General features: G+C 62.0%; 55 protein-coding genes (1 of these 55 cut by a window edge). 36 read left to right on the top strand and 19 right to left on the bottom strand.

Features of this window, described 5'->3' with window-relative positions:
• From mukF to AB7E19_RS06310, 7 genes are all read left to right on the top strand, one after another.
• Positions 1-929 carry the 3' portion of a chromosome partition protein MukF gene (gene mukF / locus AB7E19_RS06340; protein WP_039040724.1) on the top strand. It extends 391 nt beyond the left edge of the window, so only the last 929 of its 1,320 coding nucleotides appear in the window; its start codon lies off the left edge, out of view; it ends in the stop codon at positions 927-929.
• Entirely contained in the window at positions 910-1,647 is a 738-nt protein-coding gene (mukE, locus tag AB7E19_RS06335) for a chromosome partition protein MukE (RefSeq protein ID WP_029314572.1), read from the top strand. The genes mukF and mukE overlap by 20 nt, the downstream gene beginning before the upstream one ends.
• Positions 1,648-1,692: 45 nt before the next feature.
• Positions 1,693-6,120 (top strand): chromosome partition protein MukB, encoded by a 4,428-nt coding sequence (gene mukB, locus AB7E19_RS06330; RefSeq protein WP_427934743.1) that lies wholly within the window; start codon positions 1,693-1,695, stop codon positions 6,118-6,120.
• 149 nt (positions 6,121-6,269) lie between these two features.
• Positions 6,270-6,656, top strand: coding sequence for a septal ring lytic transglycosylase RlpA family protein (locus tag AB7E19_RS06325; RefSeq protein WP_221365490.1), 387 nt, complete (start codon positions 6,270-6,272; stop codon positions 6,654-6,656).
• 287 nt (positions 6,657-6,943) lie between these two features.
• Positions 6,944-7,417, top strand: a complete 474-nt coding sequence (locus AB7E19_RS06320) for a cupin domain-containing protein (RefSeq protein ID WP_041215097.1) — start codon at positions 6,944-6,946, stop codon at positions 7,415-7,417.
• A gap of 17 nt (positions 7,418-7,434) precedes the next feature.
• Positions 7,435-7,920: a GNAT family N-acetyltransferase gene (locus AB7E19_RS06315; RefSeq protein ID WP_427934742.1), complete on the top strand. Its 486-nt coding sequence runs from the start codon at positions 7,435-7,437 to the stop codon at positions 7,918-7,920.
• Positions 7,921-8,186: 266 nt separating this feature from the next.
• A complete protein-coding gene (locus AB7E19_RS06310) occupies positions 8,187-8,495 on the top strand; it encodes a putative quinol monooxygenase (RefSeq protein ID WP_010674842.1) in 309 nt (102 codons plus the stop codon).
• Positions 8,496-8,540: 45 nt separating this feature from the next.
• Here AB7E19_RS06310 and AB7E19_RS06305 read toward each other — a convergent pair whose 3' ends face one another.
• Positions 8,541-9,479 carry a LysR family transcriptional regulator gene (locus tag AB7E19_RS06305; RefSeq protein ID WP_427934741.1) on the bottom strand — a complete coding sequence of 313 codons (939 nt, stop codon included), beginning with the start codon at positions 9,477-9,479 and terminating at the stop codon, positions 8,541-8,543.
• Between the two features lie 308 nt (positions 9,480-9,787).
• Between AB7E19_RS06305 and xapA the strand changes: the two genes are divergently transcribed.
• The 5 genes from xapA to AB7E19_RS06280 all read left to right on the top strand — a co-directional run bounded on the left by xapA (position 9,788) and on the right by AB7E19_RS06280 (position 14,261).
• Positions 9,788-10,615 carry a xanthosine phosphorylase gene (gene xapA, locus AB7E19_RS06300; protein WP_286700818.1) on the top strand — a complete coding sequence of 276 codons (828 nt, stop codon included), beginning with the start codon at positions 9,788-9,790 and terminating at the stop codon, positions 10,613-10,615.
• Between the two features lie 25 nt (positions 10,616-10,640).
• Positions 10,641-11,900, top strand: a complete 1,260-nt coding sequence (locus AB7E19_RS06295) for a NupC/NupG family nucleoside CNT transporter (protein WP_139737409.1) — start codon at positions 10,641-10,643, stop codon at positions 11,898-11,900.
• Positions 11,901-11,962: 62 nt separating this feature from the next.
• Positions 11,963-12,769 carry a deoxyribose-phosphate aldolase gene (gene deoC, locus AB7E19_RS06290; protein WP_286700820.1) on the top strand — a complete coding sequence of 269 codons (807 nt, stop codon included), beginning with the start codon at positions 11,963-11,965 and terminating at the stop codon, positions 12,767-12,769.
• A gap of 47 nt (positions 12,770-12,816) precedes the next feature.
• A complete protein-coding gene (locus tag AB7E19_RS06285; RefSeq protein ID WP_286700821.1) occupies positions 12,817-13,731 on the top strand; it encodes a DMT family transporter in 915 nt (304 codons plus the stop codon).
• 38 nt (positions 13,732-13,769) lie between these two features.
• Positions 13,770-14,261: a SixA phosphatase family protein gene (locus AB7E19_RS06280; protein WP_322131035.1), complete on the top strand. Its 492-nt coding sequence runs from the start codon at positions 13,770-13,772 to the stop codon at positions 14,259-14,261.
• Between the two features lie 68 nt (positions 14,262-14,329).
• Here AB7E19_RS06280 and AB7E19_RS06275 read toward each other — a convergent pair whose 3' ends face one another.
• The 3 genes from AB7E19_RS06275 to AB7E19_RS06265 all read right to left on the bottom strand — a co-directional run bounded on the left by AB7E19_RS06275 (position 14,330) and on the right by AB7E19_RS06265 (position 16,004).
• Positions 14,330-14,920, bottom strand: coding sequence for a hypothetical protein (locus tag AB7E19_RS06275; protein ID WP_322131036.1), 591 nt, complete (start codon positions 14,918-14,920; stop codon positions 14,330-14,332).
• Between the two features lie 121 nt (positions 14,921-15,041).
• Positions 15,042-15,245, bottom strand: a complete 204-nt coding sequence (locus AB7E19_RS06270) for a hypothetical protein (RefSeq protein WP_039040737.1) — start codon at positions 15,243-15,245, stop codon at positions 15,042-15,044.
• A 123-nt stretch (positions 15,246-15,368) separates the two neighbouring features.
• Positions 15,369-16,004 (bottom strand): LysE family translocator, encoded by a 636-nt coding sequence (locus AB7E19_RS06265; RefSeq protein ID WP_134996992.1) that lies wholly within the window; start codon positions 16,002-16,004, stop codon positions 15,369-15,371.
• Between the two features lie 423 nt (positions 16,005-16,427).
• On the opposite strand from AB7E19_RS06265, the gene AB7E19_RS06260 reads away from it, so the two are divergent.
• A complete protein-coding gene (locus tag AB7E19_RS06260) occupies positions 16,428-17,453 on the top strand; it encodes a Wadjet anti-phage system protein JetD domain-containing protein (protein ID WP_052816246.1) in 1,026 nt (341 codons plus the stop codon).
• Positions 17,454-17,796: 343 nt separating this feature from the next.
• Here AB7E19_RS06260 and AB7E19_RS06255 read toward each other — a convergent pair whose 3' ends face one another.
• Positions 17,797-18,375 (bottom strand): PhnA domain-containing protein, encoded by a 579-nt coding sequence (locus AB7E19_RS06255; protein ID WP_039040739.1) that lies wholly within the window; start codon positions 18,373-18,375, stop codon positions 17,797-17,799.
• A 179-nt stretch (positions 18,376-18,554) separates the two neighbouring features.
• Here AB7E19_RS06255 and AB7E19_RS06250 point away from each other — a divergent pair, with 179 nt between their 5' ends.
• The 6 genes from AB7E19_RS06250 (at position 18,555) to AB7E19_RS06225 (ending at position 23,190) form a co-directional block, all read left to right on the top strand.
• On the top strand, positions 18,555-19,748 hold the full coding sequence (locus tag AB7E19_RS06250) for a methyltransferase (RefSeq protein WP_322131037.1): 1,194 nt from the start codon (positions 18,555-18,557) through the stop codon (positions 19,746-19,748).
• Between the two features lie 188 nt (positions 19,749-19,936).
• The gene (locus AB7E19_RS06245) at positions 19,937-21,382 is read left to right on the top strand and encodes a chitinase (protein ID WP_201888321.1); all 1,446 of its coding nucleotides are present in this window, start codon (positions 19,937-19,939) and stop codon (positions 21,380-21,382) included.
• 122 nt (positions 21,383-21,504) lie between these two features.
• Positions 21,505-21,870: a VOC family protein gene (locus tag AB7E19_RS06240; protein ID WP_214003701.1), complete on the top strand. Its 366-nt coding sequence runs from the start codon at positions 21,505-21,507 to the stop codon at positions 21,868-21,870.
• A gap of 207 nt (positions 21,871-22,077) precedes the next feature.
• On the top strand, positions 22,078-22,476 hold the full coding sequence (locus AB7E19_RS06235) for a GFA family protein (RefSeq protein WP_322131038.1): 399 nt from the start codon (positions 22,078-22,080) through the stop codon (positions 22,474-22,476).
• Positions 22,477-22,505: 29 nt separating this feature from the next.
• A complete protein-coding gene (locus AB7E19_RS06230; protein WP_322131039.1) occupies positions 22,506-22,733 on the top strand; it encodes a DUF4287 domain-containing protein in 228 nt (75 codons plus the stop codon).
• 46 nt (positions 22,734-22,779) lie between these two features.
• Positions 22,780-23,190 carry an SRPBCC domain-containing protein gene (locus tag AB7E19_RS06225; protein WP_261998926.1) on the top strand — a complete coding sequence of 137 codons (411 nt, stop codon included), beginning with the start codon at positions 22,780-22,782 and terminating at the stop codon, positions 23,188-23,190.
• 90 nt (positions 23,191-23,280) lie between these two features.
• Here AB7E19_RS06225 and smrB read toward each other — a convergent pair whose 3' ends face one another.
• Complete coding sequence (gene smrB, locus AB7E19_RS06220; protein WP_322131040.1) at positions 23,281-23,805, bottom strand: endonuclease SmrB; 525 nt, start codon at positions 23,803-23,805, stop codon at positions 23,281-23,283.
• A gap of 65 nt (positions 23,806-23,870) precedes the next feature.
• Here smrB and prmB point away from each other — a divergent pair, with 65 nt between their 5' ends.
• Positions 23,871-24,806, top strand: a complete 936-nt coding sequence (prmB, locus tag AB7E19_RS06215) for a 50S ribosomal protein L3 N(5)-glutamine methyltransferase (protein ID WP_041211581.1) — start codon at positions 23,871-23,873, stop codon at positions 24,804-24,806.
• A gap of 16 nt (positions 24,807-24,822) precedes the next feature.
• Positions 24,823-25,911 carry a chorismate synthase gene (aroC, locus tag AB7E19_RS06210; RefSeq protein WP_042017130.1) on the top strand — a complete coding sequence of 363 codons (1,089 nt, stop codon included), beginning with the start codon at positions 24,823-24,825 and terminating at the stop codon, positions 25,909-25,911.
• 87 nt (positions 25,912-25,998) lie between these two features.
• Here aroC and AB7E19_RS06205 read toward each other — a convergent pair whose 3' ends face one another.
• Positions 25,999-26,817, bottom strand: coding sequence for a substrate-binding periplasmic protein (locus tag AB7E19_RS06205; protein WP_427934740.1), 819 nt, complete (start codon positions 26,815-26,817; stop codon positions 25,999-26,001).
• 305 nt (positions 26,818-27,122) lie between these two features.
• On the opposite strand from AB7E19_RS06205, the gene AB7E19_RS06200 reads away from it, so the two are divergent.
• Positions 27,123-28,523, top strand: coding sequence for a DEAD/DEAH box helicase (locus tag AB7E19_RS06200; protein WP_128295930.1), 1,401 nt, complete (start codon positions 27,123-27,125; stop codon positions 28,521-28,523).
• 86 nt (positions 28,524-28,609) lie between these two features.
• Here the strand turns inward: AB7E19_RS06200 and AB7E19_RS06195 are convergent, their stop codons facing one another.
• From AB7E19_RS06195 to cra, 4 genes are all read right to left on the bottom strand, one after another.
• Positions 28,610-29,299, bottom strand: a complete 690-nt coding sequence (locus AB7E19_RS06195; protein WP_103260196.1) for an RES family NAD+ phosphorylase — start codon at positions 29,297-29,299, stop codon at positions 28,610-28,612.
• Positions 29,299-29,703 (bottom strand): antitoxin Xre-like helix-turn-helix domain-containing protein, encoded by a 405-nt coding sequence (locus AB7E19_RS06190; RefSeq protein WP_336591267.1) that lies wholly within the window; start codon positions 29,701-29,703, stop codon positions 29,299-29,301. Before AB7E19_RS06190 ends, AB7E19_RS06195 begins: the two co-directional genes overlap by 1 nt.
• 243 nt (positions 29,704-29,946) lie before the next feature.
• The gene (locus AB7E19_RS06185) at positions 29,947-31,140 is read right to left on the bottom strand and encodes an aromatic amino acid transport family protein (protein ID WP_041211460.1); all 1,194 of its coding nucleotides are present in this window, start codon (positions 31,138-31,140) and stop codon (positions 29,947-29,949) included.
• A gap of 634 nt (positions 31,141-31,774) precedes the next feature.
• Positions 31,775-32,761, bottom strand: coding sequence for a catabolite repressor/activator (gene cra, locus AB7E19_RS06180; RefSeq protein WP_041211459.1), 987 nt, complete (start codon positions 32,759-32,761; stop codon positions 31,775-31,777).
• 307 nt (positions 32,762-33,068) lie between these two features.
• Between cra and fruB the strand changes: the two genes are divergently transcribed.
• The 3 genes from fruB to fruA are packed head-to-tail and all read left to right on the top strand — an operon-like array spanning position 33,069 to position 36,879.
• Complete coding sequence (gene fruB / locus AB7E19_RS06175) at positions 33,069-34,169, top strand: fused PTS fructose transporter subunit IIA/HPr protein (RefSeq protein ID WP_266142078.1); 1,101 nt, start codon at positions 33,069-33,071, stop codon at positions 34,167-34,169.
• Positions 34,169-35,158 carry a 1-phosphofructokinase gene (pfkB, locus tag AB7E19_RS06170; RefSeq protein ID WP_049636760.1) on the top strand — a complete coding sequence of 330 codons (990 nt, stop codon included), beginning with the start codon at positions 34,169-34,171 and terminating at the stop codon, positions 35,156-35,158. Before fruB ends, pfkB begins: the two co-directional genes overlap by 1 nt.
• Entirely contained in the window at positions 35,155-36,879 is a 1,725-nt protein-coding gene (fruA, locus tag AB7E19_RS06165) for a PTS fructose transporter subunit IIBC (protein WP_319891855.1), read from the top strand. The genes pfkB and fruA overlap by 4 nt, the downstream gene beginning before the upstream one ends.
• An 82-nt stretch (positions 36,880-36,961) precedes the next feature.
• Here the strand turns inward: fruA and AB7E19_RS06160 are convergent, their stop codons facing one another.
• Complete coding sequence (locus AB7E19_RS06160; protein WP_039040754.1) at positions 36,962-37,213, bottom strand: DUF1289 domain-containing protein; 252 nt, start codon at positions 37,211-37,213, stop codon at positions 36,962-36,964.
• A 150-nt stretch (positions 37,214-37,363) separates the two neighbouring features.
• On the opposite strand from AB7E19_RS06160, the gene mltA reads away from it, so the two are divergent.
• On the top strand, positions 37,364-38,515 hold the full coding sequence (gene mltA, locus AB7E19_RS06155) for a murein transglycosylase A (RefSeq protein ID WP_029314565.1): 1,152 nt from the start codon (positions 37,364-37,366) through the stop codon (positions 38,513-38,515).
• Positions 38,516-38,648: 133 nt separating this feature from the next.
• Here the strand turns inward: mltA and yfaE are convergent, their stop codons facing one another.
• From yfaE to ubiG, 5 genes are all read right to left on the bottom strand, one after another.
• Positions 38,649-38,969, bottom strand: a complete 321-nt coding sequence (gene yfaE, locus AB7E19_RS06150; protein ID WP_042863899.1) for a class I ribonucleotide reductase maintenance protein YfaE — start codon at positions 38,967-38,969, stop codon at positions 38,649-38,651.
• Between the two features lie 48 nt (positions 38,970-39,017).
• The gene (gene nrdB, locus AB7E19_RS06145) at positions 39,018-40,151 is read right to left on the bottom strand and encodes a class Ia ribonucleoside-diphosphate reductase subunit beta (protein WP_010674816.1); all 1,134 of its coding nucleotides are present in this window, start codon (positions 40,149-40,151) and stop codon (positions 39,018-39,020) included.
• 79 nt (positions 40,152-40,230) lie between these two features.
• Positions 40,231-42,498 (bottom strand): class 1a ribonucleoside-diphosphate reductase subunit alpha, encoded by a 2,268-nt coding sequence (gene nrdA, locus AB7E19_RS06140; RefSeq protein ID WP_279955996.1) that lies wholly within the window; start codon positions 42,496-42,498, stop codon positions 40,231-40,233.
• A gap of 588 nt (positions 42,499-43,086) precedes the next feature.
• A complete protein-coding gene (locus tag AB7E19_RS06135; RefSeq protein ID WP_201872696.1) occupies positions 43,087-43,773 on the bottom strand; it encodes an HAD family hydrolase in 687 nt (228 codons plus the stop codon).
• On the bottom strand, positions 43,773-44,489 hold the full coding sequence (gene ubiG / locus AB7E19_RS06130; RefSeq protein WP_427934739.1) for a bifunctional 2-polyprenyl-6-hydroxyphenol methylase/3-demethylubiquinol 3-O-methyltransferase UbiG: 717 nt from the start codon (positions 44,487-44,489) through the stop codon (positions 43,773-43,775). The genes AB7E19_RS06135 and ubiG overlap by 1 nt, the downstream gene beginning before the upstream one ends.
• A 199-nt stretch (positions 44,490-44,688) precedes the next feature.
• Here ubiG and gyrA point away from each other — a divergent pair, with 199 nt between their 5' ends.
• Together gyrA and AB7E19_RS06120 are read left to right on the top strand one after the other, a co-directional pair.
• Positions 44,689-47,436, top strand: a complete 2,748-nt coding sequence (gene gyrA, locus AB7E19_RS06125) for a DNA topoisomerase (ATP-hydrolyzing) subunit A (RefSeq protein WP_323925721.1) — start codon at positions 44,689-44,691, stop codon at positions 47,434-47,436.
• 304 nt (positions 47,437-47,740) lie between these two features.
• A complete protein-coding gene (locus tag AB7E19_RS06120; RefSeq protein WP_164882096.1) occupies positions 47,741-47,914 on the top strand; it encodes a hypothetical protein in 174 nt (57 codons plus the stop codon).
• Positions 47,915-47,920: 6 nt separating this feature from the next.
• Here AB7E19_RS06120 and AB7E19_RS06115 read toward each other — a convergent pair whose 3' ends face one another.
• Complete coding sequence (locus AB7E19_RS06115) at positions 47,921-48,976, bottom strand: PA0069 family radical SAM protein (protein WP_323925723.1); 1,056 nt, start codon at positions 48,974-48,976, stop codon at positions 47,921-47,923.
• 174 nt (positions 48,977-49,150) lie between these two features.
• Between AB7E19_RS06115 and AB7E19_RS06110 the strand changes: the two genes are divergently transcribed.
• The gene (locus AB7E19_RS06110; RefSeq protein WP_324063465.1) at positions 49,151-49,741 is read left to right on the top strand and encodes a tetratricopeptide repeat protein; all 591 of its coding nucleotides are present in this window, start codon (positions 49,151-49,153) and stop codon (positions 49,739-49,741) included.
• A gap of 3 nt (positions 49,742-49,744) precedes the next feature.
• On the opposite strand, the gene AB7E19_RS06105 is transcribed toward AB7E19_RS06110, so the two are convergent.
• Positions 49,745-49,957: a hypothetical protein gene (locus AB7E19_RS06105; RefSeq protein WP_010674802.1), complete on the bottom strand. Its 213-nt coding sequence runs from the start codon at positions 49,955-49,957 to the stop codon at positions 49,745-49,747.
• 325 nt (positions 49,958-50,282) lie between these two features.
• On the opposite strand from AB7E19_RS06105, the gene thrS reads away from it, so the two are divergent.
• The 7 genes from thrS to AB7E19_RS06070 all read left to right on the top strand — a co-directional run bounded on the left by thrS (position 50,283) and on the right by AB7E19_RS06070 (position 55,469).
• Positions 50,283-52,211, top strand: coding sequence for a threonine--tRNA ligase (gene thrS / locus AB7E19_RS06100; protein ID WP_010674801.1), 1,929 nt, complete (start codon positions 50,283-50,285; stop codon positions 52,209-52,211).
• 3 nt (positions 52,212-52,214) lie between these two features.
• A complete protein-coding gene (gene infC / locus AB7E19_RS06095; protein ID WP_026139078.1) occupies positions 52,215-52,763 on the top strand; it encodes a translation initiation factor IF-3 in 549 nt (182 codons plus the stop codon).
• A gap of 86 nt (positions 52,764-52,849) precedes the next feature.
• Complete coding sequence (gene rpmI / locus AB7E19_RS06090) at positions 52,850-53,047, top strand: 50S ribosomal protein L35 (RefSeq protein WP_005300673.1); 198 nt, start codon at positions 52,850-52,852, stop codon at positions 53,045-53,047.
• Positions 53,048-53,062: 15 nt separating this feature from the next.
• The gene (gene rplT / locus AB7E19_RS06085) at positions 53,063-53,419 is read left to right on the top strand and encodes a 50S ribosomal protein L20 (RefSeq protein WP_010674800.1); all 357 of its coding nucleotides are present in this window, start codon (positions 53,063-53,065) and stop codon (positions 53,417-53,419) included.
• Between the two features lie 359 nt (positions 53,420-53,778).
• The gene (locus AB7E19_RS06080; protein WP_427934738.1) at positions 53,779-54,339 is read left to right on the top strand and encodes a type VI secretion system PAAR protein; all 561 of its coding nucleotides are present in this window, start codon (positions 53,779-53,781) and stop codon (positions 54,337-54,339) included.
• Positions 54,340-54,345: 6 nt separating this feature from the next.
• Positions 54,346-55,125 carry a hypothetical protein gene (locus AB7E19_RS06075; protein ID WP_427934737.1) on the top strand — a complete coding sequence of 260 codons (780 nt, stop codon included), beginning with the start codon at positions 54,346-54,348 and terminating at the stop codon, positions 55,123-55,125.
• Entirely contained in the window at positions 55,110-55,469 is a 360-nt protein-coding gene (locus tag AB7E19_RS06070; protein WP_427934736.1) for a DUF7079 family protein, read from the top strand. Before AB7E19_RS06075 ends, AB7E19_RS06070 begins: the two co-directional genes overlap by 16 nt.
• Positions 55,470-55,705 lie beyond the last annotated feature (236 nt).

Raw genomic sequence — 55,705 nt, 5'->3', positions numbered from 1 at the left:
CGGCCGAGCTCGACACCGCCCGCAAGGCGGCGCTCGAGACCAACACCCGGGAGCAGTGGGACGCCGAGGTGCTGCCGCGCCTCTCCTTCTCCCTGGAAGAGACGCTCGGGCGCATCGATCTCACCCAGCGCGCCATGGACGAGCAGCAAAACCAGGTCAAGAGCGAGATCGCGGCCCTGCTGACCCAGAACTGGGTCGATGCCATCCACAGCTGCGAGAAGCTCCTGCACGAGACCGGCCAGACCCTGCGCGAGTTGCAGGACACCCTGGACGCCGCCGGCCACCGCCTACAGGCGGGGCTGCTCAACATTCAGGAAGCGGCCCAGGGGCGCGATGATCTGTTCCACGTCGAGGAGCTGACCCACGCCCTGCAGGGGCGTCTGGACGTCATCACCGCCTGGGGCCAGCAGTGCATTGAGCTCTGGTCCCGTTATGACAGGCACGTCCACAAGTTCATCCGCAACGCCATCGACATGGACAAGAACCGCGCCTTCAGCCAGCGGCTGCGGGAATCCATCCGCAACTTCGAGCAGCACAGCTGGTTGTTGCGGGTGGCCGAAGAGCCCCGTTTGCTGGAGCTGCGGGATGAAACCATCGCCATCCACGACGAGGAGGTGACCGGCGAGGTGCCCCTCGAGATGGAGTACGTGGAGATGGTGGACATCAACCAGGAGCTGGCGGAGCGCATCGAGCGCTACCTGGCCCGCTACCCGGAGCAGGGAGATCGGCTGGATCTTGCCGACGTGCTGCGGGAATACCTGCTGGACTACCCGGCTCATGCCCACTTCGACGTGGCGCGCCTCCTGATCGATCAGGCCGTGCGTCTCGGCCATGCCAGCGGTGAGCGCGAACATCACCGCCAACCCGCATGGAAACCCATCAACCAAGCTGGATCCAAGGTTCAGGCCTATGTCATCGATCAATACTGAATTCCCCTTGCCCCTGCGCCTCGCAGAGGCCATCGCCAACCCCTTGTTTCCGCGCATCGACACCGCCCTGCGCTCCGGTCGCCACATCAGTGCCGACGAATTCGAGCAGCACTCGGCCCTGGTGGAGTACCACCAGGAGCTGGAGATCTTCTACGGTCGCTATCAGGTGGAACTCATCAAGGCGCCGGAAGGCTTCTTCTACCTGCGTCCGCGCCCGAGCGCCGACATCGGTACAACAGTGTTATCTGAGCTCGATATGCTGGTGGGCAAGGTGCTCTGCTACCTGTTCCTGAGCCCGGACAGGCTCGCCTCTGAAGGGGTGTTCGCCATGGGCGAGCTGCAAGAAGAGGTGCTGAGTCTGGCGGACGAGAAGCAACTGCTGCGCATGGTCAACAGCCGCTCCGGCGGCACGGATCTGGACAAGAAGAAGCTGCTCGAGAAGATCCGCACCTCCATGCGTCGCCTCAAGCGCCTCGGGATGATCACCCCCCTTGGCAACAGCGACAAATTCCGGGTCAACGAGTCCGTGTTCCGCTTCGCCGCCGATGTGCGCTCCGACGAGGATCCCCGTGCGGTGCAACTGCGGATGATCCAGGAAGGGGAGGCCATTTTCCACGACGACGAGATGCCGAGCAGCGATTCCCTGTTCGAGGATATCGAAGAGGATCTGGACGAAGAGCAGCTGGAGCTGGAGGTGGAAGATGATCTGCAACGTTAATGTGCCGGCACTGATGGTGTCTGCCGGTTTGATGGAGAGTGTGGCGTGAGAGGCAAATTCAAATCCCTGACCATGGTCAACTGGAACGGCTTCTTCGCCCGCACCTTCGATCTCGACCAGCTGGTCACGACCCTGTCCGGCGGCAACGGCGCGGGCAAGTCCACCACCATGGCGGCCTTTATCGCGGCCCTCATTCCCGACCAGTCACTGCTTCACTTCCGTAATACCACGGAAGCGGGTTCCAGCAGTGCCTCCCGCGACAAGGGGCTCTACGGCAAGCTGCAGCGTGGCCACTGCTATTCGCTGCTGGAAGTGATGAACAGCCGCGAGCAGCGGATCTGGGTCGGCGTTCACCTGGAGCAGGTGGCCAACCGTGACAACAAGGTCAACATCACCCCGTTCGCCCTGGTGGATGTGCCCGAGCACCTGGCGCCCACGGATCTGCTGCTGGAGAAGCTCGACGACGGCAAGGGCCGGGTACGTGCCTTCGCCGATCTGAAGGGGGCGGCAGCGGAGCTTGGCGCCATCAAGGTCGCCAAGTTCAATACGGTGACCGATTATCACAACTTCATGTTCGAGTTCGGCATCACCCCGAAGAAACTGCGGGATCAAAAGGATCGCGGCAAGTTCTATCGCCTGATCGAAGCCTCCCTCTACGGCGGTATTTCGTCTTCCATCAGCCGCTCCTTGCGTGAATACCTGCTGCCGGAGAACTCCGGGGTGCGCAAGGCGTTCCAGGACATGGAGGCGGCCATCTACGAGAACCGCCGCACCCTGGAAGCCATCAAGGAGACCCAGGGTCAGCGGGATCTCTTCAAGAATCTCATCACCGAGACCACCCACTATGTGGCCGCGGAGTATGTGCGGGGCGCCGCCGAGAAGAGCCGTCTCTCCGAGCTGGCCCTCAAGGCACGCTCTGAGCTCGCCGGCAAACGCCGTTTGCTTGCCGAGGAGAAACAGCGCGCCATCTATCTGGCGGACGAGGTGGATCAGCTCACCAACCGCGAGAAGCTCCTGACCGACGAGCTGGAGTCCGCCGCCGAGCACCTGGCCAAGGTGATGGCGGCCGTGGCGCTGCAAAAGAAGATTGCCCTCTATCGCGCCGATCTGGCGGAGCTCAACGACAAGCTGGAGCAACAGCAGGCGGTGGTGGAAGAGATCCACGGCCAGTTGCTGGAAGTGGAAGAGCGCAAGGAGCTGGCCCAGGCAGAGGTAGACAGCCTCAAGACCCAGCTGGCCGACTATCAGCAGGCGCTCGATATCCAGCAGACCCGCGCCATCCAGTACCGTCAGGCGGTGCAGGCCCTCGATGCTGCCCGCGAGCAGTGCGAGCTGCCGGGGCTGACCGCCGAACAGGCGAGCGACACCCTGCACCAGTTCCGCGCAGCCGAGCAGAGCCTCACCAGCCGGGTGCTGGGGGCCGAGCAGCAGCTGGCGCTGGCCAAGGCGGCGGTGGCCGAACACGAAGCGGCGCTGGCGCTGCTGCTCAGCATCGCCCCCGAGACAGTGCGCGAGGCTGCCTGGCCCACCGCGCAGGGGCTGCTCAAGCGCCACATCGAAGACAAGGCCCGCATTGCCCAGGGGCAGGGTCTGCGCGCCGCGCTGGCTCGCCTCGAGAAAGAGAGCGAAAGCCAGAAGACGCTCTTGCGGCTGCGAGACGAGCTGGCCCAGGCGTCTGGTCAGCACATTGCCAGCCAGGACGAGCTGGAGATCTTCCTCGAAGCCCAGCGCACCCGCCAGGAGGAGCTCTCCGAGCAGCAGGCAGAGGCCAATCAGCGCCGCGCCAGCCTCGAACATCAGGGCACTCAGCTGGGTCGCGATATCGCGGAGCTGACCAAGCTGGCCCCGCGCTGGCTCAAATCCTTTGAAAAACTCGAGCAACTGCGCGAGCAGAGTGGCTTGGCCTTGGCCACCGCCGAAGAACTCTCTTCCGGCATGCAGAGCGTGCTCGACAAGGAGCGGGAGTTCGAGCAGGAGAGCAACCGCATTCAGGGCCAGAAACAGGCGCTGGAGATGCAAATTCGCAACCTGCAGCTGGGTGCCGGCGAGGCGGATCCGCGTCTTGCCCGCATCGCCGAGCAGGTGGGGGGCGTGCTGCTCTCGGACGTCTATGACGACATCTCCATCGATGATGCCCCTTACTACTCCGCACTCTACGGCCCGGCTCGCAGCGCCCTGGTGGTGCTCGACCTCGAAGGCGCCATCGAGCGGCTGAAAAAGCTGGAAGATTGCCCGGAAGATATCTACCTCATCCAGGGCAACCCCGACTCCTTTGACGAGGATCTGGTGGAAGCGGATGAGCTGGGGGACGCCGTGCTGGTGCGCACCAGCAAGCGTCAGGTGCGCTTCTCCCGCTACCCCGAGCTGCCGCTGTTTGGCCGCGCCGCCCGGGAAAAACGGATCGAGCAGCTCGATCTTGAGCGGGAAAACCTCATCGAGGGCTACGCCAAGGCCGCCTTCGAGCAGCAGAAGTACCACCGTCTCTACGGCCACTTCCGCGACTTTATCGGCCAGCATCTGGATATCGCCTTCCGCCCGGACCCCGAAGCCGAGGTGCAGGCCAAGCAGCACGAGCAGCGCAAGCTGCAAGAAACCATCGCCGAGTGCGACAAGCAGCTGAGTGATGCCAAAGCGGCCGCCGCCCAGCTGACCCGCCATATCCAGCTGGTGCAGGGGATGCTGCCCTTTGCCCACCTGTTTGCCGAGGCAGACCTGGCGGCCCGCCTCGAGGCGGCTCACGCCGATGTGGAGGCCCTTAAAACAGCCGAAGCCTTTATCGCCAAACACGGCAAGGCGCTGGAAAAACTGGAAACCATGGTGCAGGTGCTGCGCCAGGATCCCCAGGATCTGGCGGCCCTGCAGGCGGCCTTTGACGAGGTGAGCGACCTGCTGGCCGAGCAGAAGCGCCGTTGCTACGCCTTCGATCAGCTGGTGGCCCGTTTGCCGCACTTTGCCTATCAGGATGCGCAAGATCTGCTGGGCAAGGCGTCCGAGATGAGCGAGCGACTCAAAGAGAAGCTCAAGGCGGCAGAGCTTACCGCCCGCACCGCCGGTGAGCAGCACAAGCAGATCACCCAGCGCCACACCGAGGCGCTGCAACTGCGCACGGCGCTGGATTCCAGCGCCTCGGCCAAGGGGCAGACCCTGGCGGAGTTCGAGCAGGAGCTGGCGGCCATGGGGCTGACCCTCTCTGACGATATGGAAGAGAAGGCCCGTGCCCACAAGAAAGAGATTGAAGAGCTGCTTATCCGCACCCGGACCCGCCGCACCAGCGCCGAGGCCCAGTTGCAGGTGTGCAAGCGCGAAATCGAATCCCTTGGCGGTCGTCTCAAGCTCGAAGGCAAGGATTACTACAGCGCCCGTAAATCCCTGGTGGGTCACAAGGCGAGCTGGTCGCGGGTGGTGCGTCTGGCACGGGAGACCGACGTCGAGAAGCGTCTGAACAAGCGCGAGCTGGCTTATCTTGACAGCGACGAGCTGCGCTCCATGTCGGACAAGGCCCTCGGCGCCCTGCGGGTGGCGGTGGCCCACGACGAGGCCCTGCGCGATGCGCTGCGGCTGTCGGAAGGCAACCGCAGCACCGAGCAGAAGGTGGCCTTCTACGTGCAGGTCTACCGTTACCTGAAAGATCGCATTCGCAACGACATCATCCGCTCCGATGACCCGGTCGAGGCGATCGAGGAGATGGAGATCGAGCTGGCGCGTCTCGCTGACGAGCTCAAGCAGCGGGAAACCCACCTGTCCCTCTCCTCCCACGAGGTGGCGGCCAAGATCACCAACATCATCCGCCGGGAGCAGAACCGCATCCGGGTATTGAACCAGGGCCTGCAGAACATCGCCTTCGGTCTGGTGCGCGGGGTGCGTCTCAACGTCAATATCCGCGAGGCCCACACTCGCCTCCTGACCGCACTCGCCGATCAGAGCGCCATGCACAACGATCTCTTCGCCGACAAGGAGCTCAGCTTCTCCGAGGCCATGGCCAAGCTCTTCCAGCGTCTCAATCCGCAGGTGGAGCAGGGGGAGCGCAACTATCAGGTGATGGGGGACGTGCTGCTGGATTATCGCAACTACCTGGAGCTGGAGATCGAGGTGCAGCGCGGGGCCGACGGCTGGCTGCGTGCCGAGAGCGGCGCCCTCTCCACCGGCGAGGCGATCGGCACCGGTCAGGCCATCCTGCTCATGGTGCTCATCAGCTGGGAGGAGGAGTCCCGCCGTCTGCGCGGCAAGGACATCGCTCCCTGCCGCCTGTTGTTCCTGGACGAAGCGGCGCGGCTTGATGGCAAATCCATCGCCACCCTGTTCGAGCTGTGCGAGCGCCAGGATATGCAGCTGCTTATCGCGGCGCCGGAGAACATCAGCCCCGAGAAGGGCACCACCTACAAGCTCATCCGCAAGGTGCAGGGCAAGCACGAGCATGTGCATGTGGTGGGGCTGCGCGGCTTTGGCTTCGCCGACGACAAGCTCATCGCCTGACATCTTCCCCTGACAGGGGCTGACGGGTGAACACACAAACGGGAGGCTTGGGCCTCCCGTTTTCCATGGGAAATGTGAGAGAGTAGGCCCCTGTTAACGGAAGCCTGACTGGCGATGCTGGTCGCTCTGTCCCATCGAGGAAGCAACGCATGACGACGCGACAAAAAGGGCTGCTGGCCTGCCTGTGCCTGCTGCTGGCCGCCTGCAGCAGCCAGCCTGATGCAGGCAGTGCGGGCAACTGGCGAGGCTATACCCAGACGGGGCTCGCCTCCTATTACGCCGATCGCTACCACAACAAGCGCACCGCCAGCGGGGAGCCTTACCAGCGCCACGCCAACACCGCCGCCCACATGACACTGCCCTTCGGCGCCCTGGTCAGGGTCACCAACCTGGCCAACGACAAGAGCGTGGTGGTGCGGGTCAACGACAGGGGCAACTTCCCCCGCGGGCGCATCATCGATCTCTCCAGGGCGGCGTTCAGCGCCATCGGCAATCCCCGATCCGGGCTTATCAAGGTCAGGATTGAGGTGCTCTAGTCACCGGGTCTGCATGTGCCGGTGCCCCTCCATACCCGGGCCGCTGGAAGAGGGCATTTCCCAGTGATCGCGGGCCATCTTCTTTATTCCATTGGTGAGGTCGCCAACGCGACTTCCCATTTTCCGGTGTGCCATTAAGATAGCCAAACGAAAAACAGGGTGTCTTTGCCATCTGGCGGCAACCGGGCATGGCATGGTGTGCGAGACACCCCTTCAACCCCTGCCCATGTTTTGTCGCTAAGGAGCAGGCTATAAAGAGAGACGTCATTCACAGGGAGGATCAGAACATGACTGACAAGCGCGCCATTCAGGCAACGGCCATCCCCGAGCACAAGGCAAAGTCCCTCTATCCGGAGCCCTTTGCCTCCCTGGTCAAGCACCGCACCCGGCGCAGGCTGGGGGATCATTTCGGCCTCGCCAACTTCGGGGTCAATCTGACGACCCTGGCACCGGGAGCCATCTCGGCGCTCAAGCACCATCACGGCCTGCAGGACGAGTTCGTCTATGTACTCTCGGGCAATCCCACCCTGCGCCACGGGGAGGAGGAGTACCGGATGTCGCCGGGGGAGTGCATCGGCTTCAAGGGGGGCAGCGGCCTGGCCCACCAGTTGCTCAACCACGGTGAGGTGGACGCCGTCTATCTCGAGGTGGGCGACAGGCTGCCAGGGGACACCGTCGACTATCCCGATGACGATCTGGCCCTGGTACAGGGGGCCGATGGTGCCTGGTCAGCCAGACACAAGGATGGCACCCCCTACTAGGGGGGCCTCTTCGCGCAATGAGAGAGACCTCCATGGTGTTCAGCCCCTTTTCTGCTGTCAGGGCAGAGGATTTTCTGCCGCTGCTCAACGACGAGACGCTGCGAAAGCACCTGATCCCTCACCCGCTTTTCGATGTGGCCGGGGTGCACGACTGGATGGCGTACAAGCTGGGAGTCGACGCCCGGCCAGATTGCCGCGTGCGCGCCATCTTCCTCGACGGCACCCTGGCGGGGTGGTGCGGCATCCAGCCCGATGACGAGGGGGTGGAGCTTGCCATCGTGCTCGCCAGGGCCGGCTGGGGAAGCGGCGTGGCGATTTTCAACGAGATGATGGGGTGGGCGAGGGAGCTTGGCCATCGGACGATACTCTTTCACCTGCTGGATACTCGCCCGCCTTATCGGTCCCTCGCCAGACGGGCCATCTGGGTGAGGAAAACGCGCCTGGGCGAACACCCTTTCACCACCTATTGCCTTGACGTTGAACGTTGGTCTGCAGGCCCTTAGCCTGGACCAGGGGGGCAGCAAGCCGTGCCGCCTCCTGGCGGGTCCCGTTGCCACCCTTTGCGCCATGATCCCTCCCGCTCGTTTGTTCCTCCGTGCACGGCGTGGTTATCCACCCCGTTGAACACAGTGTTCATTCTGCCCCCCTATATGGCCCCCACCGTCCTGCCTACACTGGGCAACGTCTGATGGAGGCGCATCCGGCAGTATAAATCGCTGTCCAGGTTGCACTCTCTGGCGTGTTGACGATGTACAACGGAGATAACTGGATGAAAAAAGAGACAGACAAACTGGTATCGATCGCGGTGCTCAAGGCCCGTGACGGCATGGGAGAGCGCCTTCGCGATGCCCTGCTCACCTTGATTGGCCCCACTCGCCAAGAGCCAGGCAACCTCGATTACGTGCTGTTCGAGTTGAAGGATGAACCCGGCACCTTCTACATGCGGGAAGCCTTCGTGAGTCAGGCCGCCCTGGATGCCCACTGTGAGACCGCGTATTTCCAGGCTTTCGCTCGCCAGGCGGACGAACTGCTGGCCGAACCCCTTCGGCTTGTCTTCATGGAAGAAGTGAGCCCCTGATCCTTGCCGCAGAGCCCGATGATCCCCTCATCGGGCTTTTTGCCTTCAGCCTCGCTCCGGCAGGTTCATCTGCTCGCTCATGGTGTCGATGAAGTGGCGGATGGCGGTGGTCGTCAGCTGCCCGACCAGGGGCGGAGCATGGAGCACGCAGAGATCGGCGGGGATCCCCTGCTCGAGGCGGATGAAGCGCACGTGGGGCCACTTCTGGCGGGCGTAGCTCGCGGGCACAAGGGCCACCTGCTGGCTGGTGGCCACCACGGCCATCAGGGTATTGGGCTCCACCACCTCCTGACGCAGGCGGGGGTAAAAGCCCTCCACTAGGCAGGCGTTGATGATGAGATCCGTGGAGGCGGAGTTGGCGCGGCTCATCAGCACGAAGGGCTCTGCGGCGAGTTCAGGGAGGGAGACCCGCTTGCGATCCCGCAGGGGATGCTCGTCCGATACCACCAGCACCATGGACTCCCGATAGACAGTCTCGGCCTGCAGCGGGTGGATGTTGAGGGTGTCGGCGAAGCGGGCGAGGCCGATGTCTATCTCCTTGCTGGCCAGCGCCTGCTTCTGGCGCTCGGGGGAGAGCTCGGTGAAGGAGATCTCGCACTCGGGGTGGCGCTGGTGACACTGGCGGATCACCTCGCCAAAGCCGGCCCAGAAGATGGAACTGACCAGCCCGATGCGGATCTGGTTGCGCTCCATGCGCCCTGCCTGCACCACCCGGTTGAGGCCGCTCTCCAGCACGTCGAACAGGCGATCGCATTCGGCCTGCAACAGGCGCCCTGTGGGGGTCAGGTTCACCTGGCGGGTGTGGCGCTCAAACAGGGCCACACCCAGCAGGGATTCGAGTTCCTTTATCTGGGCGCTGAGCGGCGATTTGGAGACATTGAGCCGCAGGGCTGCCCGGCTGAAGTGGCCCTGGCTGGCCACTTCATGGAAGTAACGCAACATCTTGAGGGTGACGCGATCGCGCCATTGGTTGTCCGGGAACATGGTCTCTCCAGGCTTGAGGGGTGAGATCGCCGTCAAAGTTCGGGCACGGGAATGGCGGGGCAGGGAGGCGGGTCCCTCCTGAAACCGCGATCCGCATCACTTCGGTTTTCGCCCTCCGGCGACCCGTTTGACGGAGAAATGGCATGAAGCAGCGGTTTTTGGGCCATTTCGGGTGCGTCATTACCCCATTACGTCGCTCATTGTGTTGTATATCGGGATAATCAGGCCGATTTTAGCGATTTTTGTCGTCCAATACCTCCCCTAGAGTGAGCGTCATGTCTCATTCACAGCCTCAAGAGGTACAACTCATGCAACACGATCCCGTACTCAACGCCGTCGCCACCATTCTTGCCCGCAAGCCGGGGTTTGCCCCCCGCGCCGCCATGATCCTGGGCTCCGGCCTCGGCGTGCTGGCCGATGCGCTGGAAGAGAAGGTCACCATTCCCTACGAGGAGCTGGAGGGCTTCCCGGTCAGCACGGTGGCCGGTCACAGTGGCGAGCTGGTGCTCGGCAAGCTGCACGGGGTGGATGTGGTCTGCATGAAGGGGCGCGGCCACTACTACGAACACGAGACCATGAAGGTGATGACCACCCCGGTGCGCACCTTCAAGCGCCTGGGCTGCGAGCTGCTGCTGGTAACCAATGCGGCCGGCTCGCTGCGCCCGGAGCGCATCGGGGTCGGCTCCCTTGTCATCTTCAACGATCACATCAACACCATGCCGGGCAACCCCATGACGGGTGCCAATGACGAGGCCTACGGCCCGCGCTTCTTCAGCCTGGCCAATGCCTATGACAAGGGGTTGCGCAGCGAGGCGCTGGCGCTGGCCGAGCGGGAGGGGATCGCCGTCAATCAGGGGGTATTCGTCTCCTACAGCGGACCCTGTTTCGAGACCGCCGCCGAGATCCGCATGATGCAGATCATCGGGGGTGACGTGGTGGGGATGTCGGTGGTGCCCGAGGTGGTCAGTGCCGCCCACTGCTCGCTGCCGGTGCTGGCCATCTGCGCCATCACCAACATGGCGGAGGGGCTCGGTGACGTGCAGCTCTCCCACGAGCAGACCCTCAAGTGCGCCAAGCTGGCGGAAGCGGACTTCATCCGCCTCATCAACACCTTCATCCAGCACCACTTCCAGTAAGCAGGGAACGACCAGGAGGTCAGATATGTTTGCAGCAGGATTTCTCGGTATGGCGGCGCTGCTCCTCATCGCCGTGTTCGCATCGACCAACCGCAGGGCCATTCGCCTGCGCACCGTGGGGCTGGCGCTGGCCTTGCAAGTCGCCATCGGCGCTCTGGTGCTCTATGTGCCGCTGGGACGCCGGGCGCTGGAGGGGATGGCCCACGGGGTCGAGGCGGTGCTGGCAAGCGGCAAGGCGGGGATCCACTTCCTGTTTGGCAACCTGGTCAACTTCTCGGTAGAGGGCATCGGCTTCGTGTTTGCCCTCAACGTGCTGCCCCTGGTGGTCTTCTTCTCGGCGCTCATCGCCGTGCTCTACTACCTCGGCATCATGCAGGTGGTGATCCGCATCATCGGTGGCGCCATGGCGCGGCTGCTTGGCACCTCCCAGACCGAATCCATGTCGGCGGTGGCCAACGTCTTCGTCGGCCAGAGCGAGGCCCCGCTGGTGGTCAAACCCTACATGCCCAGGATGAGCGATTCGGAGTTCTTCGCCGTCATGTGCGGCGGCATGGCCTCGGTCTCCGGCACCGTGCTGGCGGGCTACGCCATGATGGGAGTGGACATGCAGTACCTGCTGGCGGCCTCCTTCATGGCGGCGCCGGGCGGGATCCTGTTTGCCAAGCTGATCATCCCCGAAACCAGCCAGCCGGATTACGTCTTTGACAACAGCATCCAGTTTGATGGCAAGAAGCCGGAGAACGTGCTGGCAGCGGCAGGCGAGGGGGCCAGCAGCGGCCTCAAGCTGGCGGCGGCCATCGGCGCCATGCTGATCGCCATGATTGGTCTGGTGACCCTGGTCAACACCCTGCTGGGCGGGGTGGGGGAGATGGTGGGCATGCCGCTCTCCCTCGAGCTCATCCTGGGCTGGATCTTCTCGCCGCTCGCCTTCCTGCTCGGGGTACCGCTGGCGGACATCGGCATCGCCGGCGCCATGATCGGCAAGAAGCTGGTGGTGAACGAGTTCGTGGCCTACAGCGATCTGGCGCCCTACCTGAAAGACGCCAGCACGGTCACCGCCGCCGGTCTGCAGGTGCTGGAGGAGAAGTCCAAGGTGATCATCAGCTTCGCCCTGTGTGGCTTCGCCAACCTGGCCTCCATGGGGATCCTGATCGGTGGCCTCGGCACCCTCTGCCCGTCGCGCACCGACTTCATCGCCCGCTACGGTCTGCGTACCGTGCTGGCGGCCACCTGCTCCAACCTGATGAGCGCCGCCATCGCCGGTGTCTTCTTCTCCCTCGCCTGAGTCTCTCACCCTTTGTTTCGGGGCGCTGCGGCGCCCCTCTCTTATCCCGACAGGAGCTATTTATGAACGACGTGACTGCTTTTGAACCTGCCTGCGCCACCACAGAGGCGGCCATCCGGGCCATCCACTTGATGGATCTCACCAGCCTCAACGACGATGACCACGACGCGCGCATCATCGCCCTCTGCCATCAGGCCCGGACCCCTGTCGGCACCACCGCTGCGGTGTGCATCTACCCGCGCTTCGTGGGGCTGGCCAGGCTCACCCTGGCGGCTCAGGGCACCCCCGAGGTCAAGGTTGCCACCGTGGTCAACTTCCCCCACGGCGACGATGATCTGGCAACCGTGTTGGCCGAGACCCGCGCCGCCCTCGCGGATGGCGCCGACGAGATCGATCTGGTGATCCCCTGGCGTGCCTTGATGGCCGGGGACGAGGCCCCCGCCCGGGCGCTGGTGCGCGGCTGCAAGGCGTTGTGCGGCGCCCGGGTGCTCAAGGTGATCATCGAATCCGGCGAGCTGCAGGAGCCTGCGCTTATCCGCGCGGCCTCCCTGCTTGCCATTGAAGAGGGGGCCGACTTCATCAAGACTTCCACCGGCAAGGTGGCGGTCAATGCCACCCCGGCGGCGTGCCGCACCATGCTGGCGGCCATCGCCGAGTGCGGTGTGCAGGATCGGGTGGGGTTCAAGGCGGCGGGCGGGGTGAAAAGCGCACGGGAGGCGGCGGAGTATCTCGCCATGGCGGCCGCACTCTTTGGCGAGGAGTGGCTGGTGGCCGAGCGGTTTCGTTTCGGTGCTTCCAGCCTGCTTGGCCAGTTGCTGGCAACCCTGGGCGAGGGCAAGCTGTCCCCTGCGACCGACCACGGTTATTGATCTCTTCCGTCGGCGCCTGCGGGCGCCCTTGCTGACAGGTGTATCCCATGTCTTTACTTCCCCATGTTGCAAAGGCCCACGGCAAGGTGTTGCTGTTCACCCTGCTCATCAGCCTCTCGTTTCCCATCGGCAGCGCCCTCACCGCGGTGCTGGACCCGCTGGTGGTCACCTGGGTGCGCTACCTGCTGGCCTCCCTCATTTTCGTCGGGGTGCTGGGGTATCAGGGGGTGCTGGTGCAGCCTTCCCTGCGGGATCTGGGGCGCTACACTCTTATCTCGCTGCCGGCCCTCTGCTACTTCGTCGCCATGTTCGTGGCATTGCAGGAGACCAGCGCCCTCGATGCCAGCGCACTCTACACCACGGTGCCGCTGATCAGCGCCCTGGCCGGCATGGTGATCTTGCGCCGCGCCATCGGCTGGGGAATGGGGCTGGCCCTGCTGGGGGGCATGGTGGCTGCGGCCCTCATCATCTTTCGCGGCGATCTGGGATTGGTGGCGAACCTCAGCCTCACTCCCGGCAATCGCATCTACCTGCTCGGCTGCGTGGCCATGGCCCTCAACCCCATCCTGATCAAGCGCTGCTATCGGGGGGAGTCCTTCCTCCACTTGACCGGCTGGACCCTCATCTGCGCCACTGTGCTGCTCACCCCGGTGGCGCTGCCCGGATTGCTTGAAACCGACTGGAGCCGGGTCTCCCTGCCGGTGGGGCTGGGACTTGGCTATCTGGCTCTCTTTGCCACGGCGCTGAGCTTCTTGTTGTTCCAGCAGGGAAGCGTGGCGCTGCAACCGGAACAGGTGTCAGCCTATACCTACCTCATCCCGGTAATGGTGCTGCTCACCGGCATGCTGACCGGGGAGACAGTACACTGGGAACAGGTAGGCTGGGGGGTAGGGGGTGTGCTGCTGACCATGGTGGTCATGGTGCTGTTGCCCCTTCATGCTGGCAAACGGGGGGCGGTCTGAGGGGCTGCCTGTAGCCCTTATCAACCAGGGAGTGCGTCATGAGAAGAACCCTGATCCTGGTACGTCATGGCAAGTCGAGCTGGGAGGACGCATCTTTGTCTGACCGCGCTCGTCCGCTGGCGGCGCGCGGGCTGCGCGATGCGCCCCTGATGGGGGCTCGCCTGGCGCACCTGGGGGTGAAGCCCGATCTCATCCTCTCGAGCCCCGCCAGCAGGGCCCTGTCGACCGCCCGGCTGCTTGCCGCAGAGCTGGGTTATTCCCCGAACCACATCGCCATCGACGAGGGCCTCTACGAGAGCGATGCCGGGACCCTTCTCGGGGTGGTGGGGGCGCTTTCAGATGATCTCGCCTGCGTACTGCTGGTAGGTCATGATCCTGCCTTCACCGACCTGGCTCATGGCTTTTCCTCCGGTATCACTCGCATGCCGACCTGCGCCGTCGCCCGCTTCATCTTCGACGCCCCCTCCTGGTCGGCGCTCCCGTCCTGCTCGCCGGTGGTGGCCGTGCTGGACTTTCCGAAGAAGAGGTAGGGGGGCGTCGGTTGCAGGCAGAAACGACAAGGGGAGCCTCGGCTCCCCTTGTCGTGATGGTGACGGGGTCATTTGGCCGCGATGGGCCCCTTGGTGCCCGCGTCGTTGTCGACCCAGCCATCTTCTCCCTTGAGGCGGCGATCCCCCTGGATGGTGTAGATGACCATGCCCTCCTTGAACACCAGGGCGCCGTCGGATTTCCTGGCACTGACCTGCTTGTCGTTGACCCACACCTGATCCTTGTCATCGATACGGATGTTCGCGACCGTGGCGCCCGTCTCGGGGAAGGTGGCGACCCAGTTGCCGGCGTAGGGGCTGGCGCTGGCCGCTGCGGGGGCGGCGCCAAATCCGGCGGCGGCGTTCTCGGCCTTGCTCTTGTTGATGTCACAGCCGCTGAGTTCGCTCACCTGGGTACAGCCTGAGCGCTCCAGCTTCTGCTCATAGCTCATGTTCAATCCGCCTTCGTCGGCCGGGGCGGCGGTGCCAAATCCTGCCTTGGCGTTTTCCGCCTTGCTCTTGTGAATATCGCAGCCCTGGGCTTCGGTCACCTGGGTGCAGCCGGAGCGTTCCAGCTGCTCGGCGTATTTGTGGCTGATGGCGTGAACCTGGGCGCTGCCCAACAGGGTGAGGGTCAGGATGAGCGCGGTCTGTCTGAACATGATCAATACCTCTGGCAATGGGTCATTCGGGCTTGCTGCTCCCTGGGCGGCAAGGGGCTTGCGTTGGCGAGCTGCAGCCCTCTCTCACCATAGCAGGAGGGAGCGAAAGACGATGTCTGCGTCAGCTCTGGGGGATGCGGACCCCCTTGTCGAGGTAGAGGCTGCTGTAGTGGGCGCGGTGGGTGACGAACATCACCTGATGGCGACTGCCATCGGAGAGAATGATGAAATCACCGGCCTGGGCCGGGCTTTGCAAGCGGATCTCGTGTTCGGGGGCCGTCAGCTTGTCGGCCTCCTCCCGGAAGGTGAGGGTGTAGGAATACATATGGCGCTCCACCGCAGGCTCATATACAGACACGCCTACAACTCTAGCCCCGGTAGCCGGGATCCGCGGCGCCCAAGCGGCGCCGATGGTGCAGATAATGTCAGCCGCGGTGAGGCACAGGGATCAGGGACGACCACTGAGCAGGATGGCGCCGCCCAGGGTGATGAAGAGCCCGCCGGTGATGCGGCCAACGAGGCGCTCGCTGCGACCTGGCTTGAAATAGCGACCGGCGCGCCTGGCCAGGGCGACATAGCACAGATGCACCAGGCTGACGATGGCGCAGATGGTCAGGTACATGGTGATGAACTGCAGCGTCAGCGGACTCTGGTGATCGAGGAACTGGGGCAGCAGGGCGCAGAGGAAGACGATGGTCTTGGGGTTGCTGGCGGAGACCAGAAAGGCTTCTCGCAACAAGGAGAGGGTGGTTCTGGTGCGTCCCCGAGCGGTGGAGGGAGAGAGCCCTTGGGCACCGGTATTGGCCGCGCGCAGCGCCTTGTAGCCCAGATACACCAGGTAGCCACCCCCCGCCAGCTTGAGGGCGACAAAGAGGGGAGGCAGGGTTTGCAGCAGGGCCCCCACCCCCATGGCGACCAGACCGATGAGGATGGCCTGGCACCCCAGGTTGCCGAGGATGCTGACAAGGGCGGCGCGCCAGCCGTGTTGCAGACCGTTCTTGACCACCAGCAGCACATTGGGGCCAGGAGTCAGGGTCGCCAGCAGATAGGCCAGCGCAAACAGCATCCAGGTATTCGGGTTCATGAGCACGTCCTTGGCGTCAAAGCTGGCATGATGCCAGCCTCTTTGACGAGTCGTCCAGCGGCGTCTCTCCCGGCCCCGAAGAGGATCCAGGCGAGAGCAATCAGGTGCAGCATGTTCTGTGGCTGGAAATGCAATAGGCAAGGATATGTATAAAAAAACCGCATGAAGGCAGTTTTTGATGATGCCTTCACATCGCAGATAAGCTGTCTTTTTTCTCGCCGGTCAACTAATGGCGTCGCAGCATACTGATTTCACCGATGTCGATGGATTGCCAATCGTAACCGCTGACCATCCTGCCACGAGCTTGTGGACGGGTGACGGTTTGAAAGAGCGATCTTCCTTTGGTGCGAGACAGGTCACGGTTGTGGACAGAAAGATCCCCTCTACTTGGCCATATGGAACCGCAATGAAAGAGGGGGGAGGATGTCACTTTTTGATGAGCGTCGTGTGCAGGATCTCTGTGCCCGCTTGCTGGCAGACACTAATAACCAGGGATATTCACTCGATAGCAAGCATGGCCGCGAGTTGAGAGATCTCCTGCAGGCTGTGGGTGGAGTCAAGCCAGTGGGACGAGGGGCTCGTCATGTGTTGACCGATGCTGGAAGGAATTATCTCGCAGCACAGCTGGCACAGGTTGCACCAGTGATGCCGGACAGGCGTGACACGATACGGGCTCTCGGGGTGGACCTGCCCGCACATCTAAACCAGGCCAGTTTTCATGCCCTCTGGCATGGGGACAGCAAGAGCGGGATAGATCCAGATAATGATGCTATCGATATCACGCTGACACAGGATGAAGTGATTCGACTTCGCACGCTGAGCCCGCTGTCACTCATCGACAAGGACGGACTGCGCCACGACATGAGGGCGCAACTGGCACTATTGGGAGAGCTGGTCTTACCGGAGCGCTGCTTGAGTAAGTTACATGGCATTGAGTGGCAGGGGCGGCAACTGGTCACGGTGGAGAACAAGGGAGCTTTCGTGGATTACCCGCTGCAAGTGGGGGAGTTGTTGCTCTATGTGCCTGGCCGCAATACCAAGTTGGCACGTCAGGTATTCCCGCTGTTGCCGGCTGCCGTACCCTGGGCCCATTTTGGCGATCTGGATCAGCGCGGATTGGATATCGCTAACGAGCTGGCCCATGCCCTTCGTCGTCCGTTGGCTCTTTGGCTACCCGACACCTTGATGGCCTATGTTCATCACTATGCCCGCACTCTGATCCGCCGTCTGGAGGGGCAACCGATCAGCAGAGGCAAGATCCCATGGGAGGAGGTCCCCGTGGTGAGTGAGCATGGCAAGCAACTGGAAGAGGTCCTTATATATCTGATCGAAAAGGGATTGTGGTTGGAACAGGAAGTATTGGTGCTAGCCGGAGGTTGGCAGTCATGGCCACTCGACGCGCCTTGCGGCCAACGCAGTAATGAAAAAACCGCCATCAGGCGGTTTTAATGGTTGTCAGCCCCTATTTCAGGGCTTTTTTCAGCTTTTTGATCTTGCCTTCGTGCTTGGCGATTTTCGCCTGGCGGGCGGCGATCTTCTTCTTGATCTCTTTCTTGCTGGCCATGGGGCGGCTCCTTGTCTCGTGGGCGCCATGGGGATCAGGGTGCCCGGGGTCTTTCCATGCGTGCCGGGAAGGCCCTCTCCATTGGCGTACTGGCGGCCAGGGGAGGGGGCATACCGCGGAACTGGTTTGCAGGATAGTCCAGTTTCCCGCGGGTGCCACCCGAACGGCAGGAAACAGAGGCAACAAAAAAGCGCCCCTGGGGGCGCTTCTGGCTTGAAGGGGTCGGAATCAGGCCTTCTTCAGGTAGGCGGCCACCAGCACTATCTGCATGCCGTTGACCTTGCCCTCGATGTGCAGCGGGTTGTTGGTCAGGCGAATGCCCTTGACCAGGGTGCCGCGCTTGGCGGTGAAGCCCGCGCCCTTGACGTCCAGATCCTTGATCAGGGTGACGGAGTCTCCTTCCACCAGCACGGCGCCATTGGAGTCGACGGTCGGTACGCTGTCGTCATCGTCGCTGGTCACGCCGGCGTCTGCCCAGGCCTTGACCTCGTCTTCCATGTACATCATGTCCAGCATGTCCTGGGCCCAGAGCTCGCCCCGGGCGACGAGGGCCTTCAACTGGCGCCAGGCCATCACCTGCACCGCCGGCACCTGGCTCCACATGCTGTCACCCAGGCAGCGCCAGTGGTTCACCTCCGTGGTGTCCGGCTGCTCCAGCTGGCCGCGGCAGGTGGCGCAGAGGGCCACGCTGTGGTCGTCGTCGCTGGCGGGGGAGTGCGGCACCGGGAAGGCAGTCAGCGCATGTTCTGCGCCACACAGCTCGCATTTGGCATTTGCACGGGCTTGCAGGATGGCATTGATGGTCATGATTGGGTTCCGTTTATAGGGGTAAAGCGGCTCGCCGTGGCGGGCTGCGCGAATGAGGGGCCGGAATATAGCACAAATCCCTGCTTTTTGTCAGGCTACCAGAGGCGCACAGGCGAGTGCTTTTTGACGGTAGATCGCTAGAATGAGCCTCCCTTTTTGCGCCAAAGGACAGGTTTACCGTGCTGGCCGACCGTTTTCGACAACTGGACTGCTTGCTCACCGCCGAGCGACGCTGGTGGCAATACCAGCCCTATCACCATTTGGGGATCGCCTTTGCCCGCGAGGCGCCAGCCCTTGCGAAGTGCCTGGCAGCCCTGACCCTTGACGAGATAGCGCACCTCGACGGGGACATGGATGCGCTCTGCACCCTGCTCGCCCCCTGGATCCCGGCGGGGGCCGAGTTGCAGGCTCTCGGCGAGCTTGCCCCTTTCGCCCCCGAGCCCGTCCAGTGCGCCAGGGCCATGGCGATGTACATGCCGGGACGCAAGCAGGGGCAGATAGAGGCCTTCACCGGCTGTCTGCCCCCCCACCAAGGTCCCTATCTGGAGTGGTGCGCCGGCAAGGGGCATCTGGGACGCCTGGTGTCGCTGCACCGTGGCGCCGAGATCCTGAGCCTGGAGTGGCAGGGGGCGCTCTGCGAGGAGGGGCGGCGGCTCGCCGCGCGCGACGGCGCCAACATGCGGTTCGTGGAGGCGGATGCCTTTGCCACCGAGTCCGGGGCCCTCATCGCCCCGCACCATCACGCCATGGCGCTCCATGCCTGCGGCGATCTGCACACCCATCTGCTGACGCGGGTGGCCGAGGGGGGCGCCCAGGGGGTGACCCTCTCCCCGTGTTGCTACCACCTCATCAGGGGAGAGCACTATGCGCCTCTCTCCCGGGCCGCCAGGGCCAGTGCCCTGCGCCTTGGCAAGAGCGACCTGAAGCTGCCGCTGCAGGAGACGGTGACCGGCGGCGCCCGCATCGCCCGGTTGCGGGAGCGGGAGGTGGTGTGGCGCCTCGCCTTTGACTGCCTGCAGCGCCAGGTGCGCGGGGTGGATGAGTACCTGCCGGTGCCCAACCTGCAAAAGAGCCTGCTGACCGGAGGCTTCGAGGATTTCTGCCATTGGGCCGCCGAGCGCAAGGGGATGAGCTTGCCCGCGGGGCTCGACTACGCCGCCTTGCTGGCACAGGGGGAGCGGCGCTTTGGCGATGTCGCCCGCATGGAGCTGGTGCGCCACCTGTTTCGCCGTCCCCTGGAAATCTGGCTGCTGCTCGATCGCGCCCTTTTCCTCGAGGAGCAGGGCTACCGGGTCGAGGTGGGCACCTTCTGTCCCAAACCTATGACCCCGCGCAATCTGCTGATCCGGGCGGTGCGCGCAGGGGGGATCTGAGCAAGCGTCTGGACAGGTCGGATGGCTGCGGCCGCAAGACCAGGGGCTGGATCCCCCTGCAAACGAGCGCCATCTGAGTGCAGGGAGGCATGGCTCACAATTTCGCCAAATTCTTAATTCTTGTCGTGAATTTAGTTGTCAGGATGCCTATGCTCGCCCTGACATTTTCAAGACAAGGATGGTTACCCATGTTCATGCTCACGCGCACCGCCTGCCTGGTTGCCCTCGTCTGGGCACTGCCCGGCCAGAGCGCCATGACAATCCAGCCCGATCCCCAGAACAGCGGTGGCTATGTGATGGCGGCGGCGGATCTTGCCAGTGCGGCCCAGGCCAAGACCGCCAACCCCATGTACGGGATCTGGTCCCACGCCCTGGCCACCCGGCCCAACACGGTGGTGGAGGCCATCGTGGCCCGCGCCCCCGGCAACCCGGACAACGTCAAGCGGGTCGAGCGGGTCTTCACCGAATCGGACTGGGAGTTCCTGACCCAGATGGCCGCCCCGGAGTACACCTACGAGCGCTTCCTGCGGGCGGTGGGCAAGTTCCCCGCCTTCTGCGGCGACTACACGGACGGGCGCAATGCGGACGCCATCTGCAAGAAGTCCATCATCACCGCCTTCGCCCACTTTGCCCAGGAGACTGGCGGCCACATCGCCAAGGAGAATGTCTCCGACAACCCCCTGGGGCTGGAGGAGTGGCAACAGGCCCTGGTGCACGTGCGGGAGATGGGCTGGTCTGAAGGGCAGACCGGCTACACCACGGGGTGTGGCCAGAGTGACTGGCAGAACCGGCGCTGGCCCTGCAGCACCGGTCAGGGCTATTTCGGTCGCGGCGCCAAGCAGCTCTCCTACCACTTCAACTACGGCGCCTTCTCCGAGGCCATGTTCGACGGCGACGCCTCTGTGCTCCTCAACAACCCCGGGTTGGTGGCGGACTCCTGGCTCAACCTCGCCTCCGCCATCTGGTTCTTCCTGACGCCCCAGGCTCCCAAACCCGCCATGCTGCACGTCATCGACCGGACCTGGGTGCCCTCCCAGCGTGAGCTGGCGGCGGGCATCGGCTACGGCTTTGGCACCACCATCAACATCATCAACGGTGGCATCGAGTGCGGCGAGCAGAACAAGAACAAGGGCCAGCCGGTCAACCGTATCCGCTACTGGGAGGGGCTTGCGGCCCACTACGGTATCCCGCTACTGGCGGACGAGAAGAACACCTGCTGGCAGCAGACCCCCTATGGCAGCCTCAACCTCAACGGTGCCACTGACGTGCTCTACACCAACTGGGACGGCAACTGGAAATACTACCCGGACAGACCCGGCGGCTACTCCTTCGAGTGCGATCTGGTGGGGTACCAGACCGCCTATTCGGCCCTGGTGCCGGGGGATTACGAGAAGTGCGTGACCAACTTCTACGGCTCCCACGCCAGCTGGCCCAAGGTACGGGTGGTGGCCACGCTGGATCCGGCCCCGGTCGACCCCGGCACGCCGCCGGTGGACGGGGTACCGGCCTGGGAGGCAGGCAAGGTCTACACCGCGGGCAACAAGGTGAGCCACAAGGGGATCATCTATCAGGCCAAGTGGTGGACCCAGGGCAACGAGCCGGGCAAGGGGGATCCCTGGGCTCCGGTGACCTGAGAGTCAGTACAAGCGCAAGCACCCCGGGGAGGCCGCGCGCCTCCCTTGTTGATCGCCGCGCTGGCTTGCTGCGCCTCTTTTGGCACTGATAGCCTGCGGATTCACACCGAGGGAGGATGACCATGAACATCGCCATTCATTTTGAAATTCCGGTACAGGATATGGAGAGAGCCATCCGCTTCTATGAGGGGGTCTTCGAGACGGTGCTGGAGCGGGTGCAGATCGATGGCAACGAGATGGCGCTCTTTCCCCTGGAAAGTGGCACGGCGGGCTGCTCCGGCGCCCTGGCGAAGGGGGAGAGCTATGTGCCGAGCCTGGATGGCACCCGGATCTATCTGCGGGTGCCTGACATCGAGGGGGCCATGGCCCGGGCACTGGCATCGGGCGGGGCCTGTCTCTATCCCGTCACCCAGGTCGGGGAGGGCCTCCGGGTGGCGGAGTGTCGGGATTGCGAGGGGAATCGCATCGCCTTGCAGGAGGGAACCTGACCATTATTTATCTGGTGCATGGGGTGTGTTGAGTCATTCACGCGATGAATAAAGAGGGGGATTTTCCCGCTCCGGGAGCCTCAGACCCGCGGTGAGGCCCCGGAATGGTCAGTTGCCGCCCCCCGGATCCCGTGCTACTTCATCTGGTGCGGCAAGAAGGCGAGCACCCGTTCGCCCGGTCTGTCGCCCCAACTCTCAGGAGGCATCATGGAAGGGCATTGTCTGTGTGGCGGGATCACCGTGTCGAGCGGCGATCACAAGGAGGTCAACCTGTGTCACTGCGCCATGTGCCGGCGCTGGTCAGGGGGGCCCATGTTCGCGGTGCACGGGGGCAAGGGCGTGCGGTTCACCGGGATGACCCCGGTGGCCTACCGCTCGTCGGAGTGGGCGGAGCGCGGATTCTGCTCCACCTGCGGCACCCATCTTTTCTACCATCTGTTGCCGACGGACGAGTACATCCTCTCCGCCGGCCTGTTTCAGGATCAGGGGTTCGAACTCACCGGGCAGATCTTCATCGACGAGAAGCCCGACTTCTATGCCCTCAAGAACGACACCCCGACCCTGACCGGACAGCAGGTGTTCGAGCAGTTCGCCCCCAAACCCTGAGCCTGTGGCCACCTTGAGGAGAAGCCATCATGGAGGAACAACCGAAGGTGAAGGGGCCTGCCTCCTATTTTCCCGCCATCGAGCAGAAATACGGCCGGCCCATCGCCCACTGGCTGACCCTGCTGGCGGTGCGAGAGGAGCGCAAACACATGGCCCTGGTGGCCTGGCTCAAGGACGAACACGCCATGGGCCACGGCCATGCCAATGCCCTGGTGGCCCACTTTTTGGCGCAGCCCGATGCGCCCGGCGTGGCATGACAGTGTCACAGTGCAAAACGTGCAGGAAAGCCAGAGGAGCAGAGAGATGAAGATAAGCGTCAGCGTCTGGGTTGCCAGGCCGATTGCCGATGTGTGGCAGGGCTGGAACACCCCCGCCAGCATCATGGCGTGGAACGCCGCCTCCCCGCAGTGGCACTGCCCCCAAAGCCGGGTGGACCTGCGGGTGGGTGGGCGTTTTTGCCACCACATGGCGGCGCGGGATGGCAGCACGGGGTTCGATTTCGAGGGGACCTTCACCGAGGTCACTGCGCCGACGGTGCTCGGCTACGTCATGGACGATGGCCGCGAGGTGAGCGTGCGGTTCGTGGCAGAGCAAGGGGGCACCCGGGTGGAGGAGCTGTTCGATGCCGAGTCCCTGCACAGCGGCGAACAGCAGCGGGCGGGGTGGCAGAGCATCCTGGATAACTTCAAGCGCCATATGGAAGCCGCCGGCTGACCCCTGCGGGGCGCCAAGAAAAAACCACCGCAAGTTGGCGGTGGTTTTTTTATGGCGTTCGCCCGGGGCAAGGCGGGGCGGGGAAGGGGGTCACTCCTCGATGTCCAGCAGCACCAGGATGGCGCTCTCGCCCCCCCACTCCCGCGGCGCCTGGTGAAAGGCGCGCACAGCGGGGTGCTGGGCCAGCCAGCTCGGGATGCGCTGCTTGAGGATGTGCTTGCCGATGCCGTGCATCACCGAGGCGACGTGGATGTTCTCTTTTCGGCACAGGGTGAGCAGGGCCGCCAGCTCCTGCTTGGCCTGGTGCTGGTTCATACCATGCAGATCCAGATAAATCTCCGGCGGGTAGCTGCCGCGCTTGAGCTTTTTCAGCTCGAATTTTGACACGTCGTCGCGCACGTAACGGGTCGGCCCGTCCGCCTCGAGATGGGGCTGGTACTCGTCGCTGAAAAAGTGGTCAACCCCAAGCTTTTCGCGGCTCTCGCGCACTTCGCGTTTCTGCTTGACCGGGCTTGAGGAGGCCCTTATGGTATCTTGCTTAATTTTCCGGGTACCTGTGACAGCATCACGAAACAGCAGGCTTTCCTCGTCTGTGAGTGAGGGCGTTTTTTTCATCAGGTACTCGTCTTGCTCGCTGTATAAAATTCTCGGGCCGGATATTACTCGACTTGGAGGTGGATTTGGACAAGATATTTATCGATGAGGTGGTTGCCGAAATGCACACCATCCAGGACATGTTGCGCTGGGCCATGAGTCGTTTCAACGACGCCGGGATCTTCTACGGACATGGTACCGACAACGCCTGGGATGAGGCCGTGCAACTGGTGCTGCCCGCGTTACATCTGCCGCCGGACGTGGATCCGGGCATGCGCCACTCCCGCCTGACCACCAGCGAGCGCCACCGCATCGCCGAGCTCATCATCCGCCGCGTGCAGGAGCGCATTCCGGCGCCCTACCTGACCAACAAGGCCTGGTATGCGGGCTGGGAATTCTACGTGGACGAGCGGGTACTCATTCCGCGCTCCCCCATCGCCGAGATGGTGGCAAACCGCTTCGCCCCCTTCCTGAAAGACGAACCGACCCGGATCATGGACTTGTGCACCGGCTCCGGCTGCATCGCCATCATCATGGCCCACGAATTCCCCCATGCGGAAGTGGATGCCATCGACATCAGCGTCGATGCCCTCAACGTGGCCGAGCGCAACATCAACGATCACGGGCTGGAGCAGCAGGTTATCCCCATTCGCTCCGATCTGTTCCGGGATCTGCCGGCCGGTGACAAGTACGATCTCATCGTCTCCAACCCGCCCTATGTGGACTCCGAGGACATGTCGGATCTGCCGGAGGAGTTTCGCCACGAGCCGGAGCTGGCCCTGGCGTCGGGCTCCGACGGCCTCAAGCTCACCAAGCGCCTGCTGGCCAATGCCGCCGACTTCCTGAAAGAGGATGGCGTGCTGGTGGTCGAGGTGGGCAACAGCATGATCCACCTGGAAGCCCAGTTCCCCGAGGTGCCCTTCACCTGGGTCGAGTTCGAAAACGGCGGCCACGGCGTCTTTGTGATGACCCGCGCAGAGCTCGAGCAGTACCAGGCCCATTTCGCCATTTACAAGAACTAAGCAGCAAGGAGCATCCATGGCAGGGAACAGTTTCGGCCAACTCTTTCGGGTCACCACTTTCGGCGAGAGCCACGGTCTGGCGCTGGGCGCCGTGGTCGACGGCTGCCCGCCGGGGCTGGAGATAAGCGAAGACGATTTGCAGGGGGATCTGGACAGGCGCAAGCCCGGCACCTCCCGCTACACCACCCAGCGCCGCGAGGCGGACGAGGTGAAGATCCTCTCCGGGGTGTTCGAGGGCAAGACCACGGGCACCTCCATCGGGCTGCTCATCGAGAACACCGATCAGCGCTCCAAGGACTACTCCGAAATCAAGGATCTGTTCCGTCCGGGTCACGCCGACTACACCTATCACCAGAAGTACGGCCAGCGTGACTACCGTGGCGGCGGCCGCTCCTCGGCCCGCGAGACCGCCATGCGGGTCGCGGCGGGGGCCATCGCCAAGAAGTACCTGAAACAGGTGCACGGCATCGAGATTGTGGGTTTTCTCTCCCAGCTCGGCCCCATCAAGGCGGAAGGGTTCGACGAGAGCCAGATCGAGCAGAACCCCTTCTTCTTCCCCGATGCGGGCAAGCTGGAGGCGCTGGATGAATACATGCGTGCCCTCAAGAAAGAGGGCAACAGCGTGGGGGCCAAGGTGTGCGTCGTGGCGCGCAACGTGCCGGTGGGCCTTGGGGAGCCGGTGTTCGACCGCCTCGACGCCGACATCGCCCACGCCATGATGGGCATCAACGCGGTGAAAGGGGTGGAGATCGGTGACGGCTTCGCGGTGGTGGAGCAAAAAGGCTCCGAGCACCGGGACGAGATGACTCCGACCGGCTTTGCCAGCAATCATGCGGGGGGCATCCTGGGGGGCATTTCGTCGGGTCAGGAGATCGTGGTGAGCATGGCCCTCAAGCCCACCTCCAGCATCACGGTGCCAGGCAAGACCATCACCACCAGTGGTGAGGCCACCGAGATGATCACCAAGGGGCGTCACGACCCCTGCGTCGGCATCCGTGCCGTGCCCATCGCCGAGGCCATGCTGGCCCTGGTGCTGATGGATCACCTGCTGCGCCACCGCGCCCAGAACCAGGGCGTGCACACCCAGACCCCGCAGCTGCGCTGATCATGCTGCGGGCCAGGTGAGTGATCACCAGGAACGACAAGGCGACCCCAGGGTCGCCTTTTTCGTGGTTTTTTGCCGGCGCCTGCCTCAGGGGGCCGATGGCGTCGAGAGCGATGGGTGCCGGGTTGCGTCCAGGCGGCAGCGGGGCGGCGCAAAGGCGGGGTCCGGTGAGGGCAGGGTGGCGATGGCGGCATCGATGCGGGCGAGCGCCTCATCGTTCACGGCCTCTTTGGCAAACATCAGGCGCACCGGCTGCTGGTGCAAGAGCACCTGACACTGGATGGCGTCGCTCGCCCCGAGCTGGCCGAGGTGGTAGCGGGCGTATTGCCACTCCATGATGACGCCGTCGAGGCGGCGTGCCAGCAAGAGGGTGAGCAGCCTGTCATCGCTGTTGTATTCACTCGCCTGCCCGAGGGCAGGGCACTCCTCGTTCATCGGCAGGGGGCGGGTACCCCGCAGCTTGCCAAGTCGCAGCCCCTTGGCCTGGCAGAGGGTTGCCAGCTCGGTGAGCCCTTGCCAGCCGTCGGGCTCCCCGGCCTGCGGGCGCTGGCTCAGCAGCACGAAGCTGGCGCGCCGATAGGGGGCGGAGAAGCGGGCGAACCGCTCCCGTTCAGGGGTTTTCAGGGCGCCCATGGCCACGTCCAGCTGCTGGCGCTCCATGAGGTAGAGAGCCCGAGCCCAGGGGAGGTTGCGAAAGGCGGGCTCAACGCCTGCCTTGTCCAGGATCTGGCGGGTCAGGGTCACGTCCAGTCCGCCGAGGGTGCCGTCGGCAGCGATTTGACTGAAAGGGGGCCAGTGGCTCCAGGCCACCGACAGGGTCTCCCTGGCGACGAGGGGCGGGGCGAAGAGCAGGGGCAAGACGAGGCCCAGCATGCGCCGGGCGGTGGGGGTGAACTTCCGTTTCAATCAAAACCTCCTGTTCCGTGTATCGCGCCGTCCCCGGCAGGCTGTGCAGGGGCTTTGATACATACGGCGATTCGGGCCATTTTGTCCTGCCTTTGTCGCTATTTCCAGCCGCGCTGGGAGGTGCATCACATTTTCCTCGTCTAAGTGCGCCAACTCCGTTAGACTGCGCCTCTATTCTTTCCCCTTTGCTCTGCTCCCCGGGGAAATCGTTGTTTTCTCTATAGGCCCGGATCCTGTGAGATGGCATCGGCTCAGCAGAGGAGCCCCACCACGATCTTTGGCGCCCCTATCCCTAGCAGGTAACTATGAGTTTTACTTCCCTCGGTCTGGCCGAACCCTTGTTGCGTGCCGTTGCCGAGCAAGGCTACGACACCCCGTCTCCCATTCAGCAACAAGCGATCCCGGCGGTACTGGCTGGCCGTGATCTGATGGCCGCCGCCCAGACCGGGACCGGCAAGACCGCAGGTTTTACCCTGCCGATGCTGCAGCGTCTGACTGAAAGCAAGCGCAAGGTCTCCCCGAATCGCATCCGTGCCCTGGTGCTGACCCCGACCCGCGAGCTGGCCGCCCAGGTGGGCGAGAGCGTGCGCAACTACGGCAAACACCTGCCGATCCGCAGCCACGTGGTATTCGGCGGCGTGAGCATCAACCCGCAGATGATGGCGACCCGCCGTGGTCTGGACGTGCTGGTGGCCTGCCCGGGCCGCCTGATGGATCTCTACAACCAGAACGCCGTCAAGTTTGACGAAGTGGAGATCCTGGTGCTGGACGAAGCGGACCGCATGCTCGACATGGGCTTTATCCGCGACATCCGCCGTATTCTGGCCCTGCTGCCGAAGAAGCGCCAGAACCTGCTCTTCTCTGCCACCTTCGCCGACGAAATTCGCGAGCTGGCCACCGGTCTGCTGGACAACCCGGCGGTGATCGAAGTGACCCCGCGCAACAGCACCGCCGAGCGCATCGAGCAGCTGGTACACCCCTGTGACAAGGCCAACAAGATTGCCCTGCTGAGCCACCTGGTCACCAGCAACGACTGGCAGCAGGTGCTGGTGTTCACCCGTACCAAGCACATGGCCAACCGCGTTGCCGAGACCCTCGACAAGAACGGCGTCAGCGCCGCCGCCATCCACGGCAACAAGAGCCAGGGTGCCCGTACCCGTGCCCTGGCCGGTTTCAAGGATGGCAGCGTCAAGGTGCTGGTGGCGACCGACATCGCCGCCCGTGGTCTGGACATCGACAAACTGCCGCAGGTGGTCAACTTCGAGCTGCCGAACGTGGCGGAAGATTACGTGCACCGTATCGGCCGTACCGGTCGTGCCGGCGCCGCCGGTCACGCCATCTCCCTGGTCGCGGCCGATGAAGGCAAGCTCATCAAGGCCATCGAGCGGCTGACCAAGCAGAACATTCCGTGCGAGCAGGTGGCCGGTTTTGAAGCCTCCCGCGAGACCCTCGACAACATCGCCCGTGGCATCGGCGCGCCGCTTCGCAAAGAGCCGCGCGATCCGAGCGAGCAGCGCCGTGCGCCGCGCCCGCAAGGTCAGGGCCAGCGTCAGGGTGCCGGTCGCTCTGCCAACGGTGGCAATGGCGGCGGTAATCGCTCCGGCAACGGTGGCAAGCCCAAGCCCCAGGGCGGTCAGCGTCCGGAAGGCGGCGCCGGCAAACCGGCCCAGGCCCGTCGTCCCCGTCGCGCCAGCCACAACCAGTAAGCGGTCAGGGAGCCAGGCTCCCCCACTGTTCGGTTGATACAAAAAGCCCCGCCAATCTGGCGGGGCTTTTTTTGTCCTGGTAGACGCTATTCACCGTAGAGGCGGATCTCCAGCACATGAGTGATGGCCTCGCCGCTCCAGTGGTATTCCAGATGACGGGCGTGGTCCACCCGGCTGACCAGACGGGGGCGATAGAGCACGTGACAGTCGTGACCGGGGTGGCGCACCGAGCGGTAGTGGATGCCGTCCGCCCCGGCGACCTTCTGCTCCCGGGCGAAGGCCTGGGCGGGGCCGTAATCGGTGGCGTGATAGAGGGGGCCTGGCAGAAACGCCGGGCCCGTGATGTCAATGAGGCTGGCGCTGAACTGCGCCTGGATCACCCGCATCTGCACCTTCTGGGCCGGCTCCCGGGTGTACCCGAAGATCCGCTCCCTGTGGTAGACCGTCTCCTTGATGCCGGTGTCGAGGGAGGGGGCACAATAGTAGCCGCCAAAGTCCCCCGTGGTGAAACGGGCACCCTCGGGATTGAGGTGGGTGAAGGCGGCCATCACATAGCTGCCGCCGGGCAGCCCCACCAGCCAGTCTTCCCTGGGCACCCGCATCAGCTCGCCCGCCTCTTCCCTCAGCCTGTCGTTGGTCAGGGCCTCGACGGCCCAGACCGCCTCCAGCTCGTCGGCGGTAGCGACGTCTTCATAGAGGCAGATGGGGGGAAAGCGGCTCGGAATGATGCGATAGGCGCAGGCATTGTGGAAGGCGCGCAAGGGCGGGGAGGACATCAGGCCATCTCCCCGCGCCAGGCGTGCAGCCGGGTGGCCACTTCGTAGAGATCGGCCACCCGCCCACCCTGCATGACCTCCATGGCGCTGCGCCCGGCAAAGAAGGGGTGGCTGTTGGGTTTGCGCACCCAGCCATAGATGCTCTCATCCAGGCTGAACAGCAGCCGCAGGCTCTTGTGGATGTTGAGTAGATAGCTCATCCGCTCCTGGAGATCGGCGCTCAGCCGAATGCCGCCGCTGGCCTCCTTGTACTTGTTAAGGGTGGAGCGGGAGGTAATGCCAAGCAGCCTGAGCTGTTCATCCGTGCTGCACTGCCATTTGTCCAGGATGCGAAACACCACGGGCAGGGCCTTGCTGGGATCGACGGCGGGCTGTTGCCCGGGGAGAGATGCGGTGGCGACCATGTTGCCTCCCGGGTTGGCGTGCCAGACGGGCACGGGATCATGAGTGGTCTGCTAAGCAGTGTAGGGCAGGGGCGCAGTCATGTACATATCTATACATGATTGCACTCAAATGTTCATTATTGGATGGGCTTCGCGAGGAGGGGCGTGGGTCGGCCAAGTGAGCCCGTGCCAATGAAACGCCCCGCCAACTGGGTTGGCGGGGCGTATCTCTTTACGGCGTTTCTGTTTGTCGGGTCGGGGAGATCAGAGGGCGGGCAGCAACCCCATGCTGACGCTGACCTGTACCCCGACGATGAGTACCCCCATGGCACCGGCCAGACCCAGAGCCAGCACGCCACCCGGGACGCGGTAGTGGTCTGCTTCGGCCTGCTTGCGGCTCTGCCACACCAGGGCCACCGGCAGCAGCACCGCCAGCACCGCCAGCGCAATGGCGGCGTAACCGAGCGCCATGATGAAGCCTTGCGGGAAGTAGAGGGCGAACAGCAGGGGCGGCACGAAGGTGATGAGGCCGGTCTGGGTGCGGCCCTGCCAGTTGTCCTTGCGACGGGTCACCTTGGCCATGAAGTCGAACAGTCCCAGGGTCACCCCGAGGAAGGAGGTGGCGAGCGCGAGATCTGCGAACAGATGCATCGCCTGGTTGAAGGCGGGCCAGCTCACCAGGCCGCCGACGTTGGCCAGCAGGCTGTCCAGGGCGCCGCCGGTCTGGATCAGGGATTGCTGGCCCAGCAGCCCCAGAATGGCGACCTGCCACAGCACGTAGAGCACAAGCGGCAGGGCGGAGCCCCACACGAAGACCCGGCGTAACTGCCTGGGGTTGTCTCCGAGGTAGAGCATGACGCTCGGGATGGAGCCGTGGAAGCCGAAGGAGGTGAAGATGACCGGCAGGCCCGCCAGCAGCAAGCCTTCCCCGAGGGGCATGGAGAGCAGGTGCTGCCCCTGGGCGCGGGGCAGCAGCAGCGCCAGCACCGCCACCATGATCACCAGCTTCACGGTGAACATCAGGCGGTTGAGGTAATCCACCTGCCTGGTGCCGACGCACACCATGCCGCCAAACAGCAGGGTAAAGACCCAGGCCGCCTGCTCCTGGCCGAGGGGAAGACCGGCATCGGCCAATGCCTGGGCCAGCAGGCTGCTGCCGCCGCTGATGTAGGCGGAGGCCAGGGCGTAGAACAGCATCAGGATGCAGAAGGAGGCGATGCCCTTGCCCCAGGGGCCGAGCAGGTGATCCGCCAGCTGGTGCAGGTACCACTTGCCGGTGCTGAGGCTGGCTTCCACCTGCAGCATGGCGGTGAAGGCCATCAGGGCCCAGAGGCCGATCATCAGCATCAGGGTGGCGGGGCCGCCCAGGGACGAGGAGGCCAGCGGCAGGGCCAGCATGCCGGCGCCTATGGTGGTGCCGGCAATCAACAGGGTACAACCCAGGGTCTTGGTATTCATGTCATCCATCCGAAAGTGAGGGGCGCTGTTGCAAACAAGAGAGAGCCAGTTGGCTGTGTCGGGGGACGCCTCCGGGGAAAAGCCGGAGGCTAGCAATATCGGTGTGGATACATCTGTACCTGAAACCTGTCAGTTGTAAAAATTGGTTGCCAAGTTAGCGGATTGAAATGGCGGAAACAACCCCTTAAAAGCGGATTTTGTGCTGTAGCAAGCCGAAGGGTGGCAATAAAAAGTGACACATTGCGCCATGCGCCAAAAAAACGCGCCCCTCAAGGGGAGGCCGCCCGTCAGGCTGCGTTGCGGGTCGACATCGAGAGCGCCCGCGTTGGCGGCAACAGGGCTTGCAGAGGGTAACACGGGGCCCTGGTGGTGCGACTGGCCCGATATAAGCAAACATCGGGTCATACTCCAAAAAGCCATCATTTTCACTTATATCGAGCCGAGGCGCCGATAAACGGGTCCTGGCGCGGGGTGGCCAACCCTGCCGGCGGGGTTGCCGCCCGGCAGATAACCTCAAAGCCAGAAGGCGCAGGGCAAAAGCTGAGACAACAGGGGAGAACACAAGCAGGTGTGGGGGAGGAGGCTCAGGGGCTGGCACTGCGGGCCGCCCCCGGGGTGGTGCGTCGTGGCCGGGTCAGCGGCGGCGTTTGAGAGTACGGCTCACATAGTGCAGGCCGCTCTGGTAGTCGCCATTGACCGCCTTGAGGGCCAGCGTCAGGGCCTGGCTTGCCAGGGCGTCGTGCTGCTGGGGCAGGGAGTTGATGCCAAAGGGGAGGAAATCGAGCAGGCGGTCATCCCCGAAGGTAGCCATGGCGAGCTGGCTCATGTCGGCCTCCTGCTCCAGCAGGTAGTCGAGCACCCCCTCCATCAGGATGTAGGAGGTGGTGATCAGCGCCTCGGGCAGTTGGCCGAGCTGCTGATGGAGCGTCTTGATCAGGCGATACCCTTCGGTGCGCGAGAAGTGGGCCCCTTCACACAGGTGGCGGGTCGCACTGTGGCTGGCAATGGCCTGCTCGAAGCCCGCTTTTCGCTCCTGGCTGATCGTCAGTTCCGGCAGCGCGGTGATCAAGGCGATATGCTCGATTGCCGGGGTGAGCAGGGAGGCGGTGAGATCCAGGCTCGCCTTCTGGTTTTCACTCGCCACGGTGACGAAATGCTCGGTGGCCATGGCACGGTCGATGGCGAGGATCTGCACGCCCCTGGACTGCTGCTCCAGGTAGAAGGGATCCGCCGGGGGGAGGCAGCTTGCCACCAGCAGCGCGTCCACATGGCGGCTCACCAGCATCCGGGCCAGCTCCTTTTCGGTGTCCGGATCGTCCTCCGAGCAGACGATGAGCAACTGATATCCCTGGGTGCGGGCCCCTTGCTCCAGGCGCTTGGCGAGCTTGGCGTAACTGGCGTTTTCGAGGTCGGGCAGGATGAAGCCGAGGGTGCGGGTCTGGCCGCCGCGCAGGGAAGCGGCGCGGCTGTCCGGCTGATAGTTGTGGGCATGGACCACGGCCATCACCTTGTCGCGGGTTGCCTGGCTGATGCGGTATTGATCGGCCTTGCCATTGATCACATAGCTGGCGGTGGTGCGAGAGACACCGGCCAGCGCGGCGATTTCATCCAGTTTCATCATGTTGGCTCTGTTTGAGTTGCAAGGCCCGCGCCGGTTCCTGGTTGGGGCGCCGAAAAGTGTGCGCGGGATCATATCATTGAAACGTACTTTCTGCGGGATCTTGAACAATGCGCTGAAACGATTCAGTCTGAGTGTAAGTGAAACGATTCAGCTTGTCAGTAACGGATGATTATCTGCACTTGGAAATGGGTTCCGGCTCACCAAAGCGAGAGATCACCGTCTATTGTCAGCAGGCAAGTTACCCAAAAATCGAGTTGAGTTGAGCCGGTACGCCGCGAGGTGAAGCCGGACCTGATGGAGAATCTCTATGTTGAAGTTGGCGCGACAGCAAATCCTGCTGGGACAATCGGTGACGACCAAGGCGGACGCCATCGCCCTGCTGGCAAGCAAACTGACCGACGCCGGTCTGGTTGAAGCAGGTTACGTGGACGGCATGCTGGCGCGGGAAGCGCAGCACGCCACCTATCTTGGCAGCGGTATCGCCATTCCCCACGGCACCACGGATACCCGTCATCTGGTGAAGAGCACCGGTGTCATGGTGGCCCAGTTCCCCCACGGCATCGAGTGGGACGAGGGGCAGATTGCCTACGTCGCCATCGGCATCGCCGCCAAGTCCGACGAGCACCTGGGGATCTTGCGCCAGCTCACCCACGTGCTGGGTGACGAGCAGGCCGCAGCCCAGCTCAAGGGGGCGACCGACGAAGAGACCATCATCAATATCCTGACTGGCACGACTGCCGCCAAAGAGGTGCAATACCTGACCCTGGCGGACTTCCCGGCCGACGACCAGGACCAGTTGCTGCTGGGGGCAGCGGCCCGCGCCAAATCCGCAGGCTGGGGAGACGCCGCCATGGTGAGCGCCCTCCTGGCCAGCCAGCCTGTTCACCTGGGGGAGGGCATCTGGCTGGCCCGTGCGCAAGCGGCCCAGACCGGTTGGGTGCTGGCCACCCCGAGCACCCCGCTGAACGTCGGTGAATTGCCGGTCAGCGCCCTGCTGCTGCTGTGTGCCGCAGATAGCGGCCATTTGCCGCAACTCGAGAATCTGGCCAAGCTGGCCGCAGCCGGCCAGCTGGCCACCCTTTCTGGCAGCGACGGTCTTGCCATGTTGCAGGCGGGTCCGGCGAGCGGGCTGTCCGAGACCTTCACCATCATCAACCCCCACGGTCTGCACGCGCGTCCGGGCGCCATGCTGGTCAAGGTGGCCAAGGAGTATGAATCCGACATCCGCGTCGCCAACCTCGATGGCAGCGGTGAAGCCGTCTCTGCCAAGAGCCTGATGAAGGTGATCGGGCTTGGGGTCAAGTGCGGTCATCGTCTGGCGTTTCGCGCCGAAGGAGCGGATGCCGAAGCAGCCCTCAAGGGCATTGGCGAAGCCATTGCCGCGGGTCTTGGCGAGGGGGCGCACTGATGGACATCGTCACCATCACCCTCAATCCCGCGCTCGATCTCACCACCCGTCTGGAGGCCATGCACCCTGGCGAGGTCAATCTGGTGAGCGAGGCCAACTTGCGCGCCGCGGGCAAGGGGATCAACGTCGCCATGGTCTTGAAAGATCTCGGCCGTGACGTAGGCCTGACCGGCTGGCTCGGTGAGGGCAACCAGCAGAGCTTCGTCTCCCTGTTCGAGGAACGTGCTCTTGCCGATCACTTCGTGCGCGTGGCGGGCGACACCCGGATCAACGTCAAGATCTCCGAACAATCCGGCCGGGTGACCGATCTCAATCTGCCGGGACTCGCCGTGCAGGAAGGCGATGTCAGCGCCCTGGAAGCGGCGCTGGAGCGACTGGCTCCCCACACCGACTGGTTCGTGCTGGCGGGCAGCCTGCCCAAAGGGGTGTCCCCCGATTACTGTGGCCATCTGATCCGCCTGCTCAAGGCCAAGGGCAAGCAGGTGATCTTCGATTGCAGCGGCGCGGCGTTGAGCGAAGGGATCAAGGCGGCGCCGACCCTGGTCAAACCCAACCTGGAAGAGCTGAGCCAGTGGGCCGGTCGCCCCGTGAAGACCCTGAGCGAGCAGGCCGAGTGCGCCCGCGCGCTGCAGGCAAGCGGGATCCCCAACGTGGTGATCTCCAATGGTGCCGACGGCCTCATCTGGTTTGCACCGGATGCCACCTGGCAGGCGATTCCGCCGCGCATGGAGGTGGTCAGCACCGTGGGTGCCGGCGACTCCCTGGTGGCGGGCCTGGTCCATGGCATGAGCCTGGACTGGACGCCGGAGCAGACCCTGCGTCTGGCCACCGCCGTCTCGGCATTGGCGGTGAGCCAGGTCGCGGTCGGCTTCAACGATATCAATGTGCTCAAACCGTTACTCGAGCAGGTGCGCGTACAGCGTCTGGATGATCTGGCACCGACTCAACCCCAACCCCATTTGATGGCTAACTCAGGAGATGCCCAATGAAAGCAATTCTGGTTACGGCTTGCCCGGCGGGCATTGCCACCAGCTTTCTCGCTGCAAAACGGATAGAACAGCAGGCCAAACTGGCTGGCTGGGAGCTCACCCTCGACGTCGACTCCAGCGTGCAGCCCCGTCAGGTTCCCTCGAAAGAGCAGATTGCCGCCGCCGACCTGGTGCTGGTCGTTGCCAGCGCATCGGTGGATCTGGCCGCCTATGACGGCAAGTCGCTCTATCGGGGCGACATGGATCTGGCGCTCCAGGATCCCGCTGCCCTGCTGGAAGCCGCGCGAAGCGGTGCCAGCGTCTATCGCCATGAGGCGGCACCTGCCGTTGCCAAACCGGCCAGCGGTGCCAAGCGCATCGTGGCGGTGACGGCCTGTCCGACCGGGGTGGCCCACACCTTCATGTCGGCCGAGGCCCTGGAGACCATGGCCAAGCAGCTGGGTCACCAGATCCGCGTCGAAACCCAGGGCTCGGTCGGTGCCCAGAATGCCTTGACGGCGGACGAGATTGCCGCCGCCGATCTGGTGTTCCTCGCCACTGACATCGAGGTGGACATGGCGCGCTTTGATGGCAAGCCGGTCTATCGCACCAGCACGGGGGCTGCCCTGAAGAAAACCCGGGCCGAGCTCGACAGGGCCTGGACCGAGGCGAAGGTCTATCGCCACAGCGGCGCGGCTGCGGTCAAGAAAGAGGAAAAGGCGGGCCCCTACAAGCACCTGCTGACCGGTGTCTCCTTCATGCTGCCCATGGTGGTGGCGGGGGGCCTTATCATCGCGCTCTCCTTCATCTTCGGCATTGAAGCGTTCAAGGAAGAGGGGACGCTGGCCGCGGCCCTGATGAAGATCGGTGGCGGCTCCGCCTTCGCCCTGATGATCCCGGTGCTGGCAGGCTACATCGCCTACTCCATCGCCGACCGTCCGGGTCTGGCGCCCGGCATGATCGCCGGTATGCTGGCAAGCTCGCTCGGCGCCGGTTTCCTTGGCGGCATCGTCGGCGGCTTCCTCGCCGGTTACAGCGCCAAGTTCCTGAGCGACAAGGTGCGCCTGCCGGTCACCCTGGAAGCCCTCAAGCCCATCCTCATCATTCCGCTCTTTGCCAGCCTGTTCACCGGTCTGGTGATGATCTACGTGGTGGGTGGCCCGGTGGCGGGCATCATGAACGCCATGACCGAGTTCCTCAACAACATGGGCTCTGCCAACGCCGTGCTGCTGGGTGTCATCATCGGCGCCATGATGTGCTTCGACATGGGTGGCCCGGTCAACAAGGCGGCTTATGCTTTCGGTGTCGGCCTGCTCGCCTCCAAGACCTATGCCCCCATGGCAGCGGTCATGGCCGCCGGCATGGTGCCTGCACTGGGGATGGGGATCGCGACCTTCCTGGCCAGCAGAAAGTTCATCAAGGCGGAGCAGGAAGCGGGCAAGGCCTCCTTCGTGCTGGGTCTGTGCTTCATCTCCGAGGGGGCTATCCCGTTTGCCGCCAAGGATCCCATGCGCGTCATCCCGGCCTGCATGGCGGGCGGCGCCCTGACCGGTGCGCTCTCCATGCTGTTCGGCTGCGAGCTGGTGGCACCCCACGGCGGTCTGTTCGTGCTCTTCATCCCGAACGCCATCAGCCATGTGATGATGTACATCCTGGCGATCGCGGCCGGTTCTCTGGTGACCGGGGTGGCCTACGCCATGCTCAAGCGTGGCGAGGAGCAGGCCAAGCTGGCGACCGCCTGAGGACGTCACGGCGTGACACACCCTTCATGACAAGGCGGCCCTGGGGCCGCCTTTCTTGTTGAGGGGAGGGGCAAAGGGGGATTTAAAAATCCCAGCCCGGCGGGGGCGGCGGATCGGCCGCCTCTGCGGCCTGCGCCTTGCGGCGAGCGGCCTCGACCCTGGCCTTGCGGCTGCGGCACAGGCGCATCACCTCCTGCTGCTGGGCAGGGGTCATGGCAAGCCAGTTGAAACGCTCCTCGCGGCTTCGCAGGCATCCCTTGCAATACCCCTTGTTGTTCAGTTCGCAGACCCCGACACAGGGGCTCTGGAGCGGGAAGATTTCGAGCTGTTCCATCCATGACCTCTCACACCTTGTCACCTTGTTATAACCCAGAAGATCACGGCAGGAGAAATCCGTCGTCAGGGGCGTGAAGGCGTTTGCTTTCCCCGGGCAATTTTGGCATCTTCCCCGCCGTGCAAGACACTCGGTGTTATATGAGGACATATGAATAGACATGCGTACTGGTTGGCCGCCGCCGTGGTGGGGCTGGCCGGTTGTGCGGGCAACCCTGAACCGGTCAAGGTGCCCCAGAAGAAGGCGGAGTCCGGATGTTTTCTGAACTGCGAGATCCCTGTGAATCTGGGTAAGCAGTATCTGGATGGTGCCCTGCCGGGGGATCTGGTGCGGGTGGAGCGGGTCAACAGCCGCGCCCGCGCCGATTACAGCAAGTTCGGTCCCCAGAGCCGGATGGTGATGGAACGCTCCGGCCGCATGGCGAGCCGCTACGGTGAGCTTTACCGTCAACTCTCACGCTGGGTCGCCAATGGGGGCAATCCCGCCCATATCACCCAGTACGGCATCAGCCTGGCGCAGCTTGGCGGTGCCGACCGCATGGGCAACGTGCTCTTCACCGGCTACTACTCGCCGGTGCTGGAGGTGCGCCATCGCCCGGACGCCCAGTACAAGTATCCCATCTATGCCATGCCCAACTGCGGCGGTCGCTGCCCTAGCCGGGCCGAGATCCACCGGGGGGCGCTGGCCAACCGGGGGCTGGAGCTGGGCTACAGCAAATCCCTCATCGACAACTTCCTGATGGACGTGCAGGGTTCCGGCTTCGTTCACTACGGCGATGACGACCGGTTGCAGTACCTCGGTTACAGCGGCAAGAACGGCCACGGCTATGTCAGCATTGGCCGGGTGCTCATCGACCGTGGCGAAGTGCCCAAGGAGCAGATGTCCATGAAGGCCATCAAGGAGTGGGCCAACCGTCAGCCGGAAGAGAGCGTGAAGGAGCTGGTGGAGCAGAACCCTTCCTATGTCTTCTTCGAGCGCCGTCCCACCAATGACGTGGTGGGGGCTGCCGGCATTCCGCTCTTGCCCATGGCGGCGGTGGCTGCCGACAAGACCCTGCTGCCGATGGGCACGCCGATCCTGGCGGAAGTACCGCTGCTGGACAAAGAGGGCAACTGGACCGGCAAGCACCAGCTGCGGCTGTTGATTGCGCTGGATGTGGGGGGCGCGGTGAAGAAGGGCCACCTTGACCTCTACCACGGCATGGGGGAGAAAGCCGGTGTCGCGGCCGGTCACTACAAGCACTTTGGCCGGGTCTGGAAGCTGGGTCTGCACCACGGGCCGACCGCCGCCCCCTGGTTGTAACGCCCCCGGGTTGTAATGTAAGAGGGGCCATGGCCCCTCATTTCCCTCAAGAGACGGGAGATTCCCATGAAAAAAGCCGCCGGAGCAATCCGGCGGCTTTTTGTTTGCAGGGCAGATCTGGCGACAAGGGCCGTCAGCCCTTTCGGATATCGAGCTTGATGGCGCCCACCGGCTGGCAGCAGCAGGGGAGGCACTCCCCCTGGGAGACAAAGGCGAGCGGGACGGCGGCGTAGTGCACCTTGCCCGCCAGCAGCGGGGTACGGCAGGCGCCGCAATAGCCGCTGCGGCACTGGAACTCCACGTGATGGCCGTGGCGCTCCAGGGTCTCCAGCACGCTTTCGCCGGGATGGGGGTGCAGCACACCGTCCAGGGTCTGTACCTGGGGGGCTTGCCCCTCCGGCGCCGTGGTGGCGGTATGCAGGGGCGCGTTCAGGGTGGCGGTGGCGTCACTCACGGACGTCGCTCTCCCGCATCATGGTCTGCCAGCAGAGGTCGCCTTGCATCACAGCTCGAAGTCACCCAGATCGTCGGCGTGCACTTCACTGTCTATCTGACCCACCAGATAGGAGCTTACTTCCACTTCCTGGGGCGCCACCTGCACGTTGTCGGAGGAGAGCCAGGTGTTGATCCAGGGGATGGGGTTCTGCTTGGTGCCGGCAAAGGCCGGTTGCAGGCCGACGGCCGCCATGCGCAGGTTGGTGATGTATTCCACGTACTGGCAGAGGATGTCCTTGTTCAGGCCGATCATGGAGCCATCCTGGAACAGGTACTCGGCCCACTCCTTCTCCTGCAGGGCTGCTTCCTTGAACAGCTCGAAGCAGGCCTGCTCGCACTCGACGGCGATCTCCGCCATGTCGGGGTCGTCGTTGCCGCTGCGCATCAGGTTCAGCATGTGCTGGGTGCCGGTCAGGTGCAGGGCCTCGTCACGGGCGATCATCTTGATGATCTTGGCATTGCCTTCCATCAGCTCGCGCTCGGCGAAGGCGAAGGAGCAGGCGAAGCTCACGTAGAAGCGGATTGCTTCGAGGGCGTTGACGCTCATCAGGCACAGGTAGAGCTTCTTCTTGAGCTCCCGAAGGCTGATGGTGACTTCGCGATCCCCGATCCGGTGGGTCCCCTCACCGTGCAGGTGATAGACGGAGGTGGCCTCGATGAGATCGTCATAGAAGTGGCTGATGGAGCCGGCGCGCTTCAAGATCTGCTCGTTGGTCACGATGTCGTCGAACACCTGGCCCGGGTTGTTGACGATGTTGCGGATGATGTGGGTGTAGGAGCGAGAGTGGATGGTCTCGGAGAAGGCCCAGGTCTCGATCCAGGTCTCCAGCTCCGGGATGGAGACCAGGGGCAGCAGGGCCACGTTGGGGCTGCGGCCCTGAATGGAATCCAGCAGGGTCTGGTACTTCAGGTTGGAGATGAAGATGTGCTGCTCGTGGGGCGGCAGAGCCTGGAAGTCGATGCGGTCGTGGGAGACATCCACCTCTTCCGGGCGCCAGAAGAAGGAGAGCTGCTTCTCGATCAGCCGCTCGAAGATGTCGTGCTTTTGCTGGTCATAACGGGCCACGTTGACCGACTGGCCGAAGAACATCGGCTCCTTGAGCTGATCGTTTTGGGTCTGGCAAAAAGTAGAGTAAGCCATGGTTAGAATGCCGTGAAATAGGGAAAACAGGAGGGCGGGAGCTTGATGCTCCCGCCCGGTTTATCAGTGCGTTTCGCGGTTAGATCTTGCAAGCCCCGCCAGCGCAGCCGTCATCTTGCAGATCGGTCTGGGTGTCGTCGGCACCATCACGGGTGTTGTGATAGTAGAGGGTCTTGAGACCGTATTTGTAGGCGGTCAGCAAGTCTTTGAGCAACTGCTTCATCGGCACCTTGTTGCCTTCGAAGCGGGCCGGGTCGTAGTTGGTGTTGGCGGAGATCGCCTGATCCACGAACTTCTGCATGATGCCGACCAGCTGCAGGTAACCGTCGACGCTCGGCTGTTTCCACAGCAGTTCGTACTGATCCTTCAGGCGGTGGTACTCCGGTACCACCTGCTTGAGGATGCCGTCCTTGGAGGCTTTCACCGACACCAGGCCGCGGGGCGGCTCGATGCCGTTGGTGGCGTTGGAGATCTGGCTGGAGGTCTCGCTCGGCATCAGGGCGGTCAGGGTGGAGTTGCGCAGACCCACGGTCTTGATCTCTTCGCGCAAGGTTTCCCAGTCCAGGTGCAGGGGTTCATTGCACAGGGTGTCCAGATCCTTTTTATAGGTATCGATGGGCAGGATACCCTGGGCATAGGTGGTCTCGTTGAAGGCCGGGCAGGGGCCGAACTCGCGGGCCAGTTGCACGGAGGCTTTCAGCAGGTAGTACTGGATCGCCTCGAAGGTGCGGTGGGTCAGGGCCAGACCGGAACCATCGGAGTAGCGGGCACCGTTTTTCGCCAGGTAGTAGGCGTAGTTGATGACGCCGATCCCCAGAGTGCGGCGGTTCATGCTGCCCTTCTTGGCGGCCTTGAGCGGGTAGTCCTGATAGTCGAGCAGGGCGTCCAGAGCGCGCACGGCCAGCTCGGCCATCTCTTCCAGATCTTCCAGCTTCTCGATGGCGCCCAGGTTGAAGGCGGAGAGGGTGCACAGGGCAATCTCGCCGTCCTCGTCATCCACGTTGTTGAGCGGCTTGGTGGGCAGCGCAATCTCGAGGCAGAGGTTGGACTGGCGCACCGGCGCCACGGACGGGTCGAACGGGCTGTGGGTGTTGCAGTGATCCACGTTCTGGATGTAGATGCGACCGGTACCGGCGCGCTCCTGCATCATCAGGGAGAAGAGATCCACCGCCTTGAGGGTCTTCTTGCGAATGGCCGGGTCCTGCTCGTACTTGACGTAGAGCGCTTCAAACTTGTCCTGGTCCGCGAAGAAGGCGTCATAGAGGCCGGGTGCATCGGACGGGGAGAACAAGGTGATATCGCCGCCCTTGATGAGGCGCTGGTACATCAGCTTGTTGATCTGCACGCCGTAGTCCATGTGACGGACCCGGTTCTCTTCCACGCCGCGGTTGTTCTTCAGTACCAGCAGGCTCTCCACCTCGGTGTGCCACAGCGGGTAGAACAGGGTGGCCGCACCGCCGCGCACGCCGCCCTGGGAGCAGCACTTCACCGCAGTCTGGAAGTATTTGTAGAAGGGGATGCAGCCGGTGTGGAAGGCTTCGCCGCCACGGATGGGGCTGCCCAGACCACGGATGCGACCAGCGTTGATGCCGATGCCGGCGCGCTGGGACACGTAGCGCACGATGGCGCTGGCGGTGGCATTGATGGAATCCAGGCTGTCGTCGCACTCGATCAGCACGCAGGAGCTGAACTGGCGGGTCGGGGTGCGCACGCCGCTCATGATCGGGGTCGGCAGGGAGATCTTGAAGGTCGAGACCGCATCATAGAAGCGCTTGATGTAGTCCAGACGGGTATCTTTCGGATACTTGGAGAAGAGGCAGGCCGCTACCAGGATGTAGAGGAACTGCGGGCTCTCGTAGATCTCGCCGGTGACACGGTTCTGGACCAGGTACTTGCCTTCGAGCTGCTTGACCGCCGCGTAGGAGAAGTCCATGTCGCGCCAGTGATCGAGGTAGCCGTTCAGCTCCTCAAATTCCGCCTGGCTGTAGTCTTCCAGCAGGTGCTTGTCGTACTTGCCCATGTCCACCAGTCTGGCGACGTGCTGATACAGGTGGGGCGGCTCGAACTGGCCGTAGGCCTTCTTGCGCAGGTGGAAGATGGCCAGACGGGCAGCCATGTACTGGTAGTCCGGGCTTTGCTCGGAGATGAGGTCAGCTGCAGCCTTGATGATGGTCTCGTGGATGTCGGCGGTACGGATACCGTCATAGAACTGGATGTGGGACTTGAGCTCCACCTGGGAGACCGACACGTTGTCGAGCTTCTCGGCAGCCCAGTCGAGCACGCGGTGAATTTTATCCAGATCGATGGGTTCTTTGTGTCCGTTACGCTTCGTCACAAACAAGTTCATTGGCTGATGACCCCTTTCATTGATACCTGCCGGTATCGGTTGATTCCCGAAAAGCCATCGCACAATGACGCAACCCGGCTCCGTCTGTCGAGGGAAACTGGGTAGGGATTGTGCGATGAATCACAAGATGTAGTGTTATTTTTAATGCGAACTACAAGATAGTGAGGTCGATGCGGTAATGCAATCTGTGGATAACGCATTAGCTGTGGATAAATTGTGGGTGTCGGGACGGGAGTTAGTGGACGCTCACAGCGAACGGGTTTTCATCCGTCCGATCCGTCAAATGCAAGTCCGGCGATCGAAGATGGAAAATTAAAATAACTTTTTTTGCTTGCGAAAGCAGGGTGTTTTTACTAGCAAATCCGGCCTGCTCATCCCTTGTGCAGTCAGGGTCAAAAGGTGTCCTGTTACGCCGTTCGGGGGGTTGCCAAGCCTGTAAAAAGAGGGATCGTCCGGGATCCCTCTGGTGTGCTGCGGGGGGAGCTGCGCGCCGGGGCCGATGCCCACATGGCCATCGGGACAACATCAAAGTTGCCCCGCAGATCCACCTCTATCCGGATGCCTTGTCGCTCATGGGCAATGAACGTGTCAGCTCAGCTCGTAGCGCAGCCAGTGGTGCAGGGCCTGCACGGTATCAAAGTGAAGATCGGCGCCCCAGAGGGCCGGATCCTCGTCATCATTGAGATAACCCCAGCCAGCCACCGCGGTACGCATGCCGGCATTGCGGCCAGCCTCGATGTCGCGCACGTGATCCCCCACATAGAGACACTGGCTGGCCGCGATGCCGAGGCGCTCGCAGGCAAAGAACATGGGGGCGGGGTCGGGCTTGCGCACCGGCAAGGTGTCGGCGCTCACCGTCACGCCGCAACTGGCGAGTTCGGGCAGGGCTGCCAGGAGCGGTTCGGTGAGAAAGCCCGGCTTGTTGGTGACAATGCCCCAGGGCAGCTTTTTCTCGTCGAGCCACTCGATGAGATCCACCATGCCTTCATAGGGACGGGTGCCGACGCAGAGGTTGGCGGCGTAGTAGTCGAGCAGGGCGGTGCGAAGGCGGGTGGCCCCCAGCTCCTCCAGCAGCTCGTCCCCAAGACCGGCCCTGAGCAGCCCGAGGGCCCCGTGGGAGGTGGTCTGACGGATGATGTCGTCAGAGAGCGGGGCAAAGCCTTCGCTTATCAGCACGTGATTGACGGCGGCGCCAAGGTCTGGGGCGGTGTCGAGCAGGGTGCCGTCCAGATCAAACAGCACGCAGCGCAGGGGCATCGGGTGAGGTGTGCTCATCAGCCTTGCTCCGGGCGCTCGAACGCCACCATGTAGTTGACGTCGACATTCTTGCCGAGCTTGAAGCTGTTGGAGAGCGGGGCGTAGTGAACGCCGCTCATGTCCCGCACCAGCAGGCCCGCCGCTTCCCCCATGCGACAGAGTTCGGCGGGGGTGATGAACTTCTTGTGATCGTGAGTGCCCTTGGGGACCATCTTCATCAGGTACTCGGCCCCGAGGATCATCATCAGATAGGCTTTGGGGTTGCGGTTGATGGTGGAGACGAACACCTTGCCCCCCGGTCGTACCAGGATGGCGATGGCGCGCAGCACCGAGGCCGGGTCCGGCACGTGCTCCAGCATCTCCATGCAGGTAACCACGTCATACTGGCCAGGCGCTTCATCGGCGTGGGCTTCGGCGGTGATCTGGCGGTACTCGAGCTCCACACCTTGTTCCAGCGCGTGCAGGCGGGCGACGCCGAGGGGTTCCTTGCCCATGTCGATGCCGGTGATGCGGGCACCCCGGCGGGCCATGCTCTCGGAGAGGATGCCGCCACCGCAGCCGATGTCGAGCACGCGCTTGCCAAACAGGCCGCCGCTCTTGTCGGTGATCCAGTCAAGGCGCACCGGGTTGATTTGATGCAGCGGCTTGAATTCGCCCTCCATGTCCCACCAGCGGGAGGCGATGGCTTCAAATTTGGCGATTTCTGTCAGATCGACATTGGCATCACTATTCATGTTTTGATGATCCTGTGGCAAGGCGCGCAGCGGGCTGGGCGCGCGCAATCTATTGTCCTGGCGCGCATTATAACGGACCGACCTCGTCGCACCAGCCCGATATGCTCATCGGATTTGTGGCTTAATGTATTTGGCTCAGTGTGTTACCATGTCGCGCTGTTTAAGCCAAAGAACAACTAATTAGGGATTAAGGCTTTCTATGAGCGATCTGGCCAGAGAGATCACGCCGGTCAACATCGAAGAAGAGCTCAAGAGTTCCTATCTGGATTACGCCATGAGCGTGATCGTAGGACGAGCTCTGCCGGATGTGCGTGATGGCTTGAAACCGGTTCACCGCCGCGTTCTGTATGCAATGAACGAGCTGGGGAACGACTGGAACAAGCCCTATAAAAAATCGGCCCGTGTGGTCGGTGACGTAATCGGTAAATATCACCCGCATGGCGACAGCGCCGTGTATGACACCATCGTCCGGATGGCGCAGGATTTCTCCATGCGCTACATGCTGGTCGACGGTCAGGGCAACTTCGGTTCGGTGGACGGCGACAACGCCGCGGCCATGCGTTACACCGAAGTGCGGATGGCGCGCATCTCCCACGAGCTGCTGGCCGATCTGGACAAAGAGACCGTGGACTGGGTGCCGAACTACGACGGTACCGAGATGATCCCGGCTGTTATGCCCACCAAGGTCCCAACCTTGCTGGTCAACGGCTCCTCCGGTATCGCGGTGGGCATGGCGACCAACATCCCGCCTCACAACCTCACCGAGATTGTCAACGGCTGCCTGGCGCTGATCGAAAACGGCGACCTCACCATTGACGAGCTGATGACCCATGTCACCGGCCCGGATTTCCCCACCGGCGGCATCATCAACGGTCGTTCCGGCATCGTGCAGGCGTACCGTACCGGTCGCGGCTCCGTCTATGTGCGGGCCAAGGCTGAAGTGGAGGTGGACGAGAAGACCAGTCGCGAGACCATCATCGTTCACGAGATCCCCTATCAGGTGAACAAGGCTCGCCTGATCGAGAAGATCGCCGAGCTGGTCAAAGAGAAGAAAATCGAGGGCATCAGCGCCCTGCGCGATGAGTCCGACAAAGACGGCATGCGCATCGTCATCGAGATCAAGCGTGGCGAGTCCGGCGAGATTGTGCTGAACAATCTCTACAAGCACACCCAGATGCAGACCACGTTCGGCATCAACATGGTGGCGCTGGACAACAACCAGCCCAAGGTGATGAACCTCAAAGAGATCCTGGATGCGTTCCTGCTGCACCGCCGTGAAGTGGTGACCCGCCGGACCGTGTTCGAGCTGCGCAAGGCGCGGGATCGGGCGCACATCCTGGAAGGGTTGGCGGTGGCATTGGCCAACATCGACCCCATCATCGAGCTCATTCGCCACAGTGCGACCCCGGCGGATGCGAAAGCCGCCCTGGTAGCCAAGGGCTGGGAGCTCGGCAACGTGGCCGCCATGCTGGAAAAAGCGGGCGACGACGCGGCTCGCCCCGAGTGGCTGGAGCCCGAGTTCGGCATCCGTGAAGGGCAGTACTTCCTGACAGAGATCCAGGCCCAGGCCATCCTTGACCTGCGTCTGCACAAGCTGACCGGCCTCGAGCACGAGAAGATCCTGGAAGAGTACCAATCTCTGCTGGATCTCATCGCCGAGCTGCTGCACATCCTGGCAAGCCCCGAGCGCCTGATGGAAGTGATCCGTGACGAGCTGCTGGCCGTGCGCGAGCAGTACGGCGACGAGCGTCGCACCGAGATCAGCATGTCCAGTGCCGAGATCAACATCGAAGATCTGATCACCCCGGAAGACGTGGTCGTTACCTTGTCTCACCAGGGCTATGTGAAGTATCAGCCGCTCTCGGACTACGAGGCCCAACGTCGCGGTGGTCGTGGCAAGTCGGCCACCCGGATCAAGGAAGAGGACTTTGTGGAGCGTCTGCTGGTGGCCAACACCCACGACACCATTCTGTGCTTCTCCACCCGTGGCAAGGTCTACTGGCTCAAGGTGTATCAGCTGCCGGAAGCGTCCCGTGGCGCCCGCGGTCGTCCGATCATCAACCTGCTGCCGCTGGATGAGGGTGAGCGCATCACCGCCATCCTGCCGGTGAAAGAATATGACGCCGACAAGTATGTCTTCTTCGCTACCGCCAACGGCACCGTGAAGAAGACCAGCCTGTCTGACTTCAGCCGTCCGCTCTCCTCCGGTATCCGTGCCATCAACCTCAAAGAGGGTGATGAGCTGATCGGGGTGGACATCACAGATGGCAGCAACGAGATCATGCTCTTCTCCGATGCGGGCAAGGTGGTTCGCTTCGCGGAAGGCAGCGGTCGCGCCGATGCCGATGCCACTGACGAAGTCGACACCGATGACGACGCCGGCAACGACGATGACGGCAGCGACAACGGCGAAGGCACCGAAAGCAAGGGCACCTTCAAGGGCGTACGTCCCATGGGTCGTACCGCTGCCGGTGTGCGCGGCATCAAGCTGGGCGCCGGTGACAAGGTGGTCTCCCTCATCGTGCCCCGTGGTGATGGTGCCATCCTCACCGCCACCGAGAACGGTTACGGCAAGCGCACCGCGCTGGACGAGTACCCGACCAAGAGCCGTGGTACCCAGGGCGTCATCTCCATCAAGGTGGATGAGCGCAACGGCAAGGTGATCGATGCGATCCAGGTCGAAGATACCGACCAGATCATGCTGATTACCAACGGCGGTACCCTGGTTCGTACCCGGGTGTCCGAGGTGAGCGTCATCGGCCGCAACACCGGCGGTGTGCGTCTGATCCGTACCGGTGAAGACGAGACCGTAGTCGGTCTGCAGCGCGTTGCCGAGAGCGACGAAGAGGAAACCGAGGCCCTGGCTGTTGAAGGGGAGGTGTCTGAAGGCACCGACACCGCAGCGGACGCTGGCTCCGTCGATACTGGGGAGGCGGGCGACGAGTAATCGTCCCCCTTTGTCCGGTGCAAAAGAGCGACCTTGATGGTCGCTCTTTTTTTGTCCGCCTCACCGCAGGCTCTCCCCGTCCCTGTGCTTGCCCTGGCGCCCTCTTTTCTGCTGCCAGGCTCCGTCTGCCGTGCATGCAGCCCTGCCTGCCACGGCGTCATCTTCCTGATATGCAGGGTTGGTCCCATCGCATCAACACGATTCCTTCACTCGACTGTCATGGCCCTGTCATGACGGCCAGCCATGCTGCCTGCGTTGAATGAGGCCACCACAGAGGCAGGCATCGCTTGCCAGGAGCACTGTAATGACGAGCTGGGTAATGTGGGAGATCTGGTGGAGCCGGATGTGGGGAGGGCAGGAGAAGGCGCGCCTTAGGGTGGATGAGGAGGAGGTGGCGCACGAGCCATCACGCCTGCCTGCGGAGCTGATTGCACAGCGCCACCCAGCGGGGAGCTGCCCGCCGAGACCACGGGGCTGACGGCGCTCAGAACAGACGCAACTGCTCGCCCGGGCGGATGAAGGCGGCCGTATTGAGTGCTATATGGCGCTTGCCCAGTTGCAGCCGCCTGCTGATCAGGCGAAAGCGCTGGGCGAGCAGGTCGGCAAACAGTCCTGCACCTCGCATGCGGCTGCCAAAGGTGGCGCTGTTGAGTGCGCCACCCCGGCTTGCCCGCAGCTGGTTGAGGATCGCCTCTTTCTGGCCGGGATAGTGCGTATCGAGCCAGTCGCAAAAGAGGGTGGTGAGCTCGTGGGGCAATCGCAGCAAGATGTAATCCGCACAGCCCGCCCCGGCGTCGACGGCGGCCTTGATGATCTGTTCCAGTTCCGGCTCGTTGAGCCTGGGGATCATGGGGGCGGCGAGCACGCCGACCGGCACACCGGCCTTGGCCAGTCGTTCGATCACCTTGATCCGCCCAACCCCCGTGCTGGCCCTGGGCTCCAGCTGTCGCCTCAGCGTCTCATTGAGGGTGGTTACCGACACCATCACCTGGCATAACCCTTCTCGGGCCAGCTCGGTCAGCAGATCGAGGTCGCGCAGGATCATGGCGCTCTTGGTGATGAGCCCTACCGGATGGCGATGAGCCAGCATCACCGTCAGGAGTTCGCGAGTCAGGCGATAGTGGTGCTCGATGGGTTGATAGGGATCGGTATTGGCCCCCAGCACGATGGTTTGTGGCTGATAGGCTGGCTTGGCAAACTCCCGTCGCAGCAGCTCGGCAGCATTGATTTTGGCAAACAGCTTGCTCTCGAAATCCAGCCCGGGGGAGAGCTCAAGGTAGGCGTGGCTGGGTCTGGCATAGCAGTAGATGCAGCCATGCTCGCACCCCTGATAGGGATTGATGGAGCGACCGAAGGGAAGATCCGGCGAATCGTTGTAGCTGATGATGCTGCGGGCACTGATCTCCGTCACCTCGGTGCGGGGAGCGCTGGCGGCAAATGCCGCGTCCCAGTCGCTCTGACTCCAGCCGTCGTCAACGGTTTCGATTTGCGGGCCGCTGAAGCGGTGCTCGACATTGTGGTTCGCGCCTCGTCCTGCCATCACATCACCAATACACTGTTTATATATACAGTTATTTTGCTGTGTAGCCCGTCAAACTGCAAGTTCGCAAAGAGCGACCCCATGAAAGAGGGTGAACCCAGGTGATCTCCTGCTTGATCTGTTGCTACATTTCGTTTACATAGACGAAATGCGAACCAGATCACGGAAAATGTCATGCAACCTACTACCGCCCGCTGGCTCTTCATCGCCCTCATTGCGCTGGTCATCTGGCGTCTGATCCCGCTCTCCACCGAGCAGGAGCTGGCGGCGGCCAACCGCGCCTGGCGGACAGGGCACTTTGATGAGGCGACCCGGATCTGGTCGCCCCTGGCGGAGCAGGGCCAGCCACGGGCACAGGCGCTGATGGGTTGGAGCCATGAAGTGGGGCAGGGGAGCGAGCAGGATATGGATCGCGCCATCCGACTCTATCGTCAGGCTGCGCAGGCGGGGGACGCTGTCGGCCAGTATCGGCTGGGAGAGGTCTATCTGCGCGGGGCCGGGGTGAAGCGGGATCTGCACGAGGCGTTTCGCTGGATGGAGCTGGCAGCCAGGAACGGTGATGTGCCCGCCATGCTGAAGGTGGGCATCCTGCACCTGATGGGGGTCAACGGGCGGGTTGAACTGGCCGAGGCGAAGCAGTGGCTCTATCAGGCCTCGCAAAAGGGCAACAAGATGGCACTCCAGGTGTTGCAGGAGATGGCGCTGGCCGAGGAGGGGCGCAGCGCCTTCGATTTCAATGGCCACTCTTTTCTAAACGCCGGTTAGGGATCAACGGCTAGCGGTGACTTTGCCGGGCGTCACGTCGGTGACATAGAGGGTACTGCGCTCGGCACTGTGGACGATGCTGCATACCTCCCGCTTGCTGCCATCACCCAGGATCACCAGCTCACCGATATGAACGGGACAGTGAGTCGTAAGAAGGTGATCCGGATGAACCAGCTTTTCTGCATGCTCAGGAAATGAAATGTCGTAGGTGTACATCATGCTCTCCTTGCTTTGGCTGACGCCTCAATCTGGTACAGGGTATGGCAGCAGAAGGGCGCCCTCGCAAGTACGACAGATTGACACCCGCGCTTAGGCGGTATGCAAAATCGCCAAGACAGCTTGTCTGGGTTGTCGCGTCTGATACAATCCCCCGCTGTACCTCTCAATGGATGGCCTTGCACACGCCATATGGTGTGCCACTGCCGTGTACCAACCGTATTGTGAACGGTGAAACTCGGGAGTGAACAGCTGGACATGAAAGGGTTTCTCCAACCTGCATGTGGCCTTTGGTAGGGGTCACCACTGTATAAGGAAACACCTAATGCCAATCATTACTCTGCCTGACGGCAGCCAACGTCAATTTGCCCACGCCGTTTCCGTCATGGATGTGGCCGCGGACATCGGTCCCGGTCTCGCCAAGGCGTGCATTGCCGGTCGGGTAAACGGTGAACTGGTGGATGCTTGCGAGCTGATCGAAGCCGATGCCTCCCTGGCCATCATCACCGCCAAAGACGAAGAAGGTCTGGACATTCTGCGCCACTCCTGTGCTCACCTGCTGGGTCATGCCATCAAGCAACTCTGGCCCCAGACCAAGATGGCCATCGGTCCCGTCATCGACAACGGTTTCTACTACGACATCGATCTCGACCGCACCCTGACCGACGAAGATCTGGCTGCCCTGGAAGAGCGCATGCTGGCGCTGGCCGCCAAGGATTACGACGTCATCAAGAAGAAGGTCTCCTGGCAGGAAGCGCGCGACGTGTTCGAAGCCCGTGGCGAGACCTACAAGGTCGAGATCCTGGATCAGAACATTGCCCGTGATGACCAGCCCGGTCTCTATCATCACGAAGAGTACATCGACATGTGTCGCGGCCCGCACGTGCCCAACATGCGTCATTGCCACCACTTCAAGTTGCAGAAGATGTCCGGCGCCTACTGGCGCGGCGACTCCAACAACAAGATGCTGCAGCGCATCTACGGCACCGCCTGGGCCGACAAGAAGCAGCTCAAGGCCTATTTGCAGCGTCTGGAAGAGGCCGCCAAGCGCGACCACCGCAAGATAGGCAAGCAGCTCGACCTGTACCACATGCAGGAAGAAGCGCCGGGCATGGTGTTCTGGCACAACGATGGCTGGACCATCTTCCGCGAGCTGGAAACCTTCATCCGCGGCAAGCTCAAAGAGTACGACTATCAGGAAGTGAAAGGCCCCTTCATGATGGATCGCGTGCTGTGGGAGCGTTCAGGTCACTGGGAGAAATACGCCCAGGCCATGTTCACCACCCAGTCCGAAAACCGCGAGTACGCCATCAAGCCGATGAACTGCCCGGGTCACGTGCAGATTTTCAACCAGGGTCTGAAATCCTACCGCGATCTGCCGTTGCGCATGGCCGAGTTCGGCTCCTGCCACCGCAACGAGCCGTCAGGCTCCCTGCACGGCCTGATGCGGGTACGGGGTTTCACCCAGGATGACGCCCACATCTTCTGTACCGAAGAGCAGATCATGGAAGAGGTGTCTGCGTGCATCCGCATGGTCTATGACGTCTACGGTACCTTCGGTTTCGAAAACATCGTGGTCAAGCTCTCGACCCGTCCGGAGCAGCGTATCGGCTCTGATGAAGCCTGGGATCGTGCCGAGGCCGCGCTGGCCGAGGCGTTGGAACTCAACGGCCTGAAGTACGACCTGCAACCGGGCGAGGGGGCTTTCTACGGTCCCAAGATCGAGTTCACCCTGCACGATTGCCTTGATCGTGCCTGGCAGTGTGGTACCGTGCAGCTCGACTTTGCCCTGCCGGGCCGTCTTGGCGCCACCTATGTGGGCGAAGACAACGAGCGCCACATCCCCGTGATGATCCACCGCGCCATTCTGGGCTCGCTGGAGCGCTTCATCGGGATCCTGACGGAAGAGTACGCCGGTCTGTTCCCGACCTGGCTGGCTCCGACCCAGGCCGTGGTCATGAATATCACGGATAACCAGGCCGATTATGCTGTGAAAGTTGCCAAGGCATTGAATGATGCGGGCCTTCGCGCAAAAGCGGACTTGAGAAATGAGAAGATTGGCTTTAAAATCCGCGAGCATACTTTGAAGCGAGTACCCTTCATGCTGGTCTGCGGCGACAAAGAGGTAGAAGCCGGCAAGATTGCAGTGCGTACTCGTAAAGGGGCTGACCTGGGCTCTTATCCTGTTGAAGAGCTGATTGCTCTGTTGACCCAGGAAGTTCAGACCCGCGGACAAAAGAAAGTGGAGGAATAAGCTATAAAAGGCGGAAAAAAACTGGGCAAGCAACCGCAAGCCCGCGCTCACCGGATCAATGAAGAGATCCGTCTGAAAGAAGTTCGTCTGACTGGTCTGGATGGTGAAGCCATTGGCATCACCTCCATTCAGGATGCGCTGAACTTGGCCCTTGAGGCTGGAGTGGATCTGGTCGAGATCAGTCCGAACGCTGAGCCGCCCGTTTGCCGGATCATGGATTACGGCAAATTCCTCTACGAAAAGAGCAAGACCACCAAAGAACAGAAGAAAAAGCAGAAAGTCGTCCAGGTCAAGGAAATCAAATTCCGTCCTGGCACCGACGAAGGCGACTATCAGGTAAAACTACGCAACCTGGTTCGCTTTCTGGAAGACGGGGACAAGGCAAAGGTCACCCTGCGCTTCCGTGGTCGTGAAATGGCCCACCAGGATCTTGGTATCAAGGTTCTCGAGCGCGTCAAGAACGATCTGGAAGAGCTGGCCGTAGTCGAATCATTCCCGAAAGTCGAAGGCCGTCAAGCTGTGATGGTCCTCGCACCCAAGAAGAAATCTTAAGGCCCACAAGAAATTGACTCATGGGGCTGGCCCCATGAGTCGGTTCGCCTTGCGATTTTGTTGTCACTCACAATGCGGAGTATGAAATGCCGAAGATGAAAACCAACCGGGGCGCGGCAAAGCGCTTCAAGAAGACTGGCTCAGGTCGCTTCAAGTGCAAGCATAACCACCTGCGTCACATCCTGACCAAGAAGAGCAGCAAGCGTAAGCGTCAGCTGGGACCGAAGTTCTTTGTTTCCGCTGCCGACCACAAACGTGTTGTCGCTTGTCTGCCGTACGCATAAGGGGGGATGTGAAAAATGCCAAGAGTTAAACGTGGTGTGACCGCTCGCGCTCGTCACAAGAAAGTAATGAAAGCCGCCAAGGGTTACTACGGCGCACGTTCCCGTGTCTACCGCGTAGCGGTACAAGCGGTAACCAAAGCTGGTCAGTATGCCTACCGTGACCGTCGCCAGAAGAAGCGTCAGTTCCGTCAACTGTGGATTGCGCGTATCAACGCTGCAGCCCGTCAGAACGGCCTGTCCTACAGCCGTCTGATCGACGGTCTGAAGAAGGCTTCCATCGAGATCGATCGCAAGATCCTGTCCGATATCGCCGTTCACGACAAGCTGGCTTTCACCGCCCTGGTTGAAAAAGCTAAAGCAGCTCTGGTCTAATCCAGCTCTGTTATAAAAATAAAGGAGGCTCAGGCCTCCTTTTTTGTATCTGTAACTTGCTGTTTTTCATCACTTTTTCCTTCCCTGTGTCCACATATTGTCCTCGGGTTATCTGGATGTGGTCACTCCGGCAGTTCTGCCAGTTTCACCTCGAGTACTGTGCTCATCAGCGAGTATCTCCCCGCTTACCTAGATAAGGCTCTTAGGCAAACATTGTTGGTGATATCAGCCTTGACTCGTCAGTTATTGACGGATTCTGTTTGAGTCTGTGACATCTATTGGATTTCAATATCTTGATGTTGACGTGTGGCATTATTATTCATACTGTTGCCCTTAAATGGATTCACTTGGGCTTATAGATGGGCAATGCAGCAAAAGTCGGCGACATCGGCACAGACCATGATGGTTTTCGACCTACAAAGGTGACCGCAGGTTCTCCAGATGTTTTTATTGATGGTTTGCCTGCTGCAAGAGTCGGTGATCCCCTTGAACCTCATGACAAGCCAAATCACCCACCTCATCCTAGAGAAATTGCTGCGGGCTCAAGCAGCGTTTTTGTGAATGGGAAACCACTGGCCTTTACTGGCAAAGGGATTTCTTGCGGAGGGGTCATCATTGGTGGCGGCACAGTCACTGTTGGTGACTCTGGACCAGGAGGCAGTTCATCAATTTCCTCCCTTCTCTCAAATGCAAAGTGGATTGGCTTCACCATGCCAGCAGCGTTTGATTACGATGGCGTCAAGTGCATAGCTACCCTGGACGATGGTTCTGTGGTTCAGGGTCAATTCAATCAGCAGAATCAGGTGATGTTTTCGTCTATCTCGGGGGCTACGTGCGTGAAGCTAGAAGTTGAGAGCTTTGAGCATGAACAAATTGGCCAAAGTTTAGCGGAAGTATTACTTGGAAAAATCATCGGGTAATGGTGTATGGCATACGCACAAGTAGAAGGTAGTTTTTCGGCAAAGCAGCAACATCCAGTTGAAGACCCTGTTTTAAGCAAAGCATTGGCTGCTTTTGAAGGAGCTGCAATCAAGTTCTCTACTGATGCAATTAGTGATGCAAATGTAAGAAGCAGTTATACCTCGAACATCAAGAGAGTTGTTACAGAGGTCAAGCAGTTGGCTGCGGCGAAGAAAATATCGGTAAAAGAAGCTGCGGAGTTTTGCTATGAGATGCGCAATCAGATCATGGCTGAACATAGAAAATATACCTCAGCTCAAGGGTTAGCTTTGGCTGAGCGTCATAAAAAAGCACCACCGTCTTTGGATCAGTTGTTTGATAAGTACGCCAAGAAGAAGTTTGGTAAGGATTTCAAAAGCTTGTCTGCCCAGCAGAAAGGAGCGATTCATTACGAAATCATTGAGTCATCTGCCCGCGATAACCCCAAGTTCACTACCGCAAATCGCCGCCTTAAAGTTCTTGGTAAAGTAGGGGTTATTGTCACTGCAGCTTTGGCAACTCACGCAGTGCTCAATGCAGATAACAAGCCTAAAGAAGCGGTGAAGCAGGGGATGCAGATAGGTGGTGGTGTTGCAGGAGGATGGTTGGCCGGTTTGGCTGTATCTTCTGTGTGCGGCCCTGGTGCTCCTTTTTGTGCAATCGCCTTGGTTTTATTAGGTAGTATTGCAGGTGGTGTGGCGGGCTCTGTTGTTGCCGATAGCCTTGATGAAGAAATAGAGGAATTTACTCGTTGGCAGATCAACTGACAGATAAGGACTTGTGCGAAGCTTTATCAGACATCTTTGTTGATAACGAAGTTGACTATGATTATATCGCTTCAGTTGCTAGGAACTTTCCATTGGATCATGTTGAGTCCGTGCTATTTGAGTGGGTTGCACCAGTTTGCTACAGCAATGGCCTCTCTCCGGTTCCTCCTGTCTGGTCTGGTTTTGAAAGCGAAGTTCTGTGGCGTGATATCCAAGATCTCATAGCCAAAGAGAAAAGTGCAGGTTTGGTCAGGAAGGGGATTATCAATATCAGACAACGATATCTTAGAAGAGAGTATGGCGATGAATGGCGCAAGCTATCTGCCCTACTGACTCAAAGTTGATAAAGTTGCGATAGGATCTGTTGTTGTATTAGCCAGCAATATTTCAGTTATCAAATCAGCGTCAATTACTCATAACTCTTTGAAATAATAGGTTGTACAGATCTAGTTCTCACCTGACACCGGCCTCAAACCGGTGTCTTGTTTACGCTACTTTAGTGCGCACTTCCTTCGGTATCAATTTCAGACCCTTTTTGAACATGCTGTAGGGAGTCTGTCCTTCCATCATCCTGCCTTGA

The organism is Aeromonas sp. (assembly GCF_050252055.1).
Taxonomy (GTDB): Bacteria; Pseudomonadota; Gammaproteobacteria; order Enterobacterales; family Aeromonadaceae; genus Aeromonas; species Aeromonas caviae.
The sequence above is the reverse complement of the archived record's forward strand: the minus strand, read 5'-3'. Positions and strand labels throughout refer to the sequence as shown.

Excerpts from the sequence above, each read along its gene's own strand:
- mukE (WP_029314572.1), top strand. The coding sequence starts at position 910 with ATGTCATCGATCAATACTGAATTCCCCTTGCCCCTGCGCCTCGCAGAG.
- AB7E19_RS06325 (WP_221365490.1), top strand. The coding sequence starts at position 6,270 with ATGACGACGCGACAAAAAGGGCTGCTGGCCTGCCTGTGCCTGCTGCTG.
- AB7E19_RS06320 (WP_041215097.1), top strand. The coding sequence starts at position 6,944 with ATGACTGACAAGCGCGCCATTCAGGCAACGGCCATCCCCGAGCACAAG.
- AB7E19_RS06315 (WP_427934742.1), top strand. The coding sequence starts at position 7,435 with ATGAGAGAGACCTCCATGGTGTTCAGCCCCTTTTCTGCTGTCAGGGCA.
- AB7E19_RS06310 (WP_010674842.1), top strand. The coding sequence starts at position 8,187 with ATGAAAAAAGAGACAGACAAACTGGTATCGATCGCGGTGCTCAAGGCC.
- AB7E19_RS06305 (WP_427934741.1), bottom strand. The coding sequence starts at position 9,479 with ATGTTCCCGGACAACCAATGGCGCGATCGCGTCACCCTCAAGATGTTG.
- xapA (WP_286700818.1), top strand. The coding sequence starts at position 9,788 with ATGCAACACGATCCCGTACTCAACGCCGTCGCCACCATTCTTGCCCGC.
- AB7E19_RS06295 (WP_139737409.1), top strand. The coding sequence starts at position 10,641 with ATGTTTGCAGCAGGATTTCTCGGTATGGCGGCGCTGCTCCTCATCGCC.
- deoC (WP_286700820.1), top strand. The coding sequence starts at position 11,963 with ATGAACGACGTGACTGCTTTTGAACCTGCCTGCGCCACCACAGAGGCG.
- AB7E19_RS06285 (WP_286700821.1), top strand. The coding sequence starts at position 12,817 with ATGTCTTTACTTCCCCATGTTGCAAAGGCCCACGGCAAGGTGTTGCTG.
- AB7E19_RS06280 (WP_322131035.1), top strand. The coding sequence starts at position 13,770 with ATGAGAAGAACCCTGATCCTGGTACGTCATGGCAAGTCGAGCTGGGAG.
- AB7E19_RS06275 (WP_322131036.1), bottom strand. The coding sequence starts at position 14,920 with ATGTTCAGACAGACCGCGCTCATCCTGACCCTCACCCTGTTGGGCAGC.
- AB7E19_RS06270 (WP_039040737.1), bottom strand. The coding sequence starts at position 15,245 with ATGTATTCCTACACCCTCACCTTCCGGGAGGAGGCCGACAAGCTGACG.
- AB7E19_RS06265 (WP_134996992.1), bottom strand. The coding sequence starts at position 16,004 with ATGAACCCGAATACCTGGATGCTGTTTGCGCTGGCCTATCTGCTGGCG.
- AB7E19_RS06260 (WP_052816246.1), top strand. The coding sequence starts at position 16,428 with ATGTCACTTTTTGATGAGCGTCGTGTGCAGGATCTCTGTGCCCGCTTG.
- AB7E19_RS06255 (WP_039040739.1), bottom strand. The coding sequence starts at position 18,375 with ATGACCATCAATGCCATCCTGCAAGCCCGTGCAAATGCCAAATGCGAG.
- AB7E19_RS06245 (WP_201888321.1), top strand. The coding sequence starts at position 19,937 with ATGTTCATGCTCACGCGCACCGCCTGCCTGGTTGCCCTCGTCTGGGCA.
- AB7E19_RS06240 (WP_214003701.1), top strand. The coding sequence starts at position 21,505 with ATGAACATCGCCATTCATTTTGAAATTCCGGTACAGGATATGGAGAGA.
- AB7E19_RS06235 (WP_322131038.1), top strand. The coding sequence starts at position 22,078 with ATGGAAGGGCATTGTCTGTGTGGCGGGATCACCGTGTCGAGCGGCGAT.
- AB7E19_RS06230 (WP_322131039.1), top strand. The coding sequence starts at position 22,506 with ATGGAGGAACAACCGAAGGTGAAGGGGCCTGCCTCCTATTTTCCCGCC.
- AB7E19_RS06225 (WP_261998926.1), top strand. The coding sequence starts at position 22,780 with ATGAAGATAAGCGTCAGCGTCTGGGTTGCCAGGCCGATTGCCGATGTG.
- smrB (WP_322131040.1), bottom strand. The coding sequence starts at position 23,805 with ATGAAAAAAACGCCCTCACTCACAGACGAGGAAAGCCTGCTGTTTCGT.
- aroC (WP_042017130.1), top strand. The coding sequence starts at position 24,823 with ATGGCAGGGAACAGTTTCGGCCAACTCTTTCGGGTCACCACTTTCGGC.
- AB7E19_RS06200 (WP_128295930.1), top strand. The coding sequence starts at position 27,123 with ATGAGTTTTACTTCCCTCGGTCTGGCCGAACCCTTGTTGCGTGCCGTT.
- AB7E19_RS06195 (WP_103260196.1), bottom strand. The coding sequence starts at position 29,299 with ATGTCCTCCCCGCCCTTGCGCGCCTTCCACAATGCCTGCGCCTATCGC.
- AB7E19_RS06190 (WP_336591267.1), bottom strand. The coding sequence starts at position 29,703 with ATGGTCGCCACCGCATCTCTCCCCGGGCAACAGCCCGCCGTCGATCCC.
- AB7E19_RS06185 (WP_041211460.1), bottom strand. The coding sequence starts at position 31,140 with ATGAATACCAAGACCCTGGGTTGTACCCTGTTGATTGCCGGCACCACC.
- cra (WP_041211459.1), bottom strand. The coding sequence starts at position 32,761 with ATGATGAAACTGGATGAAATCGCCGCGCTGGCCGGTGTCTCTCGCACC.
- fruB (WP_266142078.1), top strand. The coding sequence starts at position 33,069 with ATGTTGAAGTTGGCGCGACAGCAAATCCTGCTGGGACAATCGGTGACG.
- pfkB (WP_049636760.1), top strand. The coding sequence starts at position 34,169 with ATGGACATCGTCACCATCACCCTCAATCCCGCGCTCGATCTCACCACC.
- fruA (WP_319891855.1), top strand. The coding sequence starts at position 35,155 with ATGAAAGCAATTCTGGTTACGGCTTGCCCGGCGGGCATTGCCACCAGC.
- AB7E19_RS06160 (WP_039040754.1), bottom strand. The coding sequence starts at position 37,213 with ATGGAACAGCTCGAAATCTTCCCGCTCCAGAGCCCCTGTGTCGGGGTC.
- mltA (WP_029314565.1), top strand. The coding sequence starts at position 37,364 with ATGAATAGACATGCGTACTGGTTGGCCGCCGCCGTGGTGGGGCTGGCC.
- nrdB (WP_010674816.1), bottom strand. The coding sequence starts at position 40,151 with ATGGCTTACTCTACTTTTTGCCAGACCCAAAACGATCAGCTCAAGGAG.
- nrdA (WP_279955996.1), bottom strand. The coding sequence starts at position 42,498 with ATGAACTTGTTTGTGACGAAGCGTAACGGACACAAAGAACCCATCGAT.
- AB7E19_RS06135 (WP_201872696.1), bottom strand. The coding sequence starts at position 43,773 with ATGAGCACACCTCACCCGATGCCCCTGCGCTGCGTGCTGTTTGATCTG.
- ubiG (WP_427934739.1), bottom strand. The coding sequence starts at position 44,489 with ATGAATAGTGATGCCAATGTCGATCTGACAGAAATCGCCAAATTTGAA.
- gyrA (WP_323925721.1), top strand. The coding sequence starts at position 44,689 with ATGAGCGATCTGGCCAGAGAGATCACGCCGGTCAACATCGAAGAAGAG.
- AB7E19_RS06120 (WP_164882096.1), top strand. The coding sequence starts at position 47,741 with ATGACGAGCTGGGTAATGTGGGAGATCTGGTGGAGCCGGATGTGGGGA.
- AB7E19_RS06115 (WP_323925723.1), bottom strand. The coding sequence starts at position 48,976 with ATGGCAGGACGAGGCGCGAACCACAATGTCGAGCACCGCTTCAGCGGC.
- AB7E19_RS06110 (WP_324063465.1), top strand. The coding sequence starts at position 49,151 with ATGCAACCTACTACCGCCCGCTGGCTCTTCATCGCCCTCATTGCGCTG.
- AB7E19_RS06105 (WP_010674802.1), bottom strand. The coding sequence starts at position 49,957 with ATGTACACCTACGACATTTCATTTCCTGAGCATGCAGAAAAGCTGGTT.
- thrS (WP_010674801.1), top strand. The coding sequence starts at position 50,283 with ATGCCAATCATTACTCTGCCTGACGGCAGCCAACGTCAATTTGCCCAC.
- rpmI (WP_005300673.1), top strand. The coding sequence starts at position 52,850 with ATGCCGAAGATGAAAACCAACCGGGGCGCGGCAAAGCGCTTCAAGAAG.
- rplT (WP_010674800.1), top strand. The coding sequence starts at position 53,063 with ATGCCAAGAGTTAAACGTGGTGTGACCGCTCGCGCTCGTCACAAGAAA.
- AB7E19_RS06080 (WP_427934738.1), top strand. The coding sequence starts at position 53,779 with ATGGGCAATGCAGCAAAAGTCGGCGACATCGGCACAGACCATGATGGT.
- AB7E19_RS06075 (WP_427934737.1), top strand. The coding sequence starts at position 54,346 with ATGGCATACGCACAAGTAGAAGGTAGTTTTTCGGCAAAGCAGCAACAT.